General features: G+C 63.0%; 48 protein-coding genes and 3 pseudogenes. 21 read left to right on the forward strand and 30 right to left on the reverse strand.

The genetic code is table 11. The annotated features are described in order from the left end of the window. Positions 1–226: 226 nt before the first annotated feature. The 4 genes from rpsA to FS320_RS03975 all read right to left on the reverse strand — a co-directional run bounded on the left by rpsA (position 227) and on the right by FS320_RS03975 (position 5,800). Positions 227–1,924 (reverse strand): 30S ribosomal protein S1, encoded by a 1,698-nt coding sequence (gene rpsA / locus FS320_RS03960; RefSeq protein ID WP_152709486.1) that lies wholly within the window; start codon positions 1,922–1,924, stop codon positions 227–229. Positions 1,925–2,238: 314 nt separating this feature from the next. Further along, positions 2,239–3,459, reverse strand: a complete 1,221-nt coding sequence (locus FS320_RS03965) for an SMP-30/gluconolactonase/LRE family protein (protein ID WP_152709488.1) — start codon at positions 3,457–3,459, stop codon at positions 2,239–2,241. Positions 3,460–3,718: 259 nt separating this feature from the next. Then, positions 3,719–5,014 carry an MFS transporter gene (locus FS320_RS03970; RefSeq protein ID WP_162002796.1) on the reverse strand — a complete coding sequence of 432 codons (1,296 nt, stop codon included), beginning with the start codon at positions 5,012–5,014 and terminating at the stop codon, positions 3,719–3,721. 156 nt (positions 5,015–5,170) lie between these two features. Beyond that, positions 5,171–5,800, reverse strand: coding sequence for a 2-hydroxychromene-2-carboxylate isomerase (locus tag FS320_RS03975; RefSeq protein WP_152709492.1), 630 nt, complete (start codon positions 5,798–5,800; stop codon positions 5,171–5,173). Between the two features lie 240 nt (positions 5,801–6,040). Between FS320_RS03975 and FS320_RS03980 the strand changes: the two genes are divergently transcribed. The 6 genes and pseudogenes from FS320_RS03980 to FS320_RS04005 all read left to right on the forward strand — a co-directional run bounded on the left by FS320_RS03980 (position 6,041) and on the right by FS320_RS04005 (position 13,014). Beyond that, positions 6,041–7,273 (forward strand): argininosuccinate synthase, encoded by a 1,233-nt coding sequence (locus FS320_RS03980; RefSeq protein WP_152709494.1) that lies wholly within the window; start codon positions 6,041–6,043, stop codon positions 7,271–7,273. Between the two features lie 167 nt (positions 7,274–7,440). Beyond that, entirely contained in the window at positions 7,441–8,955 is a 1,515-nt protein-coding gene (locus FS320_RS03985) for a cadherin domain-containing protein (protein ID WP_152709496.1), read from the forward strand. Continuing rightward, complete coding sequence (locus FS320_RS03990) at positions 8,952–9,134, forward strand: hypothetical protein (protein ID WP_152709498.1); 183 nt, start codon at positions 8,952–8,954, stop codon at positions 9,132–9,134. The genes FS320_RS03985 and FS320_RS03990 overlap by 4 nt, the downstream gene beginning before the upstream one ends. A 410-nt stretch (positions 9,135–9,544) precedes the next feature. After that, positions 9,545–10,009: a DUF2231 domain-containing protein gene (locus tag FS320_RS03995; RefSeq protein ID WP_152709500.1), complete on the forward strand. Its 465-nt coding sequence runs from the start codon at positions 9,545–9,547 to the stop codon at positions 10,007–10,009. Further along, positions 10,002–11,339 (forward strand): annotated as a pseudogene (locus FS320_RS04000) (PQQ-dependent sugar dehydrogenase); the annotation flags it as partial. The gene FS320_RS03995 and the pseudogene FS320_RS04000, both read left to right, overlap by 8 nt. Before the next feature lie 277 nt (positions 11,340–11,616). Then, positions 11,617–13,014, forward strand: a complete 1,398-nt coding sequence (locus FS320_RS04005; protein ID WP_244626961.1) for a metal-dependent hydrolase family protein — start codon at positions 11,617–11,619, stop codon at positions 13,012–13,014. A gap of 32 nt (positions 13,015–13,046) precedes the next feature. On the opposite strand, the gene FS320_RS04010 is transcribed toward FS320_RS04005, so the two are convergent. Together FS320_RS04010 and FS320_RS04015 are read right to left on the reverse strand one after the other, a co-directional pair. Beyond that, positions 13,047–13,556 (reverse strand): hypothetical protein, encoded by a 510-nt coding sequence (locus tag FS320_RS04010; RefSeq protein WP_152709504.1) that lies wholly within the window; start codon positions 13,554–13,556, stop codon positions 13,047–13,049. 125 nt (positions 13,557–13,681) lie between these two features. Next, complete coding sequence (locus FS320_RS04015; RefSeq protein WP_152709506.1) at positions 13,682–15,952, reverse strand: PAS domain S-box protein; 2,271 nt, start codon at positions 15,950–15,952, stop codon at positions 13,682–13,684. A gap of 1,268 nt (positions 15,953–17,220) precedes the next feature. Here FS320_RS04015 and typA point away from each other — a divergent pair. Further along, on the forward strand, positions 17,221–19,047 hold the full coding sequence (gene typA, locus FS320_RS04020; RefSeq protein WP_152709508.1) for a translational GTPase TypA: 1,827 nt from the start codon (positions 17,221–17,223) through the stop codon (positions 19,045–19,047). A 168-nt stretch (positions 19,048–19,215) separates the two neighbouring features. On the opposite strand, the gene FS320_RS45785 is transcribed toward typA, so the two are convergent. The 10 genes from FS320_RS45785 to ubiE form a co-directional block, all read right to left on the reverse strand. Beyond that, complete coding sequence (locus FS320_RS45785; protein ID WP_162866254.1) at positions 19,216–19,380, reverse strand: hypothetical protein; 165 nt, start codon at positions 19,378–19,380, stop codon at positions 19,216–19,218. 21 nt (positions 19,381–19,401) lie between these two features. Continuing rightward, entirely contained in the window at positions 19,402–19,722 is a 321-nt protein-coding gene (locus FS320_RS04025) for a hypothetical protein (protein ID WP_152709510.1), read from the reverse strand. A 42-nt stretch (positions 19,723–19,764) separates the two neighbouring features. Further along, positions 19,765–19,992 (reverse strand): hypothetical protein, encoded by a 228-nt coding sequence (locus tag FS320_RS04030; RefSeq protein WP_152709512.1) that lies wholly within the window; start codon positions 19,990–19,992, stop codon positions 19,765–19,767. Positions 19,993–20,004: 12 nt separating this feature from the next. Continuing rightward, positions 20,005–20,361 (reverse strand): hypothetical protein, encoded by a 357-nt coding sequence (locus FS320_RS04035; RefSeq protein ID WP_152709514.1) that lies wholly within the window; start codon positions 20,359–20,361, stop codon positions 20,005–20,007. 144 nt (positions 20,362–20,505) lie between these two features. Then, positions 20,506–21,486, reverse strand: coding sequence for a cysteine synthase A (gene cysK / locus FS320_RS04040; protein ID WP_152709516.1), 981 nt, complete (start codon positions 21,484–21,486; stop codon positions 20,506–20,508). Positions 21,487–21,559: 73 nt separating this feature from the next. Beyond that, entirely contained in the window at positions 21,560–22,009 is a 450-nt protein-coding gene (locus FS320_RS04045) for an RrF2 family transcriptional regulator (protein WP_152709518.1), read from the reverse strand. A gap of 12 nt (positions 22,010–22,021) precedes the next feature. Next, positions 22,022–22,477: a dUTP diphosphatase gene (gene dut, locus FS320_RS04050; RefSeq protein ID WP_152709520.1), complete on the reverse strand. Its 456-nt coding sequence runs from the start codon at positions 22,475–22,477 to the stop codon at positions 22,022–22,024. Further along, positions 22,474–23,688: a bifunctional phosphopantothenoylcysteine decarboxylase/phosphopantothenate--cysteine ligase CoaBC gene (coaBC, locus tag FS320_RS04055; protein ID WP_152709522.1), complete on the reverse strand. Its 1,215-nt coding sequence runs from the start codon at positions 23,686–23,688 to the stop codon at positions 22,474–22,476. The genes dut and coaBC overlap by 4 nt, the downstream gene beginning before the upstream one ends. Next, positions 23,685–25,259, reverse strand: a complete 1,575-nt coding sequence (gene ubiB, locus FS320_RS04060; RefSeq protein ID WP_162002793.1) for a 2-polyprenylphenol 6-hydroxylase — start codon at positions 25,257–25,259, stop codon at positions 23,685–23,687. The genes coaBC and ubiB overlap by 4 nt, the downstream gene beginning before the upstream one ends. Before the next feature lie 2 nt (positions 25,260–25,261). After that, the gene (gene ubiE, locus FS320_RS04065) at positions 25,262–26,011 is read right to left on the reverse strand and encodes a bifunctional demethylmenaquinone methyltransferase/2-methoxy-6-polyprenyl-1,4-benzoquinol methylase UbiE (protein ID WP_152709589.1); all 750 of its coding nucleotides are present in this window, start codon (positions 26,009–26,011) and stop codon (positions 25,262–25,264) included. A 212-nt stretch (positions 26,012–26,223) separates the two neighbouring features. Here ubiE and mutM point away from each other — a divergent pair, with 212 nt between their 5' ends. From mutM to gyrB, 9 genes are all read left to right on the forward strand, one after another. Further along, positions 26,224–27,117 (forward strand): bifunctional DNA-formamidopyrimidine glycosylase/DNA-(apurinic or apyrimidinic site) lyase, encoded by an 894-nt coding sequence (gene mutM, locus FS320_RS04070; protein WP_152709524.1) that lies wholly within the window; start codon positions 26,224–26,226, stop codon positions 27,115–27,117. Positions 27,118–27,203: 86 nt separating this feature from the next. Further along, complete coding sequence (locus FS320_RS04075) at positions 27,204–27,977, forward strand: enoyl-CoA hydratase (protein WP_152709527.1); 774 nt, start codon at positions 27,204–27,206, stop codon at positions 27,975–27,977. A 6-nt stretch (positions 27,978–27,983) separates the two neighbouring features. Next, complete coding sequence (locus tag FS320_RS04080; RefSeq protein ID WP_162002797.1) at positions 27,984–28,772, forward strand: TSUP family transporter; 789 nt, start codon at positions 27,984–27,986, stop codon at positions 28,770–28,772. A gap of 174 nt (positions 28,773–28,946) precedes the next feature. Then, a complete protein-coding gene (gene rpsT / locus FS320_RS04085; RefSeq protein WP_152709529.1) occupies positions 28,947–29,213 on the forward strand; it encodes a 30S ribosomal protein S20 in 267 nt (88 codons plus the stop codon). 831 nt (positions 29,214–30,044) lie between these two features. Next, positions 30,045–31,496 (forward strand): chromosomal replication initiator protein DnaA, encoded by a 1,452-nt coding sequence (dnaA, locus tag FS320_RS04090; RefSeq protein WP_244626967.1) that lies wholly within the window; start codon positions 30,045–30,047, stop codon positions 31,494–31,496. Positions 31,497–31,656: 160 nt separating this feature from the next. After that, positions 31,657–32,775 (forward strand): DNA polymerase III subunit beta, encoded by a 1,119-nt coding sequence (gene dnaN / locus FS320_RS04095; protein ID WP_152709533.1) that lies wholly within the window; start codon positions 31,657–31,659, stop codon positions 32,773–32,775. Positions 32,776–33,057: 282 nt separating this feature from the next. Further along, on the forward strand, positions 33,058–34,221 hold the full coding sequence (gene recF, locus FS320_RS04100; protein WP_152709535.1) for a DNA replication/repair protein RecF: 1,164 nt from the start codon (positions 33,058–33,060) through the stop codon (positions 34,219–34,221). Between the two features lie 125 nt (positions 34,222–34,346). Further along, entirely contained in the window at positions 34,347–34,961 is a 615-nt protein-coding gene (locus FS320_RS04105) for a LysE family translocator (protein WP_152709537.1), read from the forward strand. A gap of 191 nt (positions 34,962–35,152) precedes the next feature. Next, entirely contained in the window at positions 35,153–37,579 is a 2,427-nt protein-coding gene (gyrB, locus tag FS320_RS04110) for a DNA topoisomerase (ATP-hydrolyzing) subunit B (protein WP_152709539.1), read from the forward strand. Between the two features lie 73 nt (positions 37,580–37,652). On the opposite strand, the pseudogene FS320_RS04115 reads toward gyrB, so the two are convergent. The 4 genes and pseudogenes from FS320_RS04115 to FS320_RS04125 form a co-directional block, all read right to left on the reverse strand. After that, a pseudogene (locus FS320_RS04115) lies at positions 37,653–38,293 on the reverse strand (O-methyltransferase). Positions 38,294–38,349: 56 nt separating this feature from the next. Beyond that, complete coding sequence (locus FS320_RS45055; RefSeq protein WP_153885284.1) at positions 38,350–38,514, reverse strand: hypothetical protein; 165 nt, start codon at positions 38,512–38,514, stop codon at positions 38,350–38,352. A gap of 206 nt (positions 38,515–38,720) precedes the next feature. Further along, positions 38,721–40,100: an FAD-containing oxidoreductase gene (locus FS320_RS04120; RefSeq protein WP_152709541.1), complete on the reverse strand. Its 1,380-nt coding sequence runs from the start codon at positions 40,098–40,100 to the stop codon at positions 38,721–38,723. Next, complete coding sequence (locus FS320_RS04125; RefSeq protein WP_152709543.1) at positions 40,097–40,561, reverse strand: DUF4126 family protein; 465 nt, start codon at positions 40,559–40,561, stop codon at positions 40,097–40,099. Before FS320_RS04125 ends, FS320_RS04120 begins: the two co-directional genes overlap by 4 nt. Before the next feature lie 224 nt (positions 40,562–40,785). Between FS320_RS04125 and FS320_RS04130 the strand changes: the two genes are divergently transcribed. Continuing rightward, complete coding sequence (locus tag FS320_RS04130) at positions 40,786–42,480, forward strand: sensor domain-containing diguanylate cyclase (protein ID WP_162002794.1); 1,695 nt, start codon at positions 40,786–40,788, stop codon at positions 42,478–42,480. 12 nt (positions 42,481–42,492) lie between these two features. On the opposite strand, the gene FS320_RS04135 is transcribed toward FS320_RS04130, so the two are convergent. Genes FS320_RS04135 through FS320_RS04150 form a run of 4 tightly spaced genes read right to left on the reverse strand, consistent with a single transcriptional unit; the run spans position 42,493 to position 44,127 of the window. Next, complete coding sequence (locus tag FS320_RS04135; protein ID WP_152709548.1) at positions 42,493–42,708, reverse strand: VOC family protein; 216 nt, start codon at positions 42,706–42,708, stop codon at positions 42,493–42,495. A gap of 13 nt (positions 42,709–42,721) precedes the next feature. After that, positions 42,722–43,141, reverse strand: a complete 420-nt coding sequence (locus tag FS320_RS04140) for a DoxX family protein (RefSeq protein WP_152709593.1) — start codon at positions 43,139–43,141, stop codon at positions 42,722–42,724. 30 nt (positions 43,142–43,171) lie between these two features. After that, positions 43,172–43,651: an SRPBCC family protein gene (locus tag FS320_RS04145; RefSeq protein WP_152709550.1), complete on the reverse strand. Its 480-nt coding sequence runs from the start codon at positions 43,649–43,651 to the stop codon at positions 43,172–43,174. Between the two features lie 44 nt (positions 43,652–43,695). Then, the gene (locus FS320_RS04150; protein ID WP_152709552.1) at positions 43,696–44,127 is read right to left on the reverse strand and encodes a VOC family protein; all 432 of its coding nucleotides are present in this window, start codon (positions 44,125–44,127) and stop codon (positions 43,696–43,698) included. A gap of 54 nt (positions 44,128–44,181) precedes the next feature. Between FS320_RS04150 and FS320_RS04155 the strand changes: the two genes are divergently transcribed. Continuing rightward, complete coding sequence (locus FS320_RS04155) at positions 44,182–44,892, forward strand: winged helix-turn-helix transcriptional regulator (protein ID WP_162002798.1); 711 nt, start codon at positions 44,182–44,184, stop codon at positions 44,890–44,892. Positions 44,893–44,918: 26 nt separating this feature from the next. Here the strand turns inward: FS320_RS04155 and FS320_RS04160 are convergent, their stop codons facing one another. Continuing rightward, on the reverse strand, positions 44,919–45,650 hold the full coding sequence (locus FS320_RS04160; RefSeq protein ID WP_152709556.1) for a dienelactone hydrolase family protein: 732 nt from the start codon (positions 45,648–45,650) through the stop codon (positions 44,919–44,921). A 134-nt stretch (positions 45,651–45,784) separates the two neighbouring features. Between FS320_RS04160 and FS320_RS04165 the strand changes: the two are divergent. After that, a pseudogene (locus FS320_RS04165) lies at positions 45,785–46,831 on the forward strand (patatin-like phospholipase family protein); the annotation flags it as partial. A 327-nt stretch (positions 46,832–47,158) separates the two neighbouring features. On the opposite strand, the gene FS320_RS04175 reads toward FS320_RS04165, so the two are convergent. Then, on the reverse strand, positions 47,159–47,431 hold the full coding sequence (locus FS320_RS04175) for an HNH endonuclease (RefSeq protein ID WP_152709560.1): 273 nt from the start codon (positions 47,429–47,431) through the stop codon (positions 47,159–47,161). 92 nt (positions 47,432–47,523) lie between these two features. Here FS320_RS04175 and FS320_RS04180 point away from each other — a divergent pair, with 92 nt between their 5' ends. Continuing rightward, positions 47,524–48,072, forward strand: a complete 549-nt coding sequence (locus FS320_RS04180; protein WP_152709562.1) for a BON domain-containing protein — start codon at positions 47,524–47,526, stop codon at positions 48,070–48,072. 100 nt (positions 48,073–48,172) lie between these two features. Here the strand turns inward: FS320_RS04180 and FS320_RS04185 are convergent, their stop codons facing one another. Then, positions 48,173–48,379, reverse strand: a complete 207-nt coding sequence (locus FS320_RS04185; RefSeq protein ID WP_152709565.1) for a hypothetical protein — start codon at positions 48,377–48,379, stop codon at positions 48,173–48,175. A gap of 188 nt (positions 48,380–48,567) precedes the next feature. On the opposite strand from FS320_RS04185, the gene FS320_RS04190 reads away from it, so the two are divergent. Continuing rightward, complete coding sequence (locus FS320_RS04190) at positions 48,568–49,386, forward strand: MipA/OmpV family protein (protein ID WP_152709567.1); 819 nt, start codon at positions 48,568–48,570, stop codon at positions 49,384–49,386. A 241-nt stretch (positions 49,387–49,627) separates the two neighbouring features. Here FS320_RS04190 and FS320_RS04195 read toward each other — a convergent pair whose 3' ends face one another. The 3 genes from FS320_RS04195 to FS320_RS04205 all read right to left on the reverse strand — a co-directional run bounded on the left by FS320_RS04195 (position 49,628) and on the right by FS320_RS04205 (position 52,609). Further along, positions 49,628–49,861: a 6-carboxytetrahydropterin synthase gene (locus FS320_RS04195; RefSeq protein ID WP_152709569.1), complete on the reverse strand. Its 234-nt coding sequence runs from the start codon at positions 49,859–49,861 to the stop codon at positions 49,628–49,630. 262 nt (positions 49,862–50,123) lie between these two features. Next, complete coding sequence (locus tag FS320_RS04200; protein WP_152709571.1) at positions 50,124–52,058, reverse strand: putative bifunctional diguanylate cyclase/phosphodiesterase; 1,935 nt, start codon at positions 52,056–52,058, stop codon at positions 50,124–50,126. Between the two features lie 32 nt (positions 52,059–52,090). Then, entirely contained in the window at positions 52,091–52,609 is a 519-nt protein-coding gene (locus FS320_RS04205) for a putative pterin-binding protein (protein ID WP_152709573.1), read from the reverse strand. Positions 52,610–52,902 lie beyond the last annotated feature (293 nt).

The following is a 52,902-nucleotide window of genomic DNA, read 5'->3' on the forward strand; positions in this document are numbered from 1 at the left end:
GTGGAAACCACTTTTGGAATCCATCCGACGCTCAATTCCCTAAGTAGCGCATCGTCTTGAGCGGAAAACCGGGCGCGCTTTTCCGCGCGATGCGCTGCGAGGGCACTTAGGGCGGCAAGCGCGCCGGCCAACAAAAAACCCGCGCGATGGCTCGCGCGGGTTCACGAAATAAAAAATCCCCGGGCTTAAAGCCCGGGGATCCAATCAGGTTTCTTTTCGAGCCCGATTATTTCTTGTCCTTGGCCTTCAGAGCGGCGCCGAGGATGTCGCCGAGCGATGCACCCGAATCGGCCGAGCCGTACTGAGCCATGGCTTCCTTCTCCTCAGCGACCTCGAGGGCCTTGATGGAGACGGTGACGCGACGGGCCTTGCGGTCGAACTGCGTGACGCGGGCATCGAGCTTCTCGCCGGGGGCGAAGCGCTCGGGGCGCTGGTCGGCGCGGTCACGAGCGAGCTCGTTGCGCTTGATGAAGGTGGAGAGGTCGGTGTCGACGATCTTCACTTCCAGGCCGCCGTCCTTCACCTCGAGAACCTCGCAGGTGACGATCTGGCCCTTCTTGATCTCGCCGGCTTCGGCGAAGGGATCGCCCGCAAGCTGCTTGATGCCCAGCGAGATGCGCTCCTTCTCGACGTCCACGTCGAGAACCTGAGCACGGACGATGTCGCCCTTCTTGAAGTCGTCGATGACCTGCTCGCCCGGACGGTTCCAGTCGAGGTCCGAGAGGTGGACCATGCCGTCGACGTCGTTCTCGAGACCGATGAACAGACCGAACTCGGTCTTGTTCTTGACCTCGCCTTCGACTTCGGAGCCGACAGGATGCTTCTCGGCGAAAGCATCCCACGGGTTCTGGAGCGTCTGCTTCAGACCCAGCGAGATGCGGCGCTTCACCTGATCGACCTCGAGGATCACGACCTCAACCTCCTGCGAGGTGGAGATGATCTTGCCCGGGTGGACGTTCTTCTTCGTCCAGGACATCTCGGAGACGTGGATCAGGCCTTCGATGCCGGGCTCGAGCTCGACGAACGCACCGTAATCGGTGATGTTCGTGACGCGGCCCTTCAGCTTCGCCTGGACCGGGTAGCGGGCGGCGATGCCTTCCCACGGATCAGCCAGCAGCTGCTTGATGCCCAGCGAGATGCGGTGCGTCTCGTGGTTGATCTTGATGATCTTCACCTTCACCGTCTGGCCGATGGTTACGACCTCGGACGGATGGTTCACGCGGCGCCATGCCATGTCGGTGACGTGCAGCAGGCCGTCGATGCCGCCGAGATCAACGAACGCACCGTACTCGGTGATGTTCTTGACCACGCCGTCGATGACCTGCCCCTCTTCGAGGTTCGCCACGAGCTCGGAACGCTGCTCGGCGCGGCTCTCTTCGAGAACCGTGCGGCGCGACACGACGATGTTGCCGCGGCGGCGATCCATCTTGAGGATCTGGAACGGCTGAGCCACGCCCATGAGCGGGGTGACGTCGCGGACCGGGCGGATGTCGACCTGCGAGCGGGGCAGGAACGCCACGGCGCCGTCGAGGTCGACCGTGTAGCCGCCCTTCACCTGGTTGAAGATCGTGCCGTTGACGCGCTCGCCGGCCTCGAAGGCCTTCTCGAGCTTCACCCACGACTCTTCGCGGCGGGCCTTGTCACGGGAGATGACGGCCTCGCCCAGCGCATTCTCGATGCGCTCGACATAGACCTCGACCTCGTCACCGACGACGACCGTCTGGTCGCGGTTCGGGCCGGCAAATTCTTTGAGGGCGACGCGACCTTCGGTCTTGGCGCCGATATCGATGACCGCGACGTCCTTTTCGATCGCGACCACCTTGCCCTTCACGACCGAGCCTTCGCTGATCTCGTTCGTGCGGAAGGATTCTTCGAGCAGGGCCGCGAAATCTTCACGGCTCGGCTGTTGCAAAGCTGCAGACATAGGTTCTCCTGAATGGCCCTCGTTTAAAGGGGCAACGCCGGCGGCTCGTGTTAACGGGCCGTTTCCAGCCGCCGCTGCCTGAGGACGCCCCTTTTAGGGCCATGTCCGAGGCATGCCGCTCATTGAGCGGGCCGGCGTATCATCGACGGATGGAAACGCTTGTACCGACAAGACTTTTCGGAACACCGCGAGGGCGCGGAACACGCACCCTTACAATCGAAAACCGTCAATGTCTTGTCGGATGGGGGTTCTTTTATCCCATGTGGCCCCGGATCACAAGGCTTTCAAGCCATTCGGCCGGGGCCCGCATCACCTCACCCCGGACCTGCACCCTGAGTGTTGACATAGACCGCGTAGAGCGACTGGCTGGCCGCCATGAACAGACGGTTACGCTTGGGGCCGCCGAAGCAGATATTGCCGCAAACCTCGGGCAGGCGAATGCGTCCCATGAGCTTGCCCTCCGGTGTCCAGACGGTCACCCCATTATAACCGACTGCCCGCCCGGCATTGCTCGAAGCCCACAGGTTGCCGTCCACGTCGCAGCGCAGGCCGTCGGGGCCGCATTTCACCCCGTCGATCGTGCAGTCGGAGAACAGCCGCCGGTTCGAAAGCTTGTTGTCGGTGCCGACGTCGAAGACGTGAATGTCGCTCTTGCCGCCGGCGCCCGTGTCGCCCGGACCCTTGCCCGTGCTCGCGACATAGAGCTTCTTGTAGTCCGGCGAGAAGCACAATCCGTTGGGATCGGGAACCTGGTCCTCCGTCACCACGAGGTCGACGCGGCCGCTCGGATCGACACGGTAGCAGTTCGTCGGCAGCTCCCGTCGCGCGCTGCCGATGCCGGCAGCTTGGCCAAGCTTGGGATTGAGCCGTCCGCCCGCATTGCTCGGCCCGCCCTGAATGTCGGGTGCGCCTTCGTAAAGCTGGCCGCCATAGGGCGGGTCTGTAAACCAGTAGCTGCCATCGGGATGGGCCACCACGTCGTTGGGCGAGTTGAGGCGCTTTCCCTCGAACGAATCAGCCAGCACCGTGACCGATCCGTCGAGCTCGTATCGCACGACCCGACGGGTCAGATGTTCGCAGGAGAGCTGGCGGCCCTGGAAATCGAAGCTGTTGCCGTTGCTGTTGTTCGACGGCATGCGGAACACGCTCACGCGGCCGTCGTCCTCGAGCCAGCGCATCTGCCGGTTGTTCGGAATGTCGCTCCAGACGAGATAGCGCCCCTGGGCGTTCCAGGCCTGCCCCTCGGACCAGAGCGCTCCCGTCCAGAGACGGGTGATGGCGCTGTTCGGCTGGGCATATTGGTTGAAGAGCGGATCGACCGTGAGAACGTCCGGATCGGTGAAATAGGTTGTGGGGGCGCCGCCGGGGCCGAAGTCACGGGGAGGATTCGTCACCGTGCTGGGAGGCTGGGCGGGAGTCTGGGCCCATGCGGCGCCGGATCCGGCCACGACGGCTCCGGCACCCATGGCCTTGATGAGACTGCGTCTGGACAGGATATCAGGATACTCGACCGGCGAACGTCGCTGCGAAGTCATGGACACCTCCCTGTTTCGGCGTCTTTTTCACCCGCTGGTCGGCGGACCGCGAGTCTCGCTGAATGGATCAGAATCCCATATTTCAGCGAAGCTTGAACCGTTCTTTTGAGGAATGCGGTCAAGGGCCGACTCGAAAGAGTTATTGGGCCCGTCACCGCGCATGCCGATTGCAGGGGCTCGCAGCCATAAACGATTCACCCCCCGCTTTTCCGGAAAAGCGGGGGGTGAAAAGGATGGATCGATGTCAGAGGGCTCGTCCTCAGTCCTCGTGAATGAGGCTGTGCTCGCGGGTGTCCTTCATCCCGAGATAGACGATGAGGGACAGGCCGATCATGGCGGTCACGTACCAGAAGAAGCCGTATTCGATGCCGGCCTGCTTGAACCAGAGCGCCACGTATTCGGCCGTGCCGCCGAAGACCGTGTTGGCGATGGCATAGGGCAAGGCGACGCCCAGCGCCCGGATATGCGCCGGGAACATCTCGGCCTTCACCACCGCGTTGATCGAGGTATAGCCGGTGACGATCACGAGCGCCGCGAGGCAGAGGGCGAAGGCCACATACGGATCCTTCGTGCCGGCGAGCGTCGAGAAGATCAGGTAGGTGAACAGCACGCCGAGAATGCCGAAGCCCACCATCAGGGGCTTGCGGCCGATCTTGTCCGACAAGGCGCCGGCCACGGGCTGCAGCAGCATGAAGACGAAGAGCGCCGCCGCCGTGATCTGGCTCGCCGCCTCGCGGGAGAAGCCCGAGGTGTTCACCAGGAACTTCTGCAGGTAGGTGGTATAGACATAGAAGGCGAGCGTGCCGCCGGCGGTGAGCGCGATGACCGTGAAGGCCTGGCGGGGATATTTGGTGAAGAGCGCGAGGCCGCTGGAGCGCGGCGCCGCCGCGCCCTGCGCGTTCTTGTAGGATTCCGTCTCGGCGAGGCCGCGGCGGAGATAGAACACGATCACCGCGAGCACGCCGCCGATGGCGAACGGGATGCGCCAGCCCCAGGCCTCGAGATTCTGCTCGGACATGGCCTGCTGCAGGATCAGCAGCACGGCGAGCGCGATCAGCTGACCCGAGATCAGCGTCACGTACTGGAAGCTTGAGAAGAAGCCGCGCCGGCTTTTGCCTGCCATTTCGCTCAGGTAGGTCGCGCTGGCGCCGTACTCGCCGCCGACGCTGATGCCCTGGAGCAGGCGCGCCACAATCAGGATGACCGGAGCGAGCACGCCGATGCTGTCATAGCCCGGGGTGACGGCGATCATCAGCGAGCCCGTGCACATCAGCGTCACCGAGAGGGTGAGGCCCGCCTTGCGGCCCTTCCGGTCGGCGTAGATGCCCATGATCCAGGCGCCGATCGGGCGCATGAGGAAGCCCACGGCGAAGACGGCCGCCGCGTTCAGGAGCTGGGCGGTCTGATCGCCCTTGGGAAAGAAGATGGGCGCGAAATAGAGGGTGAAGGCTGAATAGACGTACCAATCGTACCACTCGACCATGTTGCCGGCCGATCCGCCGAGGATCGACTTGAGACGGCCTTTCTGGTCGGCGACACTGTTTTTCATCAACATCATGCGACTCGTTTTCCAACGTGGGCACACGCTCCAAACGAGGAGCGCATGGCTTTATGGAGAGGATGGAAGGATTGTCGGAAGGGGCGGCAGCGTTTGGCGTGTCACTGCGGCCTTATTTGGTTGACCCCGACATAGAGCCAGCTCGACCTCGGGTCAAACCGGCCAGTCCGAGCGCCTGGCCTGGGCGACGGCCCAGTCGAGGGCCTGTTCGAGGCGGTCGTTGCCCCAGAACATCTCGCCGTCCTCGGTGAAGAAGGTCGGCGCGCCGAAGATGCCGCGGGACTGGACCTCGTCGCCCATCCGGCGCAGGCGCGTCTTGTTGGCATCCGTCTGCGCCTCGGCCAGGATGGCCTCGGCCGCGAGCCCCAACGCCGTCAGGATGTCGGTCAGCACCGCCGGATCGGCGATGTCGCGGCACTCGCCGAACTCGGCCGTGTAGACGGCCTTCGTGAAGGCGGGGGTCCAGCCGGGCTCGATGCCGAGGAGCGCGACGCGCGCTGCCGTGAGCCCATTCTGGGGAAAGGTCTTGGGACGGTAGAAGGGCAGACCGAGCCGGGCGGCCTCCCGCTCCATGTCCCGCCACATGTAGCGCCCCTTGGCCGGATAGCGCGCAAAGGGCGATGTCTCCAGGCCTTGGGCCTTGAAGACGGGCCCGAGCAGGAACGGCCGCCAGAGAAGCACCACGCCGGCCTCCGCGGCGGCCTTTTCGACGCGCATGGCGGCGAGGTAGGAATAGGTGGAGGCGAATTCGTACCAGAATTCGACGTTCGGCTGACGGATCATGAGCGCCTTTCACTGCCAGAGCCCTGGAGGAAGGAACCGGCCCGCTTCCCAAGCCGGCTTTTCGCTCCATGATCTGACCTATCGCGTTCCTTTAAGTTATGGCAGTCCCTGGCTTTCCGGTCAGGAATGCAGAGCGGGCATACCATGCGATCCGACCGAAAGTGGCTTCCACTTTCGGGTTCGATGTTCTAAGTCGCGAGCACCCTTTCACTGGACCCTTGCACTCTGGAACCCTTTGCTATGGCTGAGAAGCGCGTGAACAAGGTCGTGCTCGCCTATTCCGGCGGCCTCGACACCTCCATCATCCTCAAGTGGCTGCAGACCACCTATGGCTGCGAGGTGGTGACGTTTACCGCCGATCTCGGCCAGGGCGAGGAGCTGGAGCCGGCGCGCAAGAAGGCCGAGCTTCTGGGCATCAAGCCGGAGAACATCTTCATCGAGGACCTGCGCGACGAGTTCGTGCGCGACTACGTGTTCCCGATGTTCCGTGCCAACGCGCAATACGAGGGCCTCTACCTGCTCGGCACCTCCATCGCCCGTCCGCTGATCGCCAAGAAGCAGATCGAGATCGCCGAGAAGGTCGGGGCCGATGCGGTCGCCCACGGCGCCACCGGCAAGGGCAACGACCAGGTGCGCTTCGAGCTCGCCTATTATGCCCTCAAGCCCGACGTGACCGTGATCGCCCCCTGGCGCGAATGGGACCTGCGCTCCCGCGAGCAGCTCATCGCCTTCGCCGAGCAGAACCAGATCCCGATCGCCAAGGACAAGCGCGGCGAGGCCCCGTTCTCCGTCGACGCCAACCTCCTGCACGCCTCCTCCGAGGGCAAGGTGCTGGAGGATCCCTCCGTCGAAGTGCCGGATTACGTCTATTCGCGCACCGACGGTCCTGAATCCGCGCCCGACACGCCGACCGTCATCACCATCACGTTCGAGAAGGGCGACCCGGTCGCCATCGACGGCAAGAAGCTGGGCCCGGCCGACCTGCTGGCGAAGCTCAACGAGCTCGGCAAGGTCAACGGCATCGGCCGCCTCGACCTCGTCGAGAACCGCTTCGTCGGCATGAAGAGCCGCGGCATGTACGAGACCCCCGGCGGCACGATCCTTCACCTCGCCCATCGCGGCATCGAGTCGATCACCCTCGACCGCGGCGCCGCGCATCTGAAGGACGAGCTGATGCCGAAATACGCCGAGCTCATCTATAACGGCTTCTGGTTCTCGCCGGAGCGCGAGATGCTCCAGGCGCTGATCGACAAGTCTCAGGAATTCGTCACCGGCGATGTGACGCTCAAGCTCTACAAGGGCGGTGTCCACCTCATCGGCCGCACGAGCCCCTACTCCCTCTACGACCAGGACCTCGTCACCTTCGAGGAGGGCGCCGTCGCCTACGACCACCGCGACGCCGCCGGCTTCATCAAGCTCAACGCGCTGCGGTTGCGCACCCTGGCCCAGCGCAAGAAGAAGCTGGGACTGTAAGACCGCAACTTGAGCTGGTTTGGGCGGGTCGCCAGTGAGCGCCTCGCCTGAACCTCTCATATCGTTCGCTCAGAATACAAGTCTCAGGTATAACCGGCTCTGAATTTACAACGAAATTCCGTTATGTTAGGAATTTATGCAATCCAGTCCATCTAGACGGAAGCACGATGGCCCGCATTGAAGTCACTGCCGAGAACTTTCCTGGAAAAGCCCATACCGGTTTGGGAACGGACACACTCGTGCTCGTCGGGGGAGGCACGTTCGATTTTGCATATGCGACTTTGTCTGGCTTCTCGGCAATCGCCATCGAGAGCGGAGCTGGCAAGTACGCGACCATCCGCATTTCTGGTGAACAGCTGACCCGCATCACATCGTTCAGCAGCACAGATTCCTACACTTCGTTGTCCCTCACCGGAAGCAACATCGATCTGAGTGGAAAGTCAGTCAGCAATATCAACAGTCTCTCCATAGCCGATGACAACGCAACCGTAATCGTCAGCAGTCTGGCTCTCGCCTTGAAGCTCAATGCACTTGAGCGCCAGGGGGAAACCATCGTCCTCAACGGACTTGTCTCAACTCCTGCAAGCCGATCAGACCTTCACAATCGGGGCTTTGATAGGATTATCGAAGGCTCGAATACCTGGACAAATGCGGCGCCTACTCTGACCGGCCTGAGCGGGCATTTTCACGTTCGCGAAGGTGAAAGCGTGCGTATCGATCCGGAGGGCGACGCCCTGATCTCGGATCTCGAAGGCCCGATTGCCTATCTCGACATCGATTTGTCAGGCAACGGCATGTTTTTCGTCATGAGCAACTTCAAGCTCGGCGCGAATTTCAGGATTCTCGACAATTTCTCTGATCAGATACTTCTGTACAAAGACTCTGTCGTCGGAACGATAAACCGCAAGTTTGGCGGCAACGGAGCAAGCATCGCATTTAATCAGTCCGCCACCGCGCAGATGATCAATGAATTCGTCCAGAATCTCTCTTATGCACCAGGCGACTTTATCTACGAAGAGAACGTCGTTGTTACGGTAACAGTGCGGGACAAGGGCTACAGGAAAGCGGAAGCCGTATTCTATGTAACGGCCGAAAACAATTGGACACCTACCAAGCCAACGCTCACGGGAGGTTCGGTCGTTGAGAACTCCGCTGCCGGTACAGTCGTCGGCACCATCAAAGCCACGGACGCCAACGGAGATCGCATAAGCTACAGACTTACCGACGATGCTGGAGGGCGTTTCCGTATCGAGAATGACAAACTGGTCGTCTCCGGCAATGCACCAATCGACTTTGAGCGGGCGACAAAATACACCGTCACCATGGTCGCCAATGATGGCGAACAGGACGGCTTGCCCGCTACATTCGTGATTTCCGTCATCAACGTCCCCAATAGCAAAATATCAGGCACAAAGGGAAAGGACACGCTTACGGGCACCGCAGAGAGGGATTTTCTGTATGGAGGACTCGGAAACGACACGTTGACAGGCGGCGGCGATAAAGATTTTTTCGTCTTCAATGCGAAGCTCGGTACTGCTGAAACGGATCGGAAGGTGAACTTTGACAAGATCACCGACTTCGATGTCGCAGCGGATTCGATTTGGCTTGACGACAAGATATTCAACAACACAGCCTTGAAGTTGCTCGGAAAAAGGCTTCAGAGGCGAGCCCGAAGAAGTTGAACAAGAAGTTTTTCACGGTTGCCGAAAAGGCCAAGGATAAGGACGACTATATCGTCTACAATAAAAAGACGGGCGTAATCTCCTACGATCCGGATGGATCAGGGTCGAAAGCAGCAATCGACTTTGCTCAGGTGAAGCAGGGTCTTTCCCTAAAATACGAAAACTTCTTTGTCATTTGAGACAACAAGAGTGAGCCCGTCGTTCCGTAAAGCGTGCTGGTTTATCTTCCGCCGCAGATGAGCTTAGAGCCTCGAGTCCAAATGCGTGTCACTTTGTGGCAGAGGCCTGTTTTCTTGATCGGTGCGACGGCTCGCATAAAAGCCCAGGTTCACTCTTCGGCCCGGCGAGCTGATGCCGAAAAATGCCGAGCTCATCTATAAAGGCTTCTGGTTCTCGCCGGAGCGCGAGGAAAGAAACTGCATCATGGCCGGGCACGTCCTGGCCATTTTCATTTTTGACGAGCGCTTCGTTTGGCCTGCGTCGAAGCACGATGCCTCTCCTTGATGTGAGGACATCCCGAGAGGTGAACAGGGAACTTAACGGAAGCTCGGCCGTCGACTTGAAGTGTCATCGACTTCAGAGAGGCCCGATGCCGTCGCTCCATGTCCCTTACCCGCCATCGAACGCAGCGATTGCCGGGCACACGATCCACCGGTTTCTAGCGTCGTTTCCCATCGCGTGCTTCACGCTCGCGCTCGCAACCGACATCGCCTATTGGCGGACGTCGAATCTGATATGGCTGGAGTTCTCCGCCTGGCTCCTGCTGGCGGGAATCACCGTCGGCGTCGCTGCGGCCCTGTTCGGCGCGGTCTCCTTCCTGGTCCGCTTCGGGGCCCGCGCCGTGAGGTTCGCCTGGCCGGCCGCGATCGGAACCCTCGTCGTGCTGATCCTGGCCTTCTTCAACAACCTTGTTCACACGGCCGACGGCTGGACTGCGGTCATGCCCTGGGGGCTGACCCTCTCGGCGCTGACGGTGCTGGTCATGCTCGTCACGCTCTGGCTCAGCGTCTCGCTTGTTCATGCCCACGGCATGGGAGTGCGCAACCATGATTGATTGCTTCCGCCTGCAGCGCGCCGCCGCTCTCACGGGAACCTGCCTCCTCGCGCTCGCGCTCATGGGCTGCGACGGCGGCAATGGAAACTTCGACACCGCAAGCCAGATCGGCCCGGATCCGGTTCTGCCGGAGCCCAGCGCGGAAATCATGCCCGACCTGAAAGTCGCCGAGGTCGTCGGCTGGAAGGACGGTCAGTCGCCGACGGTTCCTGACGGGTTGACGGTGACGGTCTACGCCAAGGACCTCGTGAGTCCGCGCATGGTGCGCCCCTTGCCGAACGGCGACGTGCTCGTCGTGCAGTCGCGCGCGCCCGAAGGCAAGCCGAAGGCGCGGCCCAAGGACTTCATCCGCGAATGGATCATGGCGGTGGCGAAAGGTGACACCGGGCCGTCGAAGGAGAGCAACCTGATCACGCTCCTGCGCGACACGAACCGCGACGGCAAGGTCGACGAGCGCAAAGACCTTTTGAAGAATCTCAACTCGCCTTTCGGCGTCGTCTGGCACGACGGCACGCTCTACGTCGCCGCAGCCGATGCGATCCTGGCCTATCCCTACCAGCTCGGACAGACGGAGATCACCGCGCCGCCGAAGGAGCTGGCGCCGCTTCCGGGCGGACCGATCAATCACCACTGGACCAAGGATCTGGCGCTGAGCCCGGACGGGCGGTTTCTCTATGCCTCCGTCGGCTCCAACTCCAATGCCGGCGAGCGCGGGCTTGAGGCCGAGAAGGGCCGGGCGGCGATCTGGCAGGTGGACCGCGCGACAGGCGCGTCCCGGCTCTTCGCCTCGGGCTTGCGCAACCCCAATGGCCTGAGCTTCCATCCCGAGACAGGAGCGCTCTGGACGGTCGTGAACGAGCGTGACGAACTCGGACCCGATCTCGTGCCGGACTACCTGACGTCGGTGCAGGAGGGCGGGTTCTATGGCTGGCCGTGGAGCTATTACGGCAATCACGTGGACGAGCGCGTGCATCCGCCGCGCCCCGAGATGGTGCAGAAGGCGATCAAGCCCGACTATGCCCTGTCCAGCCATGTCGCGGCGCTCGGCCTGACCTTCTCGATGAACTCGTCCTTGCCGGAGCCTTACAGGAACGGCGCCTTCATCGGCGAGCACGGCAGCTGGAACCGCAAGGCCTTCAATGGCTACAAGGTGGTCTATGTGCCGTTCGAGAATGGTAAACCGGCAGGCAAGGCGCAGGATGTGGTCACCGGGTTTCTGGTGGGCGACCAGGCCCGCGGTCGGCCGGTCGGAGTCGCCATCGACGGCACCGGCGCCCTCCTCATTGCCGACGATGCGGGCAATACCGTGTGGCGTGTCGCGGCGGCCAACGCCGCGGCTCCGCGGAGTCAATGATACCGGGATCAGGAAGGTCGCACACGGAGGAAGAGAGCGCCAGGCGGGCTTCCCGGCGAATGTCGTATTCGATGTCGGCCTGAACACTTTACGCCGGGCGGGGTCAGGTCCGTGTCGTCTCCCATATCGCCCCTGCCGATTTCAGGGTTTTCCCTGATGGTCAGACGCACGGACAGAGACGAGGCTTCTCAACCAAGACTTCAATGCCCTCGGCGGTGTGCAAGGGGGCAGCTCACGGGAACAGGTGGTCGCAATGTCCGGCAGACGAATGGTCAGCAATCTGAAGCACACCTTGTCCCGATTGCTCGTCCTGGCGGGAGCTCTGACGATCGGGCATTCCTCGGCGACCGTGGCGCAGCCGCAATCGCCCGCTCGAGACCGCAACGCGCCGGTTCTCTTCGAAAACGTCCGAATCTTCAACGGGAAGAGCGCAACGCTGTCGGGTCCCTCTCATGTTCTGGTGAGGGGAAACGTCATCGAGCGCATATCGGCCGACCCGATCGACCTCGCGGCGGAGACCGGCATCCGGGTCCTCCCCGGGAGCGGGCGCGTGCTGATGCCGGGCCTGATCGACATGCATTGGCACGCGATGCTGGTGCGCCCGACGCCCGTGACGCTTCTCTCCAGCGGCATCGGCTATTCCAACCTCCTGGCCGGGGCCGAGGCCACGGCCACGCTGATGCGCGGGTTCACCACTATCCGTGACCTGGGTGGGCCATCCTTCGATCTCAAGCGCGCCATCGACGAAGGATTGCTGCCGGGGCCGCGCATCTATCCGTCCGGCGCCGTCATCACGATCACCAGCGGCCATGGCGACTTTCGCCAGCTCTCGGATCTGCCGAGGACCATCGGCGGGATGCTCGCCCGTGTCGAGCAGCTCGGCGGAAGCATGATCGCCGACAGTCCCGACGAGGTGCGATTGCGGACGCGCGAGCAGCTCATGCAGGGCGCATCGCAGATCAAGCTCACGGCCGGCGGCGGCGTGGCATCCCCGTTCAGCCCGCTCGACGTGTCCACTTTCACCGAGGCCGAACTGCGCGCCGCGGTCGAAGCGGCCGAGAACTGGGGCACCTACGTCTGCACCCATGCCTATACGTCCGTGTCGATCCAGCGGTCGGTCGCGGCCGGTGTGAAGTGCATCGAGCACGGACATCTGATGGACGACGCCACGGCCCGGCTGATGGCCGAGAAGGGGATCTGGCTGAGCACGCAGCCCTTCCTCGATCTGAGCGGCGCCAGCGGTTTAGGTCCGGCGGAACAGGCGAAACTGGGACAGGTGGTCGCCGGCACCGAGTCGGTCTACGCCCTGGCGAAGAAATACAGGATCAAGACGGCCTTCGGCACGGACATTCTGTTCTCCGAGGCCCTGGCGAAGCGGCAGAGCGCCATGCTCGCGACCCTCAAGCGATGGTATACGCCAGCCGAGGCGCTGATCATGGCAACGTCGACGAATGCCGAATTACTGAAACTGTCCGGTCTGCGCAATCCCTATCCCGGCACGCTCGGCGTCGTGCAGGAGGGAGCGCTGGCGGACCTGCTGCTGGTCGACGGCAATCCGCTGGAGAACCTCGATCTCGTTGCCGATCCGGACAGGAACTTCCTCGTCATCATGAAGGACGGCAAGATCCACAAGGACACGCTGCCGCGGTGAGGTGCGAGATCGGGGCGCAGCCCCGACGGCTCTTATTTGGCACCCGCCCGATTGACCTTCTCCCCCAGGCGCCTGATCACCTCGGCCTGATCGGGTCCGAACTCCATCTCGGTGACCCATCCTCTGCCGGAGCCTGGATTGGGCCAGCGGACGCAACCGGCATAGACCTTGCGCCCGTTGTCGAATTCCCATTGCTCGAGTTGAACGACCCGCTCACCCAGGGTGGGACGCGACACCATCTGGTGGGAGCGTACTTTTGTCGACTCGTTCTGCTTGTGCACCGATTCGAGGCCGGCCCGCAGGAATCCACGCATCGAATCGGCCATTTTCTCATAGTCCGGGCGCGTCTTGGCCGCTTGGGCGTCCCATGGCTGCGCTTCCAGGAAGATCGTGTCGATGGCCTCGTCGATCTTGCTGGCCGTCATCAGTTCCAGCGTCTTCTCGCAGGCATCGGCCTGGGCCTCGTCATCGGCCCATCCCGCCGCAGAAGCAGCCGCCGCCATCGGGGCGAGGGCAAGAACGGTCAGCACGGTCCGGATCATGGATCTGTCTCCTGCGGAAGGCATGGCATCCGCAGGGTTACGCATGGGGTTGTGCAACAGTTCCTAGAAGCAGATTCTCTTCGGCCCTTGCGCGAGTGCATCGGGTTCGGGTTGGGGCTTTTCGCCTAATGCCGTGAAGGGTGTTCCGCCGTTCCGCCTGCTTCGCTCAACGGGATGTCCATCACGCACACGGCGCCGGCGGGCGCGTAGGTCAGCCGAACCTCTCCCCCGATGTCCTGCGCCAGGCTCCGCTCGATCAGCCGCGTGCCGAAGCCCCTGCGGGTCGGAACGGTCACGGGCGGCCCACCCCGCTCCTGCCACCGTAGCACCAGGCGCGGCACGTCACCCGGCGTGATAACCCAGGTGATGACGACGCATCCCGATGGGACGGAGAGCGCGCCATACTTTGCAGCGTTCGTCGCGAGTTCGTGGACCGCCATCGCGATGGCCAGAGCCGTCCTCGGGATGAGACGGAGGCGCGGCCCCTCGATCTCGAAGTGCTTTGTCTTCTGCCGGAGATAGGGTTCGACAACCTCGTCGATGATCTCCCGAAGCTCCGCCCCTTCCCAGTTCTCACGCGTGAGCACGTCATGGGCGCGCGCCAGGGCGAACAGACGGTCCTCGAAGGCCTGGGCCTTGGGCCGGTCCTCGTCGCTCACGTGCCGCAGGCTTTGAGCAGCCATCGCCTGGACGATGGTCAGCGTGTTCTTCACGCGGTGGTTCAGCTCGTTGATGAGGAGCTCCCGGTGATCGTCCCATTCCTTGCGCTCATGAATATCCACGCTGACGCCGAACCATTTCTCGATGACACCATTCTGGTCGGCATGCGGCAGAGCGCGAAAGGCGTGCCAGCGGTACTCCCCGTCCCGGCGGCGGTAGCGAACCTCGCCCTCATAAGTTTCGCCCGTTTCACGGCAATGCTGCCAGTAGGGCAGGATACGCTCGGCATCCTCGGGGTGCATGGCTTGCGCCCACCCTTGCCCCTCGGCTTCCTCGACGGTCTGGCCAGTGAACTCATGCCAACGCTGGTTCAGGAAGATGCTTCGGCCTGTTCCTGAGTACACCCAAACGAGAGCAGGCGTTACATTGGTGACGGTTCGGAACTCCGCCACGCTTGCGCTCAGGCGATCCTCGATCTGCTTGCGCTCGGTGATGTCGAGCACCGACCCCACATAGCCGAGAAAGGTGCCGTCACTGCCAAAGCGCGGCGCCGCAGCGTCGATGGCCCAGCGGTAGGTTCCGTCTGCGCGGCGCAGCCGGTACTCCAGCTGGAATGCTTCCCGCTTGAGATTGGCGTTTCGGAACACCTCGTCCGACCAGTCCCGATCATCCGGGTGGACCGCGTCCAGCCAACCGAACCCTAAGCCGGTCTCCGGAGTCTGCCCGGTGAATTCGCACCAGGAGCGGGACAGGTAGGTACAGGTCCCGTCGGGTTCGGTCACCCAGACCATGACAGGGGCGTTGTCGGCGAGATTGCGGAACCGTGCCTCGCTCTCGCGCAGGCTCTCTTCGGCCTGAACCCGCTCCGTGACGTCATACCCTTCGGCGAAGATGCCGGTGACCTTGCCCTCGCTGTCGGTGATCGGCTGATAGACGAGGTCGACGAAGCGGTCCTCAACACGGCTTCCCGGTTTTCGTTGAAGCCCGACCCGCAAGTTGCGTCCGACGAATGGCTCACCCGTCGTGTAGACCTTGTCCAGCAGCTCGAAGAATCCCTGACCTGCGACCTCGGGCAGAACCTCTCGCACGGGTTTGCCCATGATGTCACGACGGTGGCCCACGAGCTGAAGGTAGGCGTCGTTCGCCAGCTCGAAGACATGATCGCGCCCGCTCAGCATCGCCATGAAGCCCGGAGCCTGCTTGAAGAGCTCGCGGAGCCGATCCTGCTCCGCTTTCAGCGCCGCGCGGGACTTGACCTCCTGCGTGGTCTCCGTGCAGGCGCAGAACATGCCGGCAATGCCGCCTGTCTCGTCCCGTACAGGCGAGTAGGAGAAGGTGTACCACGTATCTTCCGGGTAGCCGTTGCGCTCCATCACGAGGTGCAGGTCCTCGTGATACGTCGCCTCCCCTGCGAGAGCCTTCGTCACCAGGGGTTCGATGTCGGGCCAGATTTCCGACCACACATCCCGGAATGGCAATCCGAGGGCATGCGGGTGCTTTGCGCCGAAGATCGGCCGATAGCCGTCGTTGTACAGGAAGGCGAGGTGAGGTCCCCAGGCGATGAACATGGGAAACTTGGAGGTGAGCATCAGGCTCACCACGGTCCGGAGGCTCTGGGGCCAGTTTTCCGGCGGCCCGAGGGGCGACGTGGACCAGTCGTGGGCGCGCATGAGCGCACCCATTTCGCCGCCCCCGCTCAGGAAATCCAGACTGGGACCAAGCTTACCATGCATCATGCGCCTACCGGAGATTTTTGGGTCTTCCGCGCACGAGCCGGCTGCCCGAGACGGCAGAGAGTGGCGGATTTGACGGCACCGACGCCGTGGCGACGAGCGTCAACCCTGGCCGCGATGGCGGCTGAAAGTCCGGACGTGCGAGGGCGATCAAGGTTGTTTTGGCCGACATGCCGGGGTTCGGAAGGCTGAGGATCTCAGCCATCTAGGCCAACTCCATGTGACTTCAATGCTTCCCCATGGCCGAACGTGAATGGCAGGGCAATGTGTGACGATGATGCTGCCCATCGTCTCGGGCGCTCCGCAGATGGGAACGGGTTCCACTCCCGCTCTCGGCGCTGCTGATGGGTTCCGCCCCCTCCGCTGCGCGTCCTCGCGGGGATGACACCGGCTGGTTCCCGTGCATCCTCTCCCCGTCATGGCCGTCCCGGACTTGATCCGGGGATCAGCCCCGGCCATCCCGCTTCCAGACCCATGGCCCTCATCCTGAGGAGCAGCCGTGAGGCTGCGTCTCGAAGGAGGAGTTCAGGGCTCTCCGGACCCTCCTTCGAGACGCCGCTTTTCGCGGCTCCTCAGGATGAGGCCGAGCGAGACGGTCGGGATCACGGCCCGTGACACCCTCTGCCGTCATGGCCGGGCTTGTCCCGGCCATCCCGATGCGTGAGGCGCGGCGCTTCTCATCATCGGGATCACCGGCACAAGGCCGGTGATGACGGGGAGGATTATAGCCAGGTCTGCGGATTATGTTCTCACTTTGTTCTTGACAGTTCATCCAACCTCGGCTATATCATTGCACAGATCTGCTTCTGAGAGGGGCGCGCTCGCGAGGCGTCGCAGTGTGGGAGCAGGCACGGTCCCGTGCACGCGCTGAACGCAGGTGCGTGTGACGGGAGGCCCAGGATGTGGGCGGGTAGTCGGGATCGGTCGCAGGCCCCCGTCGAGCAGACGGACCACGCCTGCGGCGGTTGACTGAGCCTGCCTCTCCTGTCCGCCTAAAAAAGCCGTGCGCGAAGAGGCACTCCGGCTCTTCCATTCCATCATACCCATCGAGCCGGGCTGCCTGTCGCGCCACCCTCGATCACCCTAAGGCTCGGAGCCCATCGGCTCCGGGCCTACGGGTGCTGGCTGCTCTGCCCAGAAAGGCGTCACCCTGCCCTATTGCCGCCGCTCTCTTATCATTATATTGCAGCACATCAGATTTCCGCCCGGTAGGAGCCAGGGGCGCGGCTACGCTTGCCGCGTGCCGGGCCGCTTTGCTTTGAAAGACCCCTATGAAACTACGCAATATCGCCATCATCGCTCACGTCGACCACGGCAAGACCACCCTCGTCGACAAGCTGCTTCAGCAATCGGGCAGCTTCCGCGAGAATCAGCGCGTGGAAGAGCGCGCCATGGACTCGAACGATCTTGAGAAAGAGCGCGGCATCACCATCCTGGCCAAGGCGACCTCGGTCGTCTGGAAGGACACTCGCATCAACATCGTCGATACCCCGGGCCACGCCGATTTCGGCGGCGAGGTGGAGCGCATCCTGAGCATGGTCGACGGCGCCATCGTGCTCGTGGACGCGGCCGAAGGCCCGATGCCGCAGACGAAGTTCGTGGTCTCCAAGGCCCTCAAGATCGGTCTCAAGCCCATCGTGGCGATCAACAAGATCGACCGTCCCGATGCCCGTCATATCGAGGTGGTCAACGAGGTGTTCGACCTCTTCGCGGCGCTCGACGCCACTGACGAGCAGCTCGACTTCCCGATCCTCTACGGATCGGGCCGCAACGGCTGGATGGCGAAGGCGCCGGAAGGCCCGAGCGACGAGGGTCTGGCGCCCCTGTTCGACCTCGTGCTCGATCACGTGCCCCCGGCCAAGACCGAGGAAGGCCCGTTCCGCATGCTCGGCACGCTGCTCGAGGCCAACCCCTTCCTGGGCCGCATCGTCACCGGCCGCATCAGCTCCGGCACGGTGAAGCCGAACCAGTCGATCAAGGTGCTCGACCGCGAGGGCAAGGTGGTCGAGACCGGCCGCGTGTCCAAGATCCTCGCCTTCCGCGGGCTCGAGCGCCAGCCGATCGAGATCGGCGAGGCGGGCGACATCGTCTCCATCGCGGGCCTCGTGAAGGGCTCCGTGGCCGATACCTTCTGCGCTCCTGAGAACGACATTCCGATCCAGGCGCAGCCCATCGATCCGCCGACCGTGACCATGTCCTTCATCGTCAACGACTCACCGCTTGCCGGAACCGAGGGCGACAAGGTCACGAGCCGCATGATCCGCGACCGCCTGTTCAAGGAAGCGGAAGGCAACGTGACCCTCAAGATCGAGGAAGCCACCGACAAGGACTCGTTCTACGTCTCGGGCCGTGGCGAATTGCAGCTCGCGATCCTGATCGAGACCATGCGCCGCGAGGGCTTCGAGATCGCCGTGTCACGTCCTCGCGTCGTGTTCGAGAAGGACGATAACGGCCAGCTCCTCGAGCCCATCGAGGAAGTGGTGATCGACGTGGACGAGGAGCATTCCGGCGTCGTGGTGCAGAAGATGTCCGAGCGCCGCGCCGACATGGTCGAGATGCGCCCCTCGGGCGGCAACCGCCAGCGCCTCGTGTTCTACGCTCCGACCCGCGGCCTCATCGGCTACCAGGGCGAGCTGATGACCGATACCCGCGGCACTGCGATCATGAACCGCCTATTCCACGCCTACGAGCCCTATCGTGGCGAGATTGCCGGCCGCCGCAACGGCGTGCTGATCTCGAACGATTCCGGCGAGGCCGTGGCCTACGCGCTGTGGAACCTCGAAGATCGCGGCCCGATGATGATCGAGCCCGGCTGGAAGGTCTATCAGGGCATGATCGTGGGCGAGCACAACCGCGAGAACGACCTGGAAGTGAACGTGCTGAAGGGCAAGAAGCTCACCAACATCCGCACGACCTCCAAGGACGAGGCGGTGCGCCTGACCCCGCCGATCCGCATGACGCTGGAGAAGTCGCTCGCCTGGATCCAGGACGACGAGCTCGTCGAGGTGACGCCGAAGTCGATCCGCATCCGCAAGGCGATCCTCGACCCGAACGACCGCAAGCGCGCCGAGCGTTCGAAGGAAGCGCTGAGCGCTTGAACGCAGCACGTCGAGCAAAGTTGAAAGGCCGCCCCCTGGGCGGCCTTTTCCATTTCGCCAACCCATTCCGTCACGGCCGGGCTTGTCCCGGCCATCCTGATCGGAAAGGCGCGTCGCTCCTTAGATCGGGATCAACGGCACAAGGCCGGATGACGGCTGCAGACAGGGCTATCCCTCGGCCTTGCTGGGCTGTCCCTTCTTCGCACCCTCGCCCATCGGGTTCGTCGAATCCTCGCCGGAGGCCTCGGGGTTCTCGCGGCCCTGGGGGGTCAGCCGGGGGGCGCTGATATCCTCTTCCGTGGCCTTGTCGGACTTGTCGTCGGGTTTCGCCATCGCTGTCGTTCCTTCGCTGCTTCAGGTGGGACCGCCGGAGCCGTCGGTCGGGCCCGAGCCGGAATCGGAGCCCGCATCGCCCTCATTGCCGAGGGAGCGCGAGCCGCTGGGATCGGTAAGCCCGGTCGCCCGGCCTCCGGCATCGGTGCCGCTCGTGGGGCTGCCCTTCGGGCCGCCGGGAATGGTGCCCGAGCCAACCTGCGTCTTGTTGGATGGATCGACCGCGCCGCCGAGATCGAAACCGGGGCGGTCCTGAGCGCCGGGACCTGGGTCGCGCTCTGCCGCTTCGGGATCGGGACGTTCCGTCGGGACGCGGGGTCCCGAGTTCCGGTTCTGGGTCATGGGGGCCTCTCTGTCCTTACGAACTCGCTTTACGAACTTGCCTTACGAACTTGTCGAATCCGTCGCGTCGTGATCGCCTGATTCCGGCAAGGAGCCGGCCCCAGGGGTGGCATCCGGGTTCGTCAGATGCGGCTTGTCGTGCGGACCTGCCGCCGGCTGCTTGCCGCCGGGCTGCTTCTCGGCCGAGCGGCCCGCCTGCGGGTCCGGACGCTCGCTGTCGACATAGTTCTTCGTGTCTTCGGTGTGGTTGCCGTAGCCTGCATTGCCCATGATCCGCTCCTGTCAGCCTTGGTCCTTGCCGTTGACCGCCGTCGCGCGCTCGATGGCTTCTGCCGTTGCATCCTTGTCATCCGGCGACAGGCTGGCATCGCTCAGGTGCTTGGTGGTCTCCGGCGTTTCGGCGGCCGTGAGCTCGTCGTGACCGTCCATGCCGGCCTTGCTGGTCTGGCCGGTCTGCCCCTGGCGGTAATTGTAGGCCTCGCCGCCGGGCTCGCTCCACACGCGCCGCATGGTGGCATTGCCCTCAACGCCGCCATCCCGGTTCGGATCGACCGGGCTGTCGACGCCGCCGCGCTGCTCGTTGCGGATCTGGTCCGCCGATTGATCCTTCAATGAATGGGGCGCTTTGCGTTCCGCCATGATGAACTCCTTGAACCATAGCTCGAATCTCGTGAGTGCAAGGAGAACCCGGCGGGCGAGGCGAAGTTCTGGCTACGCTTGGGGTGAGCGCAAACAAAAGGGCGGCCGTGAAGCCGCCCCTCGGTCATTTGTCTGGTGAAGAGATCAGAGTCCGTCGAACAAAGCACTCGAGATGTAGCGCTCCGCGAAGGAGGGCGCGACGGTAATGATGCGCTTGCCCTTGAACTCGGGACGCGAGGCCACTTCGAGCGCCGCCGCCACATTGGCGCCGGTCGAGATGCCGCCGGGAATGCCCTCGAGTTTCGCGAGCTGGCGCGCCGTATCGAACGCCGTCTGATTGCCCACCGTCACCACATCGTCGATGAGTGAGCGGTCGAGCACGTCTGGCACGAAGCCGGCACCGATGCCCTGGATCTTGTGCGGGCCGGGCTGGCCGCCGGAGAGCACCGGGGAATCCTCCGGTTCCACGGCGATCACCTTCATGTTCGGAAGGCGCGGCTTGATCACCTGGGCGACGCCCGTGATCGTGCCGCCGGTGCCGACACCGGCCACGAAGGCGTCGAACTGGCCGTTGGTGTCGTTCCAGATCTCCTCCGCCGTGGTCTTGCGGTGGATCTCCGGATTGGCCGGGTTCTTGAACTGCTGCGGAATGACGGAGTTGGGAATTTCGTTCAGGAGTTCTTCGGCGTTGGCTATCGAGCCCTTCATGCCCATGGGGCCAGGGGTGAGAACGAGCTCCGCGCCGAGATAGGCCAACATCTTGCGACGCTCGATGGACATGGTCTCGGGCATCACCAGGATCAGGCGGTAGCCGCGCGCTGCTGCCACGAAGGCGAGCGCAATGCCGGTGTTGCCGGAGGTCGGCTCGATCAGGGTCGTATCGGGATTGATCTTGCCGGCGGCTTCCATGGCCTCGATCATGCTGACGCCGATGCGGTCCTTCACGCTTGAGATCGGATTGAAGAACTCGAGCTTGACGAGGATCTCGGCGTCTATCCCGCGCTCCTTGGGCAGCCGATTCAGGCGCACGAGCGGAGTGTTGCCGATGGTTTCCGTGATGGAGCCGTAGATGCGGCCACGTCCGGGCTTGGCATCGGAGCCCGACAGATGGAGAGTGTCAGCCATAAGTTTCCTCCTTCAGATCGGCGAAACTTAACCTTTCCCGCACGGGGTGTCGATATTTACATCAATTCACGTTTCATATTGTGAAATCGACGGTAGACATCGTTTCGACAGCCGATTCAGCCTGCGCCTTCTGACACAAATCCTCCACCGTCACCTTATCGAGCTCGGCCAGGAACGCCTCGGTTCCGCGTTGTACCAAGGGCGAAACGACGGCCTCGGCAAGGCGCGATTCCGGCAACGGCGAGGACCCGTCCTCCTCCAGGGCCGACATGGCGATGCGCACGATGTCCCCTGCCGTGATCCGCCGCCGCTCGCGGGCCAGTTCGTAGCCTCCACGGGGACCGCGCACGCCTTTCAGGATGCCCTGACGGACCAGAGCCTGCAGGACTGGCTCCAGATAGCGCGGGGGCAGGTTGTGCCGTGCGGCAAGCGCTTTGGCCGAGACCGGCATGGGCCGGGCATGAAGCGCAATGTCGGTGACGGCAGCGATGGCAAGAAGCGAGCGGCGCGAGAGAAAGTTCATGCGAGTGCTCCCTTACCCCAGCCCCGTCGATCCGAAACCGCCTGCGGCGCGGCCGGTCTCGTCGACCTGTCCCACCTCGATCGGTTCTACCACGGTTACCGGTGCAATCACCATTTGGGCGATGCGCATGCCGCGCGAGATGGTGAAGGGCTCGGAGCCCAGATTGACGAGAAGTACCTGCACCTCGCCGCGGTAATCCGCATCGATGGTGCCCGGCGCATTGAGCACGGTGACGCCATGCTTGAAGGCCAGTCCCGAGCGGGGCCGCACCTGTGCCTCGAAGCCGGTTTGCAGTTGAAACACGAGGCCGGTGGGAACGAGAATCCGCTGCATCGGCTGCAGGACGATCGGCGCATCGGCAGGATTGGCCGCCACGAGATCCATTCCCGCGGCTCCAGCGGTCTCATAGCGCGGCAGAGGTAGATCGGCAGCGTGGGCGAGGCGCTGGACGCACAGGCGATGGCTCATGACTTTGCGCCTTCCGCCATGGCACTCAAATGCCCAATGAGCTTTTTCGCCACGTCGGTTTTCGACAGGGTCGGCCAGGTCTCCACATCCGACGCGGTGACGAGATGCACGGTATTGCTATCGCCCCCCATGACACCGCCTGCGGTGGACACGTCGTTGGCGACGATGAGATCGCAGCCCTTTTTCGCCAGCTTCTGCTTGGCGTGCTCGATCACATGCTCGGTCTCGGCCGCAAAGCCCACCATGAGCGGCGGGCGGCTCTCGGTGCGATGCGAGATGGTGGCGAGGATATCGGGATTCTCGGTGAGCGACAGATTCGGCAGCGCGCCGTCCTTCTTCTTGATCTTCTGCTCACCGGCATTCGCCACACGCCAATCGGCCACAGCGGCCGCAAAGATCCCGATATCGGCCGGCAAGGCCTTTTCGACGGCCTGCAGCATCTCGCGGGCGCTTTCCACATGGACAATAGTCACGCCTGCAGGATCGGGCAGCGTCACGGGGCCCGAGATCAGCGTCACGCGTGCGCCTGCTTCGACAGCGGCTTTCGCAATCGCATGACCCTGCTTGCCGGAGGAGCGGTTAGCGATGTAGCGCACCGGATCGATGGGCTCGTGCGTCGGACCGGAGGTGACGATCACATGCTTCCCGGCGAGCGGTCCCGACGACGCAAGCAGACGCTCGACGGCCGCCGCGACTTCCAGGGGCTCGGCCATGCGGCCGGGGCCGAACTCGGCCTCGGCCATCGCGCCGTCATTGGGCCCGACCACATGAACGCCGTCGGCCTGAAGCGTTTTCAGATTGCGCTGTGTTGCCGGATGCAGCCACATGCGCACGTTCATGGCCGGTGCGATCAGGATCGGCAGCATGGTGGCGAGCAGCACCGTGGAGGCGAGATCGTCTGCGTGCCCGCCCGCCATCTTCGCCATGAGATTGGCGGTGGCCGGCGCAACGATCACAAGGTCCGCATCGCGGGCCAGACGGATATGGCCGATATCAGCCTCGTCCTCACGGTCGAAGAGATCCGTATGCGAGCGCTGCCCTGTGAGAGCAGAGGCGGCAAGCGGCGTGATGAATTGCTGCGCCCCAGCCGTCAGGATGCAGCGGACGGAGGCGCCGCGCTCGCGCAGGCGGCGGATGAGGTCGAGCGACTTGTAGGCTGCGATGCCGCCGCCGATGACGAGGAGGATGCGTTTTCCTGAAAGCGCCGTCATGCGAAGCCTCTGAACATCATGATCATCAGCGAGGCGGCGATAATCCACAAGGCCGCCACGCCCCAGCGGTTGCCGCGCGCCTCGGCGCGGCCAATGGCGGCGACACTGTCCTGGTCGAGCGCCACGCCCCGCGCGGTCACATCCTCGAGCTGGTTGAGCACCCGCTCGGCGCGCAATGCCAGCTCCGGCAGATCGCCGATGACGCCGGCGAGCGTCCACAGACCCTTGCCTGCCTGCTCGACCCGGCCGAGCGGACCGAGATTGCGCTCGATCCAGTCGCGAACCACCGGCTCGGAGGTGGTCCACATGTCGAGCTTCGGGTCGAGGTTGCGGGCCACGCCCTCGACCACAACCATGGTCTTCTGCAACATGACGAGCTCGATGCGGGTTGCCATGTCGAAGAGGGCCGTGATCTCGAAGAGAAGCGTCAGGAGCTTTGCCATCGAAATCTCGTCGGCGCGCCGGTCGTGGATCGGCTCGCCGATGGCGCGGATGGCCTGCGCGAAATCCTCCACCGAATGGTATGGCGGCACATAGCCTGCCTCGAAATGCACCTGCGCCACACGCAGATAATCGCGGCGGATGAAGCCCAACAGAATTTCGGCGAGGAAGCGCCGTTCCTTCATGCCGAGCCGGCCCATGATGCCGAAGTCCACCGCAACGAGACGGCCCTCTGCATCCACGAACAGATTGCCGGGATGCATGTCGGCGTGGAAATAGCCGTCGCGGATGGCATGGCGCAGGAAGGATTGGATCACCGTGCGCCCCAGAGCCACCCGGTCGAGACCGGCTGCTTCGATCCCCGCCAGATCGTTGAGGCGGATGCCGTCGATCCAGGTGGTGGTGAGCACGTCCCGGGCGGTGAGATCCCATTCCGGCTTCGGGACGCGAAAATCGGGATCATCCTTTGTGTTCTCCGCCAGTTCGGAGACGGCGGCGGCTTCCAGGCGCAGATCCATCTCGACGGCGACGGAGCGGGCGAGCGCCTCCACGATCTCAAGGGGCTTGAGGCGGCGCGCATCGGGCACCACGCGCTCGAACAGGCGGGCGGCGGCGCGCATGGCCTGGAGATCGCGGGCGAAGCCTTCGCGCACGCCGGGCCGCACCACTTTTACGGCAATGATCTCCTCGCCTTCCGCGGTGCGGATGCGGGCCTTGTGGACCTGAGCGATGGAGGCGGCGGCTATCGGCTCGCTGAATTCCAGGAACAGCTCGTCGATGGGACGGCCGAGCGCAACCTCGACCATGCGCACCGCTTCCGCACGGGGGAAGGGCGGCATGCGGTCCTGCAGGCGCTCCAGGTCGCGGGCGGCCGCGACGCCGACGATGTCGGGGCGGGTCGCGAGGAACTGGCCGAATTTTACGTAAGAAGGCCCGAGCCGCGTCAGCGCCTTGGAGAGCCGCGCCGCGCCGTCGCCGGCCTGCGGTCGCTCGATGAGACGCGCCATCCGCAAGCCGAAGCGGGCAGCAGGCGGCAGGGCGCTCGGATCGATGAGCGCAAGCGCGCCTTCCCGGGCCAGAACGAAGCCGGCGCGCAGGTTGCGGATGAGATGAACGAGACTGCCGATCACACTCAGATCTTCCAGCCGGAATGAATGGCGACGACGCCGGCCGTCAGCGTCCGATGCGTCACGCGCTTGAAGCCCGCCTCCTCGATCATACGAGCGAAGGCGGCCGGCGGCGGAAAGCGACGGATCGATTCCACCAGATACTGGTAGGATTCCGCATCGCCAGTCACCATGCCCCCGATCTTGGGAATGACGTTGAAGGAATAGGCATCGTAGATCTTGTCGAGAACCGGCACGTCGACCTTCGAGAATTCGAGGCACAGGAAGCGCCCGCCGGGTTTCAGCACCCGATGCGCCTCGCGAAGCGCCGCATCGATGCGCGGCACGTTCCGGATCCCGAAGGCGATGGTATAGGCGTCGTAGGTCTTGGACTTGAGGGGCAGTTCTTCCGCATTGGCTTCGACGAAGTCGATGCGGCCTTCATACCGATGGCCAGCCCGCTCGGCGCCGACTTTGAGCATCTCGCCGTTGATGTCGAGCACGGTCATGCGGGTCTGCGGGCCACTCTCATCCAGGATGCGGAAGGCGACGTCTCCGGTGCCGCCTGCCACGTCGAGATGGCGGAACGGTCGATCGCGGGGCGGACGCAGGGTCGAGACGAGAGCCTCCTTCCAGAGACGGTGGAGCCCAGCCGACATGAGGTCGTTCATCAGATCGTAGCGGCTCGCCACCGAGCGGAAGACCTCGTTGACCTTGCCCTGCTTCTCGCCGAGCGGCACGGACTGGAACCCGAAATGGGTGTTCTCGTCGGTCATGATCTGCACCAAACCTCTCGTCACCTTGAGCTTCGGACCCAAAAGTGGATTGCACTTTTGGGATCCATCCGATGCTCCACCCTTTGAATTGCGCATCGTTGGGCACGGAAAACCGGATCCACTTTTCCGCACGATGCACTAGTGTCGCGATCCATAGCGGAAGCGGGGCCGGATGGCTATGTAAGAGGTCTCAAGAAGCCGAGAGATGGTTGATGCCCGAACTGCCCGAAGTCGAAACCGTGCGCCGCGGCCTGGAGCCCGCCATGGTCGGCGCCCGCTTCACCAAGGTGACCCAGCGCCGGCCCGATCTGCGTTTTCCCTTTCCCGACCGATTCTCCGGGCGCCTGGAAGGCCAGGAGATCAAGGCTTTGGGCCGAAGAGCCAAGTATCTCCTCGCCGATCTTGCCTCCGGCGAGGTGCTGGTGATGCATCTCGGCATGTCGGGGCGCTTCTTGGTGACCCAAGGCGGTGCCACCCGCATGCCGGGTGAGTTCCACCACGAACATGGCGGCCTGGGCGCTCACGACCACGTGGTCTTCGGGCTCTCCAGCGGGGCAACCGTCACTTATAATGACGCCCGGCGCTTCGGCTTCATGGATCTGGTGCCCCGCTCCGCGATCGAGACCTCGAAGCATTTTGCCGGCATGGGCATCGAGCCCCTCGGCAACGAGCTCTCGGGCGAGACCATCGCCCGGCTGTTCGAGGGCAAGCGCACCCCCCTGAAGGCCGCCCTCCTCGACCAGCGGCTGATCGCAGGCCTCGGCAACATCTATGTCTGTGAGGCCCTGTTCCGCACTGGCCTTCACCCCGAGGCTCCCGCCGGTTCGCTCGTGACGAAGAAGGGACAGCCAACCGACAAGGCACACCTCTTGGCCGACATTATCCGGGACGTGCTCACTGAGGCCGTCGAGGCCGGCGGCTCGACCCTCCGCGACCATGCGCAGGTGGACGGCTCGCTCGGCTATTTCCAGCATTCCTTCCGAGTTTACGACCGCGAGGGAGAGCCCTGCGCAACCCCCACCTGCACAGGCACGGTGGCGCGGCTCGTACAGTCCGGACGCTCCACCTTCTATTGTCCGGAATGCCAGAAGCGCTCCTCGCCTTAAGGCGGACACACCGAATCCGGTTTTTCTCTTGCCCGGCCTTGAAGCCTCGCCTACCGGTGTCTCATCCAGCGATGAGGAGACGCAGCATGGTTTTCGAGACGATTCTCGTTGAGACGCGCGACAAGGTCGGGCTGATTACTCTCAACCGACCCCAGGCCCTGAACGCCCTCAATTCGGCGCTGCTGAACGAGGTGAACCAAGCCCTCGACACCTTCGAGGCGGATCAGAATATCGGCTGCATCGTCATCACCGGCTCGGAAAAGGCTTTCGCCGCGGGCGCGGACATCAAGGAGATGGCCGAGCTCACCTATCCACATAACTACATGGCTGATCTCTTCTCGGGCTGGGAAAAGGTGTCGGGACGGCGCAAGCCGATGATCGCGGCGGTGGCGGGCTTTGCGCTCGGCGGCGGCTGCGAGTTCGCCATGATGTGCGATTTCATCATCGCGGCGGATAACGCCAAGTTCGGCCAACCGGAGATCAAGCTCGGCGTGATGCCGGGCATGGGCGGCACGCAGCGCCTGACCCGGCTCATCGGCAAGGCCAAGGCCATGGAGATGTGCCTGACGGGCCGCATGATGGGCGCCGAGGAGGCCGAGCGCTCCGGCCTTGTCGCCCGCGTGGTTCCGCTGGCCGATCTTATGAGCGAGACCATGAAGACGGCCGCAACCATCGCCTCCATGTCGCTGCCCATCGCCATGATGACGAAAGAAACCATCAACCGCGCCGACGAGGTGTCGCTCGCCGAGGGCATCCGCTTCGAGCGGCGCCTGTTCCATGCCATGTTCGCCACCGCCGATCAGAAGGAAGGCATGGCGGCCTTCGTGGGCAAGCGCGCGGCCGAGTTCAAGAACCAGTAAAACGTGATCGACATCGGCTTCGACATGATCGCGGCGCTCGCGGCGATCTCCTTTCTTGCGGGCTTCGTGGATTCCATCGCTGGAGGCGGCGGGCTTCTGACCGTGCCCGCCCTCCTGCTCGCAGGCCTCGATCCGGCCCAGGCCATTGCGACCAACAAGGTGCAGGGCTCGTTCGCAGCGGCCTCCGCAACCTACAGCTTCGCCCGAAAGGGTCTGATCGAATGGCGCAAGGCCTGGGGCTTCACCCTGGTGGCCTTCCTCAGCAGCATCGCGGGAGCGCTGTGCGTGCAGTTCCTGCCGCGCTCCGTGCTTGAGGTGCTGATCCCGGTACTGCTTATTGCCATAGCCCTCTTCTTCGCCTTCTCACGCAAGATGCAGGACGAGGACGCACAGGCCCGGATGACGGCCCTGGCTTTCGGCCTCACCGCGCCGGTCGCCATCGGCTTTTATGACGGCATCTTCGGGCCGGGGGCAGGCTCCTTCTATATGCTCGCCTTCGTGACGCTCCTCGGCTACGGAGTGGTGAAGGCGACCGCTCATACCAAGCTTGTCAATTTCGCGAGCAATTTCGGCAGCCTCCTTCTTTATTCGGCGACCGGTGCGGTGGTGTGGCCCGTCGGGCTCATCATGGCCGGAGCCTCCTTTCTCGGCGCCCAGATCGGCTCGCAGCTCGCCATGCGGCTGGGCTCCCGGATCATCCGTCCGCTCCTGGTTCTTGTGTCGAGCCTCATGGCGCTCAGGCTTCTTCTCGACCCGGCCAATCCGTGGCGTCAGGCCCTTCGGGCGCTTTTTTGACGCGCAAAGGACCACGGACGTTGACGTTCGCGGCCTTCGCGTCTATAAGCCGCCTCACATGAGCCCGCGCGTCCCGCGGGCTCTTCGGTTTCCATGCAATCAACCGATCGCTGCCGGAGCTCTCGACAAGCTTGAGCTTGGCGCATCGGGATTTTTAAAGAACGAGGATGGGCCATGGCCAACACCGTGTCCGCCAAGAAGATGACCCGCAAGATCGTGAAGCGCACCGCGATCAACAAGTCGCGTCGCAGCCGGATGCGGACCTTCGTCCGCAAGGTCGAAGAGGCGATCGCCGCCGGCAACCAGACCGAGGCCGCAGCCGCCCTGCGCGCCGCCGAGCCGGAGATGATGCGCGCCGCTCAGAAGGGCATCGTGCACAGGAATACCGCATCGCGGAAGGTCTCGCGCCTCGCGAGCCGCATCAAGACGCTGAGCGCTTAACAAGCAGCCTCCATAGCTGTCTTTTCATCGTTGATCAGACCCGGCCTCGCGGCCGGGTTTTTTTCGTATTTGGGCCCAGATTCCGTCTTCAAATTTTATCCACATGGCAGCTTGACTTTATCCCCGGCAGACCGGGTGAAAGCTCCACAGCCCGGATTCAAACCGCACATAAAACATTTAGCTTCTTCAACAGCTTAGCAGGCAAAGCATCGTGAAGCATCAGAATCACCTCCCGAGTCGAGGCGAATCGGTTCTGAATCAAGGTTGCGGAAAGACTCTTTTTTAGACCTGCGGACAGGCTGTGGTGGAACAGTGAATCAGTTGAAGAGTCAGGACTTTAAAGCCCAGATTCAAAACCTGTGGACGAGGCTGTGAACGCAACAAGGGGCTTGCAAGCGCTTGCGACTCGACTCGGCCGTATTGCACGCCGTCCCGCACCCTGTGTAAGGTCAATCTGCTTCAACGGCTCGCCGTGAAGTCATTCACTCAAAGCTAGAACTAAAGACACCATGTGCGGGGATAAGTCGTCGTTTCATTCTCTCAAGAAGCAAGCGAAGGCTCATCCTTTACCGATAGGTAAACTTAATAAACCTTGAGTGAAGACAAAGGAGACGACAGTCAGCGATCGCCTCCACTTAAAAGTGTTCAGATAATCTTTAGTACAATTGGGGGCGCCACGTTTTGGATAACCTGTGAGGCCATTGTGCCTTGGTGTTCAAAACGGGTCATGCGTGGGGGTTTCCGACCTTAAAGGAGGCGGAACCTCGTGGAGGAACATTGATGTATCGCAGCGAAGATCACCGCACCTTTGCCGCTCCCAGCGAGAACGGCATGGAGGCTCCGGGCGAACAAACGGCATCGGATGTGTGGGCGCGGGTCAAGCGCCGTCTCCGGGCCGAGCTGGGGGAGGATATCTTTGCGAGCTGGTTCGGACGCCTGGAACTGGATTCGGTGATCGAGGGCTGCGCCTATCTCACCGTTCCCACCCGCTTCCTGAAGAGTTGGATCGAATCCCATTATGCCGACCGAGTGCTGACGGTTTATCGCTCCGAGGCTGGCGACATCGAGCGCGTCTCCATCGGCGTGCGCAGCACTCTTGGACGCGATCCCGCGGCCCAGCGCCGGGCGAGCGAAGCGCCCCGTCCGGCTCCGACCGCATCGATGGCAATGCCGAGCATGGCCGGTGAGATCAAAGCTCCCTCGGTGACCGCTTCCCAGGAGGAGCGCGGCGAGAATGGCGATCTCGGGGGTGCGCCACTCGATTCCCGCCTCACTTTCGAGAGCTTCATCGTCGGTCGTTCCAACGCCCTCGCCCATGCGGCGGCAGACCGGGTCGCCCATGCCCAGAACGGCCAGGCGATCTACAATCCGCTTTATCTCCATGCGGGCGTCGGCCTCGGCAAGACACATCTTCTCCATGGCATCGGCCATGAAGTGCGCTCTCAAGGCCGTCGCGTCATCTATCTTACGGCCGACCGCTTCATGTATGGCTTCGTCGCCTCTCTGAAGGCGCAGACGTCGCTGGCCTTCAAGGAGCGTCTTCGCGGGATCGACCTGCTCATCATCGACGACGTGCAGTTCATTCAGGGCAAGCAGATCCAGCAGGAATTCGGCCACACGCTGAATGCCCTCATCGATGCGGGCCGCCAGATCGTGATCGCCGCCGACCGTCCGCCGGCGGATCTGGAAAATCTCGACGAGCGCGTACGCTCGCGTCTCGCCGGCGGCCTCGTGGTCGAGGTCAGCGCTCTCGACGAGGCGCTGCGGACCTCGATCCTCACAACGCGCATCGAGGCGCTGAAGGCGATCCATCCCACCTTCGAGGTGAGCCCGAACGTGATCGCCTATGTGGCCCGCGCCATCACCGCCAACGGACGCGACCTCGAAGGTGCCGTGAACCGCCTGCTCGCCCATGCGACGCTCACCAGTTCTGCCATCACGTTGGAAACCGCCGAGACCGCGATCCGCGATCTGGTGCGCAACCGCGAGCCGAAGCGGGTCAAGATCGAGGATATCCAGAAGCTGGTGGCCTCCCGCTACAACGTCTCCCGCTCCGACATCCTCTCGGAGCGCCGCACCGCCGCCGTGGTGCGCCCACGCCAGATCGCCATGTATCTGTCCAAGGTGCTGACCCTGCGCTCCCTGCCTGAGATCGGCCGCCGCTTCGGTGGGCGCGATCACACCACTGTGCTTCATGCGGTGCGCAAGATCGAAAAGGCCTTGGGCGAAGACCACGCCCTCTCCGACGAGGTCGAACTCCTCAAGCGGATGCTGCAGGAGTAAGTCTCGGATCCGGGCCGTCCAAGGCGGATATTGGCCGGGCAAAGCCCCGGCCTTGCTTTCTCGGGCGACAAAAGCCAATCTTGCTGCCCTGCTTATCCCGCTCGAGGCTGGTCCTTCGCGGGGGTGAGCCAAGAATTTCACCGAAACTAGGTGCTAGGTTATGAGAGTTACCGTTGAGCGCGCCGCTCTGCTGAAGGCGCTGGGGCATGTGCACCGCGTCGTCGAGCGCCGCAACACCATTCCGATCCTGTCGAATGTCCTGCTGCGCGCGGACGAAGGATCGCTTCGCCTCAAGGCCACCGACCTTGATATCGAGGTGACGGAGACCATCCCTGCCGAGATCACGGAAGCCGGCTCGACCACCGTTCCGGCCTACATGATCTACGACATCGTGCGCAAACTCTCGGACGGCGCCCAGGTCTCCCTCGAGATGACCGCCGATACGGGCCAGATGCAGATCCGCTCCGGGCGTTCGCGCTTCATGCTGCAGGCCCTGCCGGAAAGCGACTTCCCGGATCTCGCCGCCGGCGACCTGCCGCACCGCTTTACGCTGGCTGCGGCCGATCTCAAGCGCCTGATCGAGAAGACGCAGTTCGCGATCTCGACAGAAGAGACGCGCTACTACCTCAACGGCATCTATCTCCACACGATCGATGCGGGCGGCTCCGTCGTCATGCGGGCGGTCGCCACGGACGGCCACCGCCTCGCCCGGGTCGAAATCCCGGCTCCCACAGGTTCGGAAGGCATGCCCGGCGTGATCGTTCCGCGCAAGGCGGTGGCCGAGATCGTCAAGCTCGTCGAGGACGGCTCTGAAAACATCACCGTCGAATTGTCCTCCGCCAAGGTGCGGCTGACCTTCGACGGCGTGGTGCTGACCTCCAAGCTCATCGACGGTACCTTCCCCGATTACCAACGCGTCATTCCCGCCGGGAACGACAAGGTTCTCGTGGTCGAGCGCGCCGATTTTTCCAAAGCCGTGGACCGCGTCTCCACCATCTCGTCCGAGCGCGGACGCGCGGTGAAGCTCGCGCTCAATGACGGCCGCCTGACGCTCACCGTCAACAACCCGGATTCGGGCAGCGCGACAGAGGAGATCGAAGTCGATTACGATGCGACGCCGATCGATATCGGCTTCAACGCCCGCTATCTCCTCGACATCACGGCCCAGCTCGATGGCGACACTGCCCTGTTCAAGCTCGCCGATCCCGGCTCCCCCACCATCGTCCAGGACCGCGAAGGCGCCTCCGCGCTCTACGTCCTGATGCCGATGCGGGTGTAAACCGCTTCAGCGTTGGTCATCCCGGACGGAGCGCAGCGACGATCCGGGATCGTCTTCAGAATCAACCTCTACGTCATCACCGGCCTAGTGCCGGTGATCTCGCTTTGGTCTGGCGCGACACTCTTCCTGATCCGGATGGCCGGCACTGATCCCCGGATCGAGCCCGGGGGCGGCCATGCCAGAGAAGGGGTTGAATGCAAAGGGCGCATCATACCGGTCCAAAACCGGTTTGGCCGGGCCAACGCTTGATCTTTCGCGCCCGCTCCTGAATGAAGGGGGTGCATGTCCTCCTCCCCTGTTGCCGCTTCTCGAATCGCCCGTCTGATCCTCCAGGATTTCCGCACCTATGCGAGCCTGGATCTCACCGTCTCGCGCCCGCTCGTGGCGCTCGTGGGCGAGAACGGGGCCGGCAAGACCAATGTGCTGGAGGCGATCTCTCTCTTCATGCCCGGACGGGGCTTGAGACGGGCGGAACTTAGCGAGATGGCGCGCAATGAGGGACCGGGCTCCTTCGCCGTTTCCGTGACCCTCGATGCCCCTTACGGCGAGCACCGTCTCGGGACCGGACTGGAACCGCAGGGTGAGAATGCGCGCGCCTCGCGCATCTGCCGCATCGACGGCATGCCCGCCTCTTCGCCGACGGCCTTTGCCGAGTATCTGCGCATCGTCTGGCTCACCCCGGATCTCGATGCGCTGTTTCGTGGCGCCGCCGGCGACCGGCGGCGCTTCCTCGACCGTCTCGTGCTCGCGGTCGATGCGGAACACGGCACGCGGGTGAATGCGCTGGAGCGGGCGTTGCGCTCGCGCAACCGCGTGCTCGAGGAAAACCCGGACGACCGCCTGTGGCTCGATGCTCTCGAGCGCGAGGTGGCGGAGCTCGCCATTGCGGTCGCCGCCGCTCGCCGCGAAACCGTGGAGCGGCTCGCCTCCCTCATTCTCGAAACCCGTGAGCAAGAATCGCCGTTCCCCTTCGCCATGATGGGTCTTGAGGGCGAAATCGATGCGCTCGTCGCAACTCTGCCTGCCGTCGATGCCGAGGACCGCTACCGCGCCATTTTGCGCGACTACCGCTCCCGCGACCGGGCAGCCGGACGCACCCTTGTCGGCCCGCAGGCGTCGGATCTTCTCGTGCGTCATGGACCCAAGGACATTCCCGCCAACACGGCCTCCACCGGCGAGCAGAAGGCGCTGCTGATCGGCCTCGTGCTCGCCCATGCCCGGCTCGTTGCCAGCATGAGCGGCATCGCCCCCTTCGTGCTCCTCGATGAGGTCGCCGCTCACCTCGATCCCCGTCGCCGGGCCGGGCTCTACGACGCGCTGGAAACGTTAGGGGGGCAGGTCTGGATGACGGGAGCGGATCCGGGCCTATTCCAGGAGCTGGACGGGAGAGCCGATCTCTTGCATGTTGCTCCTGGTCACATTGTTGCTTCTCAGGATCATCCGTGAAGATGTCAGACATCCGCTTCGGCACGACGGATTGGTCCTCCGTCGAGTCGATTCGCTATCCTGGCGAGACGGGCGGCACAAAACTTTTTATTGTCGATTGAGCCGATCCGGAAAGGGCAGCGCGCATGGAACTCGCAGGGCTCATCCTGTTCTCCTCTGCCCTCTTCGTCGCTGCCGCCTCACCGGGGCCGGGGATTGCCGCCATCGTGGCGCGAGTGCTCGGACGAGGGTCGAAAGAGGCCATCCCCTTCAGTATCGGTATTGCCCTGGGCGATGTGGTGTGGCTCACCTTCGCGGACCTGGGATTGGCCACCCTGGCACAGGCTTTCCACGAGATTTTCCTGGTCGTGAAATATGCTGGCGCAGCCTATCTGCTTTACCTCGCCTACAAGATCTGGACGGCGCCCGTCGTGGCCAGGGACGTGGAGGCGCAAGCCGGGACCGAGCATCCAGCCAAGCTTCTGCTCGGCGGGCTTGCCCTGACCTTGGGCAATCCGAAAACCATCGTCTTCTACTTGGCCCTCCTGCCGACCATCCTCGATCTCACCCGAATCACAGTGCTGGGCTATGCGGAACTGGTGGGGGCGACCTTGAGCGTGGTGGGCGTGGTCTTTGCCGGCTATATCGTGCTCGACGCTCGCGCCCGGCAGCTCTTCGCGACACCGATGGCGATCCGGATCCTCAACCGCACCACGGGCGCCCTGCTGGCCGGCGCGGCAGCGGCCGTTGCGTCACGTTGAACCTTGCGTCCTGAGGCAAAGAACCGCCCCTCCGTCAGCCCGATTCAGCGGTTTCTGGTGGATTTTCCGCCCCTTTTCACGCGCGCGTATGCGTGTGGGGGTGAAATTTCAACCAATCGTCACTAAATATCTGATATGACGAATCAAAACCTGGCGCGCCTGTCCTTTCTGCGCGTCTTGAAGGATCCCAAATGGCCGAACCTGCTATCAACGTAAGTGCCGACGCCTATGGCGCGGAATCGATCAAGGTGCTCAAGGGCCTTGATGCGGTGCGCAAGCGGCCGGGCATGTATATCGGCGATACCGATGACGGCTCGGGCCTCCACCACATGGTCTACGAGGTGGTGGACAACGCCATCGACGAGGCTCTCGCCGGTCACGCGACGGAAGTCACGGTCACGCTCAATGCGGACGGCTCCGTGACGGTCACCGATAACGGCCGCGGCATTCCCACCGACATCCACCAGGGCGAAGGCATTTCGGCGGCCGAGGTCATCATGACCCAGCTGCATGCGGGCGGTAAGTTCGACCAGAACTCCTACAAGGTTTCCGGCGGCCTGCACGGCGTGGGCGTGTCCGTGGTGAACGCGCTCTCCAGCTGGCTCAAGCTGCGCATCTACCGCAACGGCAAGGCTCACGAGATCGAGTTCCGTCATGGCAATGCGGTTGCGCCTCTAGCCGTCGTCGGCGACGCCGAAGGCAAGCGCGGCACGGAAGTGACCTTCCTGGCCTCCACGGAAACCTTCACCATGGTGGAGTACGATTACGCCACCCTGGAGCACCGCCTGCGCGAGCTCGCCTTTTTGAACTCGGGCGTGCGCATCATCATCACCGACAAGCGCCATGCGGAGCACAAGCGCGAGGAGTTGATGTACGAGGGCGGCGTCGAAGCCTTCGTGCGCTATTTGGATCGCGCCAAGACCCCTCTGATCCAGCAGCCGGTCCTGATCCGCTCCGAGAAGGACGGCATCGGCGTCGAAGTGGCCTTGTGGTGGAACGACTCCTACCACGAGAACGTGCTCTGCTTCACCAACAACATCCCGCAGCGGGATGGCGGCACGCACCTCGCAGGCTTTCGCGCAGCCCTGACCCGTCAGGTCAACGGCTATGCGGAATCCTCCGGCCTGACTAAGAAGGAAAAGGTTTCGCTCACCGGCGACGATTGCCGCGAGGGCCTGACCGCCGTCGTGTCGGTGAAAGTGCCCGATCCAAAGTTCTCGTCGCAGACGAAGGACAAGCTCGTCTCGTCCGAGGTGCGTCCCGCCGTCGAGAACGTCATGAACGAGGCTCTCAACAACTGGCTCGAGGAGCATCCGCAGGAAGCCCGCACTCTCGTCGGCAAGGTGGTGGAAGCCGCTGCCGCCCGCGAGGCTGCGCGCAAGGCGCGCGAACTGACCCGCCGCAAGGGAGCGCTCGACATCGCGTCTCTTCCCGGCAAGCTCGCCGATTGCCAGGAGCGCGATCCGTCGAAGTGCGAATTGCTGCTCGTCGAGGGCGACTCGGCCGGCGGCTCCGCCAAGCAGGGCCGCAACCGGGCCTTCCAGGCGGTGCTCCCCTTGCGCGGAAAAATCCTCAACGTCGAGCGCGCGCGCTTCGACAAGATGCTGTCGAGCCAGGAGATCGGCACGCTGATCACCGCGCTCGGCACCGGCATCGGCCGCGAGGAGTTCAACCTCGACAAGCTGCGTTACCACCGCATCATCATCATGACCGACGCGGACGTGGACGGCTCGCACATCCGCACGCTGCTGCTCACGTTCTTCTTCCGGCAAATGCCGGAGCTGATCGACCGCGGATATCTCTATATCGCGCAACCGCCGCTCTATAAGGCGACCCGCGGCAAGCAGGCGATCTACCTCAAGGACGAACGCGCGCTGGAGGACTTCCTTATCGATGCCGGTATCGACTCGGCTGCGCTTCGCCTCGAAACCGGCGTGGAGTTCCAAGGCGACCAGCTCAAGGGGCTCATTGACGAGGCCCGCCTCGTGCGGCAGGTGCTGAACAGCCTGCATACACGCTATAACCGCAAGGCGGTGGAGCAGGCGGCAATTGCCGGCGCGCTGCGTCCTGATGTGGTCGATGATCCCGACCGCGGCCCCGCAGCAGCAGTCTATATCGCCCAGCGCCTCGATGCGATCTCGGAGGAGCTCGAGCGCGGCTGGACCGGCGAGGTCCATGATGGCGGCTATGTCTTCTCGCGCACCGTGCGCGGCGTGACGCAGACAGCAACGCTCGATCAGGCGCTGATCGCCAGCCAGGAAGCCAAGAAGCTCGACGAGCGCGCCACATCCCTGCAGGACGTCTATGCGAAGCCGGCGAAGCTCGTGCGCAAGAATGACGAGATGCAGATCGACGGCCCGCTCTCGCTCTTCAACGCGGTGCTTGCCGCCGGCCGCAAGGGCCTGCAGCTCCAGCGCTACAAAGGCCTCGGCGAGATGACAGCGCAGCAGCTCTGGGAGACGACTCTCGATGCCGACGTGCGCTCGCTGCTGCAGGTGAGGGTGAAGGACACCACCGATGCCGACGATCTCTTCGTCAAGCTCATGGGCGACGTGGTGGAGCCCCGTCGCGAGTTCATCCAGGAAAATGCGCTCTCAGTGGCGAATCTGGACGTCTGATCACGAGTGTCGCTGACCCGTACAGCGCCACCGAAACATCAAAAGGCGAAGCAGTTCATCAACTGCTTCGCCTTTACTTCTTGAAGTGACCGCTCGCCTCAATTGGCTCAAAGCGGCTGATCTCGATCCCTGTCCCGACGGGTAACAGCACGCTCGTGATTCCGGGCATGGCGCGGATGGCTTTGCCGTAGCGTTTCACATCTTCGCCTCCAGGACGCAGCATGTTGTCGGCCACGATGATCGCGCCGGGATTGAGCTTGGGATAGAACGCCTCCAGGCAGGGCACGTAGAGATCCTTCCACAGATCAACGAGCACGAAATCGAGTCCAAACGGCAGTTCATCGATCATCTGGACCGCATCGCCGACCTTGAAGTCGATGGACTCGGCAAGGCCTGCCTTGATGGCCATCTCCTGGGCATAGGCCGACTTGTAGTCGTGCAACTCCATCGTCGTCAGCCTGCCGCCGCTTGCCCGTGCAGCTTCCGCCAGCCAGATGCCGGAATAGCCGAAGGACGTGCCGAGTTCGAGAATGTTCGGCGCCTGCAAGCCCCTCGCAATGATGTTGATCAGCTGGCCAGTTTCCGGCCGACCGCACGCATGCGACGATCCTGCCCGCCGTCGCGTCCGCCCGGAGGCGTTTCACGGGCCCCGCTCCGCTCCTCGCGGATCAGTTCGTGATAGGCATCGAGCACGGCCGTGATTTTGTCGTCCATTCGGTGTTTCCTGAGATCGATTGAAGCCCGGATGTGGGACTGGTTCAGGCTTCTTCTTAACTGAAGATCCGCCGTCCCTGCGAGGGTGCATAGTCAAGCAGCAGACCTGGATCATCGTCCTCAAGCGCCCGGATCTTTTCCTCGACGAGGTCCGCCAAGACGCTCTTCGGGCTCGTGGCGCGCAGTTCGCTGACGGCTTCCCTGATCTGTTTCAAATCCAAGGGGGATAGCGTCGCACTTCGTTGCCCTTTGAGCTCCTGATTCGAAGTCACTGATGATCCTCCGTATGAGCCGACACAGCAATGAATGGGTTCGCGCTGGAACGAGGATCAAGGTAGGCGTGGCCGTTTGCCCGCTGCATTGCGGAAGAATTACAATTCTGTAATGCACCTGGTTCGATAGGGAGAGGACGGAACCTACATTTGCCTCAACCGGGGGGCTTCAGGTCGCCGAGAACCGTCGGAATCAGCTCCGAAACCGTCGGGTGGATCGGCACGGCCCATTGCAAGGTCGGGTAATTCGCGCCGGCATTCATCATGTTGAGGATGCCATGAATCGCCTCGTCGCCGCCTGTTCCGAGAATCGCGGCACCGAGGATTTGCTTCGTGTCGGCATCGGCGACGATCTTCATGAAGCCCTTGGTTTCGTCCTTCTCGATCGCGCGTCCGACCCGTGTCATCGGCCGCTTGGAGACGAGAAGCTCGCGGTCCGTCTTGCGCGCCTCCGTCTCCGTCATGCCGACACGGCCGAGCGGCGGATCGATATACAGCGCATAGCCCAACAGCCGATCGCTGACCCGCCGGGATGCGCCGTCGAGCAGATTGGCGGTCACGATCTCGTAATCGTTGTAGGCCGTGTGCGTGAAGGCACCCCGACCGTTGCAGTCGCCCAGGGCCCAGATGCCCGGCACGCTGGTTGCAAGCATGTCATCAACGACGATGGTGCCTCTCGCGTCGAACTGAACACCAGCCTTGTCGAGGCCGAGATCGTCCGTGTTGGGGCGACGCCCGACGGCGAGCAGCACATGCGAGCCGACCACGACCGGCTCGCCGGAGGTGCAATCGACGTCGACCGCCACGCCGTCAGCGTGCGGCTTGAAGCCGATGCAGGTGGCGTTGGTGCGGACGGTGATCCCTTCTGCCGTCAGGATGTCGCGAATGGCCTCCGAGACATCCTCGTCCTCGCGGGCGATCAGGCGCGGTCCCTTTTCGACGACGGTCACCTGCGCGCCGAAGCGGCGGTACATCTGCGCGAATTCGAGGCCGATATAGCTGCCGCCGACTACGACGAGATGCCGTGGGAGCGTCTCGAGCTGAAGGATCGACCTGTTGGTAAGATAGGAAACCGTATCGACGCCCGGCATGTCGGGAATGCTCGCGCGGCCACCCACATTGAGGAAGATACGCGATGCCTTCAGCAGCTCGTTTCCTACACGGATCGTGTCCGGTCCCTCGAAACGGGCATGACCTTCGATGACGGTCAGGCCATCCATGCCGCGCAGCCAGGTCTCGAGATTCGTGCGCGCATTGGTCGAGACCGTGTCGGCGCGCGCCTTGACCCGCTTCATGTCGATGGCGATGGGGCTCGCAATGGAAACGCCGTAATCCGCCCCCCTACGGGCGAGATGCGCTGCATAGGCGCTCGCCACGAGCGTCTTCGTCGGCATGCAGCCGGTATTGACGCAGGTCCCGCCAAAAAGCTTGCGTTCGATGATGGCGACCTTCATGCCCGCCGCCGCCAACCGTCCGGCCAGCGAAGGCCCTGCCTGTCCGGCCCCGACGACGATGGCATCGAAAGATTGGGTCATGATACCACTCCCACGATCAATGCCGCTCCGAGGATCGCGATAGCATCCTCGATCAAAGCGGCGGGACGATCCTTGCCAAAGGCGGCTGCCAGGCGTGCCCGGCCTTCTGCCCCTCCGAGCGTGCCGATGATCCCGCCCACGGCTCCGGCAACAAGCCCGCCGAGGAAGGAACCGCTCTGCGCGGCAATCGCACCGCCGCACAAGCCGCCGACTATAATCCGGGTCGCGAAGGAAAGCAGCGTTTTGCGGCTGGGCGTGGTGGGAAGCTGATCGCCGATCAGTTCGCCGATGGCGAGAACCGTCATGATCCAGGGCGTGAAGCGATAGCCCAGGAAGGCGAGCCAGGTTCCGTCGAGATTGATGAGACCGAAAGAGGCCGCCCAGCTGACGGCTGCGGGAGCCGTCATCGCACGCAACCCGGCGATCACTCCGATCAGGAGCGCCAACATATAAACGGCCATCGCTCATCCCTGCTGTCTGCTCAAGCTTGCACGGCGGGGACGCGTTTTTCAATCCTATGCGGAATAGCATTGAGCGTCACACCGGGCGGCTGGACGAACTCGGCAGCGAGACCAGGCCCGGCAAAACAACCGTAACCATCCGGCGGGCGGGAAAGGTGACACGAAGATACATCGCCAGTATAAAGCTCGGCCTTCGAACCCTTTTTGTTCAGCGGACAGCACTCATGATAGCAATGCGGCATTGGTCGCTTCGGCAGCAGGTGACCCTGCTGGTGGGTGTGCTGTGCCTCGCCCTTGTGTGCGCTCTTGCCGCGGGAGCGGCCTATATTGCCCAGAGCCGGGTCAGACAGATCGTCATGAGCGACGAGGCCCACGATGCGGCCCTCACGACGAGCATCCTGGATCGCGGCATGTTCGAGCGCTACCGGGAGGTCCGCAATCTGGCCGCCATGCCGCCTCTGAAGGCTATCTGGGCAGGCGATCCGGCCATGATCCGCCAGGTGCTCGAGCAGTTGCGGACGTCCTATCCGGATTATGCCTGGATCGGATATGCCACGCCCGACGGAACAGTTCAGGCCGCGACGCAAGGCATGCTGGAGGGCCAATCCGTCCAGGCGCGCCCGTGGTTCCAGGATGGTCTCAAGGGACCGGCCGTCGGCGACGTGCACGAAGCCAAGCTCCTCGCCACTCTTCTGGGTCCGGCACCGAACAACGAGCCGTTCCGCTTCGTCGACGTGGCGGCGCCCGTTCGTGACGAGAGCGGCCGCGTGATCGGCGTGGTCGGAGCGCATCTGAGTTGGACCTGGGCGGAGGAGCGGCGGCAGGCCATTCTCCGCAGCCAAGCCCGCCCTGACGGCAAGTCGATCTGGATTCTCTCCGGTGATGGGACAATGCTCCTCGGGCCGAATATCGGCAGCAAGCCTTTCTCGGACGAGCAGATCCGCGCGATGCGTCAGGCCAAGACGGGCGCCTTCGAAGATGCCTCGGGGCCCGAGGCGATGCTGACCGGCTATGCCGTTGCAGGCGGCTACAAGGATTACCCGGGCCTTGGCTGGATCGTGATCTCCCGTCAGCCCGACAGCATCGCCTTCGCGGCCACCAAGGGCATCGTCTGGACGATCATCGGCCTGGGATGCGCAATCGCTTTTGCTGGACTGATCTGCGCCCACTTCATTGCGAAAGGCGTCGCCCGTCCGTTGCAGGAGATCATCCAGGCGGCCGACAAGATCGGCCGCGATCCGACGATTTCCCAGGTTCCCCGGGTGGTGGGATCCTCGGAGATCGTCAGGCTTTCGGCGGCGCTCCGCTCCCTTCTCCGGCGAGCCGGTGCGGCGGAGCAGCAGGTGATCGAGGTTGCCTCGCAGCATGAAAAGGACGTGACGGCTCTTCGTCAGCTGGCCGAGACGGATGCCTTATCAGGCCTCCTCAACCGCCGTGGCTTCAGCCTCCTGGCCAGCGATGCTTTCAATCTCTACCGACGCTCCGAGCGCTCGCTGGCCGTTCTGCTCCTCGACATCGATCTCTTCAAGAAGGTGAACGACACCTACGGACATGCCGCTGGCGATGCCGTGATCCAGACCGTCGGAACCGCATTGACGAAGGCCCTCCGATCCTCCGACATCATCGCGCGTTTCGGCGGCGAGGAGTTCATCGTCCTCGTGCATGGAGCGGATGCGAACGGGATCATTACCATCGCCCAGAATCTGCGCCGTGCGATCGAGGCCCTTCCGATCGAGCACCAGGAGCAGAGACTGTCCATTACCATCAGCATCGGCGGTGCCATGGCGCATGCTGCTGACCGGGACATTCAGGATGTCATCGAGCGGGCGGACGGCGCTCTCTACAAGGCCAAGGCGGCCGGACGAAACCGCGTCGTCATCGACGGGCTGCAGATTCAGCTCGCCGCGGCTGTTGCCTGAACAATCAATTCGTCACGCCGCTGAGGAGCCGCGATAGGCGCTCTCGTGTGCGTTCGCATCGAGCTTGACAATCGCGAGCAGCGCTTCCGTGACCCGGCGGTTCTTTGCGGGATTCCTGTCCATCATCATGATGCCGAGTGCGGCGGGCATGATCTGCCAGGAGACGCCATAGCGGTCCGTGATCCAGCCGCATCGCTGAGACGAACCACCGCCGTTCATCAAGGACATGTTAGGCGAGATGTCAGCGGGCAAGTGGGAAAAGCGCCCGCACACGCGGATCGCGCAGCCAGAGTCCAGCCCAGAGAACGATCCCGAGGTAAACACCGAACAGCGTGTGACTGAACAGCGGACTGCCGATGCGCACATGGGTGGCGATCGCGCCGCCGAGATAGGCGGTGATCAGGATCGCGCCCAGGATCGACGTGCGCGGAGTAGCGTAGAGAAGAGCGGACGCGATGAGCACGATTCCCAGGGTGCGCCACAGGGCGGAATCGGTCGGCCAGCCGAGCGGGATCACAGTGTCGATCACCACCTGAAGCGGCACCAGCTTGATTGCCCCGTCGAAGAGGAGGAAGAGGACGACGAGGCCGCTCAGGGCCCGTCCTGTCCAGACACCTGCGCTGCTGCTGGTGTCTGCTTGTGCCGTCGTTGCGTAAGACATCGTATTCATTCGTTCCCTCACTTCGATGAATCAAGCCGCGGAGGATACCAGTCGGCCTTCGGCGAGCTCGGCCAATTGGCCCGCCACGATGCCCCAGCCCTCGTGGAAGCCCATCTGTTCGTGTTGCTTCATGGCCTCCTCGCTCCAGTGCTGCACCCGGGCGGTGTAGCGGGTGCCGGAGCCTTCCGGGTCGAACGTGACGATCGCGAGCATGAACGCATCCTGCGTGATCCAGCCCGGTTTGAAGGCATCTGTCACGACGATCTTGCGATTGGGCACGACCTCCAGGAACACACCGTCATGGGGCATATCGGCGCCATCGGGCGAGCGCATCATCGTGTAGGCACGTCCACCGGGCCGAAGCTCGAAATCGACCACGGGCGTGGTGTAGGGGCGCGGCGCCCACCATTCGCCGGTGCGTTCGGTCCAGACCTTGTAGACGGTCTCGGGCGAGGCATGGATCAGTCGCGTGATCGAGAGCTCATGCTTAGCAGCATTCTGGTCGATCATTGTCTTCACTCCCCGTGAACTTTACTCCCCATGAACTTTCGCGCTCACGCTGCGGTCGTCTCGCTCATGGCTTCTTTGGCCGCCGCGACATCCATCCACATCACTTCCCAAATGTGACCGTCGAGATCCTCGAAGCTGCGGCCATACATGAAGCCGTAGTCCTGCTTCGGGCCGGGATCGATCGTGCCACCGGCAGAAGCAGCCCTGGCAAGTGTCGCATCGACGTCATCGCGGCTTTCGGCGGAGATGCAGATCAGGACCTCGGTCGTTTCCTTGGCATTGGCGATCTTTTTCGGAGTGAACTGACGGAACTTGTCGTGGGTCAGGAGCATCGCATGAATGGTCTCGGAGAAGACCATGCAAGCGGCGGTATGGTCGGTGAATTGCTCGTTCTTCACCGCCCCCAGGGCCTCATAGAAGGCGATGGACCGGGGCAAATCGGCGACGGGCAGGTTCACGAAGATCAGCTTGGACATTGAGTCTCTCCCTCTCGGCTTGTGATTTGACATTGATTCCATGAAAAGTTATTAATAGCAACTACGAAGTTAGAAAAAATAACTGATAGGCCGGAACCTCGCGCCAGGCGCCATTATGAGGACGCCTGTGCGACCGCTCATGCCCTCGACCTCGTCGGCGAACGCTGGGCACTCCTGGTGATGCGCGAACTCATGCTGGGCCCCAAGCGCTTCAGCGACCTGCGCGAGAGCCTGCCCGGCATCAGTGCGAATGTCCTTACCCAACGCCTCGAGGGGCTGGAATCGGCCGGCATTCTCGTGCGGCGCAAGCTGCCTCCGCCTGCGGCGGTGCAGGTCTATGAACTGACGGAATGGGGATATGAGAGCGAGCCGATCTTTCAGGCGCTCGGCCGCTGGGCGGCGCGCTCGCCCGCGCACGACCCGGCCCTGCCGTTCAGCACGGCGTCCTTGGTGCTGTCCTTGAGGACGATGTTCAATCCAGAGCGGGCAAAGGGCATGGATGCGAGGATTGGTTTTCGCATAGGGGAGGAAACCTTCCTCGCCCATCTGTCCGACGGACGGATCGAGATCGGGCGCGCCGCACTCGACGAGGCCGAGGTGATCCTGACAGGGCTGCCGCCGGTGCTCGCCGGCGCAATCTATGGCGGCCAACCGCTGGAGGCGCTGGAACGAACCGGCGCGTTGAGGGTCGAGGGCGACCGTGACCTGACCCGCCGTTTCGTGAGCCTGTTCCCGCTGCCGAAGAAGGCTTCAAAGCCCGCCTGAGGAACGTCAGGCAGGCCGGGGCGACCTTATCGCAGCGACTCTTCGAAGAAGGTGAGCAGCCGCTTCCAGTGCCGCTCGGCACCGCGTTCATCATAAACGTTGTGGTCGGAAACGGCCCAGCCATGCGCCATGCCGACATAGTTTTCGATGATGTGATCGATCTCGGCCCGTCGCAGCGCTTCCGCCAGCAGGGCCGATTGCTCGGGCGGAAAACTGCCGTCCACGCCCGCGCTTCCCACATAGACGCGTCCCTTGATCGTTGACACATGACGATGCGGACTGTCGGGCGCATCGCTCGCGAGGCGTCCACCATGGAAACTCGCCGCCGCGGCAATGCGGTCGGGATAGGCCGCAGCGGCATGGATGGCGCGACCTCCTCCCATGCAATAGCCGACCGTGCCGATCCGGCCCGAGATCCCGGCCTGGGTCAGGGCGTCGAGGAACGCGGCCGAATCGCGCCGGGTCATGTCCTGGCTCGTGCCGTCGATCATGCTCCGCAACGCACTGCGGGAGGGCTCCTCCGAAAAGGCCGTCCTGGCATCCAAAGGGCCATAATCACCGAAGCGATAGAAGAGATCGGGAACGAGAACCACATAGCCCTCACCCGCGAGGCGCTCGGCCATCGTATCGAGCGCGGGCCGCGGACCGAAGGCATCCATGTAGAGGATGATGCCCACCGCAGCTTGATGGCTCGGGCGGAACAACCCTGCCTTGGCGGTTCCGTCTTCCGTGCGAATCGAAATGTCCTGCTTTGCCAAGATCCTCTCCTCGTGCTTGCGCTGCCCGCCCTCGGAACCCTCGCTGAATGCGAGCGTTTCCTGCCCTCTCCTATGACCCTATAGGAGCGCTATTTCAAACCCGGCACGCCTGCTGACCCGCCGAGGCATTCACGATAGCCCCTTCGTCAGAGTCCGGTCGAGAGAAATTGGCCAAGGAGCAGCCGCTCGTCCTGGTGCTCGGCGGCGGCAATGCGCTCGGCTCCTATCTGGCCGGCGCATGCGAGCATCTGCTGCAGCAGGGCATCGAGCCGCAATGGACCGTCGGCGGCTCCATCGGTGCCGTCATGGGCGCGATCATCGCCGGGAATGCTCCCGAGGATCGCCTGCCCCGGCTCAAGGCGTTCTGGGACGAGGCGATGATCCGCTCGCCGGGCCTGCTGGGACGCGGCACGAAGACCCGGCACACCTATAACGAGCTTCACACGATCACGACACTTCTGTTCGGACGGCCGGGGCTGTTCGGCCATCGCTTTCCCGGAGCGCTGTCCATGTTGCCCTGGATGCCGGACGACATTGCGCTCTACGACCACACACCTCTGCGCCAGACGCTGGAACGGCTCGTCGATTTCGACAGGCTGAACCGGAGTGACATCAGGCTCACCGTCGGCTGCGTCGACCTGGAATCCGGTAACGAGGTTCTGTTCGATACGACCCGCGACAGGCTCACGCCCGAGCACTTTCTGGCCAGCACCGCGATCACGCCGATCTTCCCGCCTGTCGAGATCGGCGGTCGATTGTTGTGCGATCCGGGCTACACCAACAATCTGCCTCTCGACGTGCCGTTCGCCGAACCGATGAATCAGGACTTCACCTGCATCGCGGTCGAACTATTCAGCCTGCATGCGTCGCGTCTGGTCTCGCTCGATTCGACGGCGGAGCGGGCGAACGATCTCATCTTCGCCAGCCCCACGCGGCGGACCCTGAAGGCTCTCGAGCGGGAATATGCCCTGCGCGACCAATGGGAGCCGGATGGCCCCACGGCCACGCTGCTGCACTTGGCCTATTATGCGGGAAGCGACGAGCGCGCCGGCAAGACCTTTGACTACTCGCCCTCTTCGATCCGTGATCGCTGGGGTGCCGGAAAGCGCGATATGGAAAAGAGTCTGGCGCTGCTGGACGATGCGCCGGGAACCCGGCACCGCTTTCGCTACCTGGCCCTGGATCCTCGGCAGGAAGCCGTATCGGCCGAACTTTGGAGCTTCGGCGGCTCGTGCCTGACGGATCAGGGGCCTCCGGCCAACGATCCGACCACCGCCATGGTCAGCTCGTCGAGATTGACGCGTCCTTCGATGGTGATCATCTCGGCTTCGCCAGGCTTGACGCGAAGGCCCTGCTGGCCGGCCTCCGATTGCCGCTGCAGCTCGGCGATGATGGCTTCGCGCACTTGATCCTCGATGTTCATCGCTATCGTCCTTTCACCGTGGCGTTTCTTGCTGTCGAACGTCGGGACGGACGACCCTGTTCCACGCCTGCACAGCTTCCAGGGCTCAAAGCTCTGTTCGAACGGCCTTCAAGGCTCGGAACGCCTGTGCATCCATGGTGCCACGCTCGTTGTTGCAGGCCGAGCAGGCCAGCACGATGTTGTCGCGGTTAAGCGGGCCGCCGAAGGACTTGGGCACCACGTGATCGAGGGTCGCGAGATCGGGCGCACATTTCACGCCACGTCCCGGTCGCCGTGCGGGAATGCCGCAATAAACGCAACGTCCCTCGTCGCGGGCGAAGACATCGTTGAAAAGCCTGATGCGCTGAACTGCTTTCATGGCAATAAAATCTGCCCTCCTTTCAGGGGGCTCTTCGTGTGGAACCGGAGGGGAAGCGGGGTGGTTGCTCCTGCATTCAGAGGAGCAGACCCATGGTAGACACCCGCCGCAGGAACCGGAACCCCTTCAATGACGATAACGGCTACGGGGATGTGCCTCCGCGTAGCGCCGTCGGCTTTCGCGGCGAAGGCCGGGAATATCCGGGCGGCTACGGCAGCGATGCCAATGAGTTTGCAGGCGGGGTGATCGACGATGGACGGGGCGGCCCTCCGGACGACGAAGGATTCGACCCCGGCTACAGCCACGACCGTTCCGGCCTGGGCGCCTTCGGCTCACGCGATCCGAACGATGCGGATGTTCGCTCCGGCCGAGAGGACGGGCGCTCCTCCGGCGGCCATCGCGGCCGCGGGCCCAAGGGCTACAAGCGATCCGACGAGCGAATTCATGAGGATGTGTGCGAGCGCCTGACAGAGGACCCGTTCATCGATGCCTCCAACATCGAGGTGGAGGTGAAGGACGGCGAGGTCACGCTCAACGGCACCGTTTCGAGCCGAGGTCTCAAGCGCCGCGCCGAGGATCTGGCGGAACTGGCCTCAAGCGTAGCTCACGTGCAGAACAATCTTCGCGTCGAAGGAGCCTGAGACGCGTGGAGGCTCCCACGGGAGGTGGGAGCTTTCTCTCCTTGCTGGACGGTATCTCGCCGTTCTTCGCGCTTGGTTCGCGCAACTCTCTTGGCGCCTCTCACGGCACCTCGGGCGGCAGCATCGGATGAATGATGGGCTTTTCAGATTCCGGGGGCTGCTCGGGCAGGGATGACGGAGCACTCGGGGGAGTAGACGGCAGAGGAGTCTCGGGAGGGATCGGCATGGTCGGCACCGGCTCGGTCGGTGGCGGCTTGGGATAAAACTCATCCGGCTGCGGCCGGCCGCTGGTACTGGGTACGGACAAGAAGCTCTCCCCTGCAACATTCTGTCTCGTGATCAACCGCCCAGTTGCGCGAAAGTTCTCTCGCGGCTGAAACCCTCCGGTCGATTTCGGTGTCGTCACCAAAACGAAACCATAGTCGAAATCCGAGGCTTGACCTTAGGTCAGTTTGCGGCCACGACGGCAAGGTGGAATTTTGAATCGGAAGAGCCATGCGCGCAGCCTCATCCCTCGCCGTTTTGACTGCCCTACTGGCGGGTTCGACCGTGGCTCAGGCGGCAGATCCGCTCTTCGCGCCCGAACCCATTCAAGACTCCTCGGGCTGGATCGTCACCGTGAAGGGCAATCTGCGGGTGGGGCCGTCCTATCCGGGTTCGGACGAGTTCAGCTTCATCGGCTACCCCTCGCTGAGCTTTCGCCGCGCCGGCACGGTCGAGCGTTTCAGCGCTCCCGATGACGGCCTGAGCTTCTCGTTCCTGGAGGATTCCGCTGTCCGCTTCGGTGTCGTGGGCCGCTTCGTGGGCGGGCGCTATCTGCAGGACAATCGGGAGCTCTTCGGCCTGGAGAAGATCGACTGGGCGGTGGAGCCCGGCGTCTTCGTGGAATACTGGCCGCTTGAGTTCCTGCGGGCCCGCGCCGAGATCCGGCGCGGCTTCAACGGGCATGAGGGCTTCGTGGCCGATTTCGGCCTCGATGCGGTCCAGAGATTCGGCGCGTTCACCGTCTCGATCGGTCCGCGCCTTGCTCTCGGCGACAACGAATTCACCCGCACCTATTTCGGCGTGACGCCCGCCGAGGCGGCACTGAACGGCCAAGTCACGCCCTACCGGCCGTCAGGCGGCATCACCTCGGTGGGGGCGACCGGGGCGATCAGCTACGACTGGTCGCAGCAATGGTCGACCACCGCCTTCGTCACCTACAAGCATCTGGTCGGCGATGCCGCTGACAGCCCGATTGTCGAGCGCTTCGGCTCGGAGCACCAAGTCGGCGTCGGGCTGACGGTGTCCTATTCCTTCGGCTACACGCCCTGACGATTTAAGGCTGCATCCTCAATGAAAGAGCCGCCCTTGCAGGCGGCTCTTTCATTTTGAGAATATCGAACGTTCTCAGGCCGCGAGGCTGCTGCTGATGGCAGCTTCACCGCGATAGATGCAGCCTTCCGATGAACCGGACATGCCGCGCTTGAGCTCGACCTCTTCGAGGTTGGGGAAGCGGGCCTTCACGAGCCTCCAGATATACGTGGTGACGTTCTCCAGCGAGGCGATGCCAATCTCAGGGTTGAGGTCCAGGTTGCCATGGTCCAGGCCCGATCCGTGCTCGCCTTTGATCTCCTTCTTTGATCTCCTTGATGTAGTTCTCGACGTCATAGAGATTGACCGGCCAGCCATAGACCTCATCGACGGTCCCGCCGAAGGTGAGCTTGACGATGAAGGTGTGCCCGTGCAGCCCGGAATAGGGAGCCACCGAGTGCGCGGCCTCGAACGTAAACTCGCAATATGTCTTCATTCACCTTGCTCCCGTCGCCGGTTCTCTGCTTGTTGCCGAACGCATCGTTGAGTGCGAACCGAAGGTTTGCGTCAGGGAAAACCGAGTCCGCCTGTCCGCACGCTGCGCTGGAGGCGCAGCCTGCTGAACATTCGATCGGGTTCGCATTCCTGCGTTCAGGCCATGGAAAATGTGCCTAGCATATTTCGCTTCATCAACAAAATCCCGCGAAGGCACCGCAACGTGGTTCTCGATGCTTTGTAGAGCATGGATCCATTGCTTCTTACGCGACTCTGACCTTGTGCTTGAGAGCGGCCAGCGTATGGACCAGTTCCCGTGCCGGCTTCGGCCGCCCGAAATAATAGCCCTGCGCATCGGTGCACCCGGCCGCCTGGATCTGCCGCAGCTGATCCTCCGTCTCGATGCCCTCGGCTACGGTCGGCATGCCTAAGCTGGCGCCCAGGTTGGCGATGGACTGCACGATTGCGAGGCAATCCGCCCGCTGGGACATTTCACGCACGAAGGACTGGTCGATCTTGATCTTGTCGAACGGGAAGCTGCGCAAATAGCTCAGGGATGAGTAGCCGGTTCCGAAATCATCCATCGCAACCCGTACGCCGAGTCGGCGCAGCTGATGAAGCGTGGAGACGGTCATCTCATTGTCCTGGAGCAGCACCGACTCGGTGATCTCCAGTTCCAGCCGGTTCGGAGCGAGTCCCGACGCCGCCAAAGCGCGGCTGACGCTCTGCACGAGGCCCCGGTTCCGGAACTGAATCGGCGAGAGATTCACAGCCACGTGAACGTCCCTCGGCCAAGTGGCCGCTTCCTTGCAGGCCTGCTCGATGATCCAATCGCCCAAAGGCGAGATGAGACCGGTATCCTCGATTACCGGAATGAACTCCGCCGGCGGGACGAGACCGCGCTCGGGGTGGTGCCAGCGCAGGAGAGCCTCGAAGCCGCCGATCTCATTCTTCTCGATATTGATCTGAGGCTGATAGAACAGCTCGAACTCGCCGTTGGTCATCGCCTTGCGCAGATCGACTTCCAGAACACGACGAGCCTGAAGCTGCTCATCCATATCCGACTCGAAGAATCGGAACGTGCCCCGCCCATCGGCTTTGGCGTGATAGAGGGCCATGTCCGCATGCTTCAGGATCTGGCTCGGGGTCATATTCCTCTGCGCCAAAGCGATGCCGATGCTCGTGCCGATGAAGAGTTCCTGCCCGTTCACGCTGAAGGGCGCGCGGAGGGACTCGACGATGCGCGATGCGAGGGCGGCGCTTTCCTGGGGCCGACGAATCCCTGTCTGAAGGATGGCAAATTCGTCGCCGCCGAACCGGGAGATCAGGTTCCTTACTTGGCCTTCGCTTGCGGGAATGCAGGCGCGCAGGCGGTCGGCTACAGCCTTGAGCAGTTCGTCGCCCGTTTCGTGGCCGAAGGAATCGTTGACATCCTTGAAGTGATCCAGATCCAGATAGGAAACGGACACCGTGCGTCCGTTCGGCTTCAAGCGTGTGAGTGCGTGTTCCAATTCGTTGCGCAGCACCACGCGATTGGGCAGGCCCGTAAGCGCATCCTGATGCGCCAGAACATGAAGCTCCTCGTGGGCTCGCCCCAGCAGCCGGTTGTGCTTGTCGAGCAGGAAGATCAGGACAACTCCGACAAGGATCAGGCTTGCCGCGATGCCGGAGAAGGCCCAGTGCAGCCGGATCAACTCCTGCTGATCCTTCTGAACGAGCGCGGCCCCGTGATTGTGCGCCACGGATGCGAGCTGTGCGAGTCTGCCCTCCAAGGGACGCAGAAGTTCAAGCGCCTTTCTGGCCGCCTCCGGATTCCGGTCGATTTCCGCGATCAAGGGCTGGGCCGCCGCGAGCGTCTCCTGGAACTCGCGGAGAGTGGCGTGATGTTCCGGATTGCGCTGGAGAAGGTCCTGGAAGCTTCCCTCGTTCAGCATCCGGGCTCTGCCGAGCAGGATATCGAAGCGCAGTTCGACCTCGTCCTTATCGATATGACTTCCCGGCATCCCGAATTCGGCCAGGCGATGTTCGAGGCGGATAAACTCGGAAGCGGCTTGTCCCGCCTCCCAGGCTGGATTGTAGACGGAGATCTGCTGCAACGCACCTTGGCGTTGAACGACCAGCACCGAAATGTAGATGCCGGCGATCAGAAAACCGCCAATGAGGTTCGCAATAACCGTTTTGAAGGTGCGCAGGGACAAATGCTGAGGCCTCCGAGACCTGCCGACTGCTGCTACTTCACTTCAATCCTGGCAACCTGCCAAGCCGAGCGGGCATAGTAGGTCTGGCTCTTGAGCTCGGGATTGCTGTCATACAGATAGACGATGAACAGTGGACCTTTGTCCCGCACGGGCATGTACTCGCCATTGCGCTTGAGCGCGAGAATCACGTTGTACTTCCCGAAATCCTCCATCGGAATCTCGGTGGCATAATCGTTGAGCGCGATGACCGAAACGCGCTGCCCGTTTGCTCCGACCTGCTTCATCAGCTTGTCGAGGGAAATGCCTTCGAACTTGACCTTGCCTTCGTACCAGGGCGTCGTCGTCTCGATTGTGATGAGACCGAGGGATTCCAGCATCGCGCGATCGAACTGGGCGGTGCTGTCCTTGTTGGTCACGCCGATCTTGCCCGAGATCGTGAGGATCGGCCGCTCCTTCGGGGCTGGCAGTGACGCGGCATAGGCCACGCCAATGATCCCTAGGAACGCGACAAACGTTCCTAGCAGGCCCGTTCTCGTCTTGGCGCCAAGCATGCAGATCCCCTACGGAAATTAATGTAAGCGATAAAAACACATAAATTTGATCAAAGTGTTATACAACTCTGCTTCAGAAGTAAAAGCGGCGAAACTGCCATTGTTATTTTGTAATGGTTATCTAAACGTAACGGCATCCACTCCTAGAGCGCGTTGACATTCAGGCTTTCGACGGACTCGCAAATCTGATTCAAGCTCCTTTTGGGCGCGGAGGCTTGGGTGAGCGGAGTTCGTCTGATGTTGAAAGATCACCAGTGGGATCGGATGGAGCCGCATTTGCCGGGCAAACGCAT

The sequence above is a fragment of the Microvirga tunisiensis genome (genome assembly GCF_009296175.1).
Taxonomy (GTDB): Bacteria; Pseudomonadota; Alphaproteobacteria; order Rhizobiales; family Beijerinckiaceae; genus Microvirga; species Microvirga tunisiensis.

Bases quoted from the DNA above. Each gene is read 5' to 3' on its own strand.
- rpsA (WP_152709486.1), bottom strand. From the start codon at position 1,924: ATGTCTGCAGCTTTGCAACAGCCGAGCCGTGAAGATTTCGCGGCCCTG.
- FS320_RS03965 (WP_152709488.1), bottom strand. From the start codon at position 3,459: ATGACTTCGCAGCGACGTTCGCCGGTCGAGTATCCTGATATCCTGTCC.
- FS320_RS03970 (WP_162002796.1), bottom strand. From the start codon at position 5,014: ATGTTGATGAAAAACAGTGTCGCCGACCAGAAAGGCCGTCTCAAGTCG.
- FS320_RS03975 (WP_152709492.1), bottom strand. From the start codon at position 5,800: ATGATCCGTCAGCCGAACGTCGAATTCTGGTACGAATTCGCCTCCACC.
- FS320_RS03980 (WP_152709494.1), top strand. From the start codon at position 6,041: ATGGCTGAGAAGCGCGTGAACAAGGTCGTGCTCGCCTATTCCGGCGGC.
- FS320_RS03985 (WP_152709496.1), top strand. From the start codon at position 7,441: ATGGCCCGCATTGAAGTCACTGCCGAGAACTTTCCTGGAAAAGCCCAT.
- FS320_RS03995 (WP_152709500.1), top strand. From the start codon at position 9,545: ATGCCGTCGCTCCATGTCCCTTACCCGCCATCGAACGCAGCGATTGCC.
- FS320_RS04005 (WP_244626961.1), top strand. From the start codon at position 11,617: ATGTCCGGCAGACGAATGGTCAGCAATCTGAAGCACACCTTGTCCCGA.
- FS320_RS04010 (WP_152709504.1), bottom strand. From the start codon at position 13,556: ATGATCCGGACCGTGCTGACCGTTCTTGCCCTCGCCCCGATGGCGGCG.
- FS320_RS04015 (WP_152709506.1), bottom strand. From the start codon at position 15,952: ATGATGCATGGTAAGCTTGGTCCCAGTCTGGATTTCCTGAGCGGGGGC.
- typA (WP_152709508.1), top strand. From the start codon at position 17,221: ATGAAACTACGCAATATCGCCATCATCGCTCACGTCGACCACGGCAAG.
- FS320_RS45785 (WP_162866254.1), bottom strand. From the start codon at position 19,380: ATGGCGAAACCCGACGACAAGTCCGACAAGGCCACGGAAGAGGATATC.
- FS320_RS04025 (WP_152709510.1), bottom strand. From the start codon at position 19,722: ATGACCCAGAACCGGAACTCGGGACCCCGCGTCCCGACGGAACGTCCC.
- FS320_RS04030 (WP_152709512.1), bottom strand. From the start codon at position 19,992: ATGGGCAATGCAGGCTACGGCAACCACACCGAAGACACGAAGAACTAT.
- FS320_RS04035 (WP_152709514.1), bottom strand. From the start codon at position 20,361: ATGGCGGAACGCAAAGCGCCCCATTCATTGAAGGATCAATCGGCGGAC.
- cysK (WP_152709516.1), bottom strand. From the start codon at position 21,486: ATGGCTGACACTCTCCATCTGTCGGGCTCCGATGCCAAGCCCGGACGT.
- FS320_RS04045 (WP_152709518.1), bottom strand. From the start codon at position 22,009: ATGAACTTTCTCTCGCGCCGCTCGCTTCTTGCCATCGCTGCCGTCACC.
- dut (WP_152709520.1), bottom strand. From the start codon at position 22,477: ATGAGCCATCGCCTGTGCGTCCAGCGCCTCGCCCACGCTGCCGATCTA.
- coaBC (WP_152709522.1), bottom strand. From the start codon at position 23,688: ATGACGGCGCTTTCAGGAAAACGCATCCTCCTCGTCATCGGCGGCGGC.
- ubiE (WP_152709589.1), bottom strand. From the start codon at position 26,011: ATGACCGACGAGAACACCCATTTCGGGTTCCAGTCCGTGCCGCTCGGC.
- mutM (WP_152709524.1), top strand. From the start codon at position 26,224: ATGCCCGAACTGCCCGAAGTCGAAACCGTGCGCCGCGGCCTGGAGCCC.
- FS320_RS04075 (WP_152709527.1), top strand. From the start codon at position 27,204: ATGGTTTTCGAGACGATTCTCGTTGAGACGCGCGACAAGGTCGGGCTG.
- rpsT (WP_152709529.1), top strand. From the start codon at position 28,947: ATGGCCAACACCGTGTCCGCCAAGAAGATGACCCGCAAGATCGTGAAG.
- dnaA (WP_244626967.1), top strand. From the start codon at position 30,045: ATGGAGGCTCCGGGCGAACAAACGGCATCGGATGTGTGGGCGCGGGTC.
- dnaN (WP_152709533.1), top strand. From the start codon at position 31,657: ATGAGAGTTACCGTTGAGCGCGCCGCTCTGCTGAAGGCGCTGGGGCAT.
- recF (WP_152709535.1), top strand. From the start codon at position 33,058: ATGTCCTCCTCCCCTGTTGCCGCTTCTCGAATCGCCCGTCTGATCCTC.
- FS320_RS04105 (WP_152709537.1), top strand. From the start codon at position 34,347: ATGGAACTCGCAGGGCTCATCCTGTTCTCCTCTGCCCTCTTCGTCGCT.
- gyrB (WP_152709539.1), top strand. From the start codon at position 35,153: ATGGCCGAACCTGCTATCAACGTAAGTGCCGACGCCTATGGCGCGGAA.
- FS320_RS04120 (WP_152709541.1), bottom strand. From the start codon at position 40,100: ATGACCCAATCTTTCGATGCCATCGTCGTCGGGGCCGGACAGGCAGGG.
- FS320_RS04125 (WP_152709543.1), bottom strand. From the start codon at position 40,561: ATGGCCGTTTATATGTTGGCGCTCCTGATCGGAGTGATCGCCGGGTTG.
- FS320_RS04130 (WP_162002794.1), top strand. From the start codon at position 40,786: ATGATAGCAATGCGGCATTGGTCGCTTCGGCAGCAGGTGACCCTGCTG.
- FS320_RS04135 (WP_152709548.1), bottom strand. From the start codon at position 42,708: ATGTCCTTGATGAACGGCGGTGGTTCGTCTCAGCGATGCGGCTGGATC.
- FS320_RS04140 (WP_152709593.1), bottom strand. From the start codon at position 43,141: ATGTCTTACGCAACGACGGCACAAGCAGACACCAGCAGCAGCGCAGGT.
- FS320_RS04145 (WP_152709550.1), bottom strand. From the start codon at position 43,651: ATGATCGACCAGAATGCTGCTAAGCATGAGCTCTCGATCACGCGACTG.
- FS320_RS04150 (WP_152709552.1), bottom strand. From the start codon at position 44,127: ATGTCCAAGCTGATCTTCGTGAACCTGCCCGTCGCCGATTTGCCCCGG.
- FS320_RS04175 (WP_152709560.1), bottom strand. From the start codon at position 47,431: ATGAAAGCAGTTCAGCGCATCAGGCTTTTCAACGATGTCTTCGCCCGC.
- FS320_RS04180 (WP_152709562.1), top strand. From the start codon at position 47,524: ATGGTAGACACCCGCCGCAGGAACCGGAACCCCTTCAATGACGATAAC.
- FS320_RS04190 (WP_152709567.1), top strand. From the start codon at position 48,568: ATGCGCGCAGCCTCATCCCTCGCCGTTTTGACTGCCCTACTGGCGGGT.
- FS320_RS04195 (WP_152709569.1), bottom strand. From the start codon at position 49,861: ATGAAGACATATTGCGAGTTTACGTTCGAGGCCGCGCACTCGGTGGCT.
- FS320_RS04205 (WP_152709573.1), bottom strand. From the start codon at position 52,609: ATGCTTGGCGCCAAGACGAGAACGGGCCTGCTAGGAACGTTTGTCGCG.